Genomic DNA, 57,671 nt, shown 5'->3' on the forward strand with positions numbered 1-57,671 from the left:
CTTGCCGTGATCTATATGCGCAATAATGCAGAAGTTGCGTATCAGCGATTGATCCGTAAATCCTGGCTGGTTATGCGGTGTAATCAAAGCAAATATCTCCTTTAAATAAAATCGACTAGGCATTAAACCTGCAATTAATCAATGGTAGCAACTCGACTACCCAGAGGACTTATCCATAAACCATGCTATGCTTGCTCACTGTATGTCCTTAGTATAGCAAACGTCGTTTGGAGTAATAGTGGCAAACATTAAGTCGCAGAAAAAGCGCGTGCTCACCAATGAAAAGGCACACAAGCGTAACGTGGCAGTAAAGTCTGCTTTGAAGACTGCTATCCGCGCTACTCGCGAAGCCATTTCCGCTGGTGACAAGGCTGCTGCACAGGCTGCTTTTGCAGTGGCCTCTCAGAAGCTCGATAAGGCTGCAGGCCGTGGCGTGATTCACAAGAATCAGGCTGCAAACCGCAAGTCTGGTCTTGCTGTAGCAATCAACGCTCTTTAATATCGCATAATTGCGAATTGATTAGAGTTTAAAAAATCCCCGCTACCATTTAATTTCATTTGGCAACGGGGATTTTTGTATTCACAAAACAGTGCAAAAACTCACGAGCTAACGTGCATATTAAACTGAATATCTCCATAATTAGGCGTATGTATGCCAACGCCAAAGGCGATTATAGAGCCAAATGAATCTTTAACAATCGACTCAACAGTAAGCGCTGGCGTTTTTGGCTCAACATGCAAAAATTCAGACATATCGTCGCATAACTGTTCAACGCGAATTAATAAATCATTTTCGTAAAGCTTTACAGCATAATCACTTTCCAAGAAATTCACTATTGATTGCTTAGAAAAATCGATATTCAAAACCTTAGGGAATCTAGATGCCGAAAGATAAACAACAATATAACTTGATAAAACGTTATCAACGTATTTTAATCTTTTTATGCAAATCAAGTCTTCTGATTCGTCTAGTCCAAGTTTTTGCGCAGCCGACTCGTCTTTAACAATGCTGTTTTGAATAACCTTAATTCGCACGTTTGCATTATCTTCGGAATAATTCTGATAGAACCCTTGAATCTGATCCGAAATAACTTCTCGATTAGAACTATGAACAATATTTTCTGCTCTAAAAGTTCCTTTTCCTTGGATTCTAACGAGCAAGCCTTCTAGAATCAAACTATCTACTGCATGCCTAAGCGTTATTCGACTAACATTGTATTGCTTGCACAATTCCAATTCTGTAGGGAGCTGCTCCTGCGGCTGCATTAAGTCAATGCGCTTTCTAAGGTTATCGCGCACTGCTATATATTTAGGTACACCTTCGGTCAAAATTCACTCTCCAACCAGAATGTTTAAAAAAGCGTTGTAAGAATTGCCTAAAATCATGATTTAAAGACAATAACCCCAAAACAATAATCCCAAGACAATGACTATAAGACAATGACTCTAAGACAATTCTTACAAAACTGCTTTTTGACTATATATCAAATCTATATTATCAGCCTATTAGGTCAATATAAATTCGACGCGCCAGAAGCAAATTGATTACTACTTGCGATTCAACTTTTTGTTTTCTAAACGAGTCAACATTATTGACGACGCATAGAAAAGAACGTAGAAAATGGCAATTGCAACAATAATCAAAATTCTTCCGCCCGCAACGTTTGAATAGCCAAGTATTACGCCTGCCGCACCGAAGTCGGCGTCGGAATAGGTTGAATTTGCAGAGCCAATATGCCCCAAAACAGGCAAAAGAAGCAAAGGCAAGAATGTAATAACAAGGCCATTAACAAAACCGCCTATAATGCATCCTCTTCTACCTGCCTGACCATTGCTAAATACGCCAGTAACGCCACCAGCCATAAAGTGCGCAACAATTCCAGGAATAACAACCGTTGTGCCAGCTAAAGCCATAATAACCATTCCAACGATTCCGCCAGCAAAGCTTGCTAAGAATCCAATAAGAACGGCGTTTGGAGCAAAACCAAAGGTCATAGGGGCATCCAGTGCTGGCTTAGCATTTTTAACCAATTTTTCGGATATTCCCTTAAATGCTGGAACAATCTCATCTAAAACAACCTGAACGCCTGCAAGGATAACAAAAACACCTGCAGAGAACATTGCTGCTTTAAGAATAACGAACACAATAAAGTTCTGGCCGCCAGAAAGCTTTGACTCAATAAACTCAGGGCCTGCAAAAAGAGCAACCACAACGTAAATAATGGCCATTGAAAGCGCAATCAAAACCGTAGTGTCTTTTAAGAATCCAAAGGCAGACGGGAACTTAATATCTTCGGTAGACTTAGACGGATGCTTTTTAGAACGCGTAAGCTTTGCAACTAAAGTTCCAATAAGAACACCACTGCTAGCTGGGTGACCAAGTGCTACGTCATCTTCGCCAGAAGCTTTACGCATAAACGACTGCACCAACGCTGGAGAAATCGTAATGAATAAGCCCTGTGCAAGAGAGCCGAAAATAATAACGGCTAAAGTGTTAAAACCTGCAACATTGAAGATTACTGCAATCATGCTAGCCATGTAGAAAGCAACATGACCAGTTAGATAAATGAATTTAAAACGAGATGTTAGGGAAAGTATAATGTTTACAATCATTCCAAAGAAGAAGATGAGAGCAGATTCCGAGCCGTACTTTAAAAGAACGGTTCCAATAATCGCCTCATTATTTGGAACTACACCTTGAACGTGGAAAGCATATTGGAACATGCTTCCAAACGGATCAAGCGCTTGAGTTACAACGCCAGAGCCTGCAGCCAAAACCAAAAATCCAACCATTGTGCGAATCGAACCTTGCACAATGTTAGAAAAACTTTTGCCTTGAACTGCAAGTCCAATCAAAGAAATCATTGCAACTATTACAGCTGGTTGACGGAAAACATCGAGCAGTATAGAAAGAATACCGTTCACAGTTCTCTCCTTATTTTGTATGTTAATATTTTTAGACGCATTTTGGCATGAAACGAAAATTACAAGAGAGATAGTGTAATTAACTAAGTCAAACCAGAATGCCCGAATTTATTTGATTCAAAAGTCATAATAATAGATAAGCCAAGACATAAATTTGTTATAATGTTATATTGAATTTTTGCTGATTTTCAGGCCAATCACAAATAAAATGAAAATTATTACGTATAATCACGATTTAACAGAAAATAATATAACAAAATCGCATATAAAGTGAAAATTTCTGGTTTTTCATTGAGCAATAACATAAAAATATGTGAAAATAATCACAATAATTGTGCTAAAAGACACGCCAGAACACACGCCAGAAACTACTCAATAATCCAGGCCAAACCAATCAAAACAGCTAAGAAAAGAAGATTCACAATTGTGTACATAAGCAAGTAGCGACCCTTATTATGAGGATACTTATGCGTAATGCTCTTGTACGAAATCAAAGACGCCATAGACGCAATAAGCGTTCCCATGCCGCCAAGATTAGTGCCAATAATAAGCATCTTCCATTGGTCGCAGAATCCAGAAAGCAAAATAGTTGTTGGAACGTTACTAATCATTTGACTAGAAACAACCGAAACTTCCATAGGGTGAGAACCAACCCACATTTGCGCAATCTCGGTAAATCCAGGAACCCTGCGCATGTTTCCAATAAAAATGAAGAACATTATAAACGTAAGAGGCAAAGCCCAATCCAAAGCACGGAACACATGCGAATCGCAAACAATAAAGGCAATAACAACTGCCAAAACCATAATCCAGTCTGGAATCCAGCCAGCTACTCCACACAAGCACAAAATAAACAAAAGACTGTAAACAATAACTCGCCATTGAGTAAAGCCAACGCCATAGCCCATAACGCGAATCTCGTCTGGCTTAGGCGATTGAGCGTGCGGAGCCAAAACGCCCTGCTCAATGTCGTCTCCGTGCAAGCCTGCAAACTGATCTACTTTTCTAGAACTAAAGAACACAAACGCAAACGCAATCATAAGAATCGCAGCAGTAAGCGTGTACGGAGCCATAATAGAAAGAAAATCGTACGTAGACATTTTAGTAAGCGCTTTAAGATACAAATTGTGCGCATTGCCAATAGGAGTTAGCATACTGCCTACGTTTGCACCAATAGTCATTAAGGTAACAACAAGAATCGCATGCTTTTCGGCATTTGCCATCATTAAAACAGAAAGCGCAAAAGGAACAAAGGTTACAAGTGCAACATCGTTAGTAATAAGCATTGCCGAGAAAAACGTTAGAGACATAAGAACCAGAACTAATCCGCGCTCAGTTCTAACTCTTCTAAGAAGATTTGCGCCAATGCTTCTAAAAACGCCTATTCGCTGGAATCCGCAAACAACCATCATTAAGCAAACAAGCTGAGAAATAGTGTTTACGTGAATATAGCTAAAATATTGTGCATCGGGCGGAACAAAAAAGCAAGAAATAACAGCTAAAACGGCGGCAACAATAAGGATGGTCTCACATTTGACCAGATTCAGAAGCCAACGCCTCATCGTTCCTCCGTAACAAAAATACACAACTTATAAAATTGTATAAGAGACCCAATCCAAAGGGACAAAAATTCCCGACAAAATCGTTGAAATAACAAGGCATATAGGCTCAAAAGTGCTTTAGTTTTGCCATAAAGCGAATAGGTAAAAATCCGCCCATTTTTATGACACGCGCAAAATGCACATGTCTTGCATGTCTATATTATAAATGGAAAAGAAGTCGCAAGGCTAACAATCATATTAAGCACAAAGCGAGAAACGCAATTATGACAAATAAAGAATCGCAAACTCAAAAACCAACAAGCCATAAAAGAAACACAGCAGACTTAATCGTAGAATGCCTTGTAAACGAAGGTGTTGAGGTTGTTTTTGGAATTCCAGGCGAAGAAAACATTCCGCTTTTAGAGGCAATTGAGCGAAATGGAAACATACACTTTGTGCTCACTCGCCACGAGCAAGGCGCTGGATTTATGGCCGCAACTTATGCGCATATTACTGGAAAGCCAGGCGTATGCTTGGCAACGCTGGGGCCTGGAGCGCTAAATCTTACACTTCCTGTAGCTCAAGCCAATGCAAGCACAACTCCGCTTGTTGCAATATGCGCTCAAGGAAACGTTTCTAGACTTTACAAGGAATCTCACCAAATCATTGATTTAGTAGCATTATTCCAGCCAATTACTCAATGGTCTTCTATGATGCTTGCCCCAAGCACAGCTCCAGAAATCGTAAGAAAAGCTTTCTCAATCGCTCAAAGAAAGCGCCCAGGAGCAACCTGCCTTGTTATTCCAGAAGATATTAGCGAAATGAGTGTGCCAGAAGATGCAAAGCCACTTCCGCTTCCAAAGCCGTTACATATTCTTCCAGCTCCAGACACAATTTACGAAGCTGCTAAAATAATTAGCCAAGCAAAAAGGCCGATTATTCTTGCAGGAAACGGCGTTGCAAGAAGCCACGCTCAAGAACAGCTTCTAGATTTTGCAGAACAGCTTAATGTTCCAGTTGCAACAACGTTTGAAGGCAAAGGTGTGTTCCCAGATAATCACCCGAATGCTCTTGGCGTAGTTGGGTTTATGCATAGAGATTATGAGAACTTTGCTTTCGATACAGCAGATTTGATTATTGCTGTAGGATTCTCAATTCAGCAATTTGACCCTAAGAAGATTAATCCAAATATTGACAAGACGATTATTCACATAAACACATTTGTTGAAGACACAGACGCTCACTACCCTACTGCGCTAAACATTATGGCAGATATTGGCCAAACGCTTAAAGCGCTTACGAGCGTGCTTAAAGATAGAAACGTTACTTTTGACGTAACTCACCCAAAGATTCGTCAAATGATTACAGACGAGTTGCGTTCGTTTGAAAACGATAATAGCATTCCTATGAAGCCTCAGCGCGTTGTTTACGATACTCGTCGTGCTGTTGCAGAAGGAACTAAGGTTCTTGTAGATACTGGCGCACTAAAAATGTGGATGGCAAGGCTTTACCCAACAATGCATCCAAATACGTGCATTATAGATAACAGTCTTTCTACAATGGCCTGGACTTTGCCTGGAGCTGTTGGAGCATCGTTTATTAAAGATAATAGTGGAAAAATCAACACAAAGCCTGTTCTTGCTGTTATGGGCGACGGCAGCTTTATGATGAACGTTCAAGAGATTGAAACCGCTGTTCGCGTTGGTTCTAGAATGGTGGTTTTGGTTTGGGAAGACAACGCGTACGGTTTGATTAAGTGGAAGATGGACTTGCACGCTGGAGAACACGAATACGTTGATTTTACTAATCCAGATGTTCCAAAGTTGGCGGAAAGCTTTGGCGCAAGAGGCCACGTTGTACAAAAGCCAGAAGACTTATACAACATGCTTAAAGAGGCTTTGGCTCAAGAAAGCGGTGTTGACGTTATATCTTGCCCAGTGGATTATAGCGAAAACATGAAGCTTATTGAAAAGCTTGGAGACATTGACTTTGGCAACTAAAGTATGTTGTAGATTGGTAAAAACAATTTTTGCTAATCTACAACATGCAAAGTACGATAAATGTAATTTTTATATTTTTCGGGATTAAGCCTACTACATATTTCAACATTCGGAGTTTTACCAGAGAAGAAATTAGCATCAACAAGAACTGAGCCATAACTTGGTCCAGGAGTTGCATCAACTTGGCAATAATATTTTGTGCACTCGCTTATACATTCAGGATATAACGCAGCGGCAACAGCAGATGGATCAGCCATATCTAGATAAGCATCCCCAAAACGGCTAACATTCATTTCCATTAATTCCCTATTACAATCAATAGCGAACTTACCGAGTTCTCCACTTTTGCGAATATTAGCAATTTCTTGTGGATTCAGCATACATTCTCCCAAGCATGCGTCCCATCCAACAAACATAATATTTTTAAGACCAGAATCAACTAATATCTTTGCAGCTTCTGCATCTTGCCAAATATTGAATTCTGCTACAGGAGAAACATTTCCACGGCCTAAACCAGCAGATCCCATAACGACTATGCGACCAACTTTTTTCATCGCTTCATAATCAACCTTAATAGCTAGAGCAATGTTAGTTAATGGCCCTAATGCAATAATGTCTATTTCACCATCTTCACTATTTCTTAAAGTTTCAATCATTTTCAAAACAGCATTACCATTACTTTCTTTCAACCGATGAGGCACTAGACCAATATCACCCATTCCATCTCTACCATGAGTTTCATGAGCATAAGCCAAATCGCGTAACAGCATGCTTCTACTTCCTTTATATACAGGTGGCTCATATGAACCAGCATGCTCGATAGTAGTAAGCGTATTAATAGTCGCTTGTTCCATGCACACGTTTCCTGATACAGTGCAAAACATTAATATCTCATATCTAGGATCATTCAAAGCCATGGCAATTGCCATAGCATCATCCGAACCACAATCTGTATCTATTATTATTTTCTTTTTAGAATCAATTTCTTTATTTTCCATAAACTCTCAACATCCTATCAATTAATAGAAACTGTAGTTTCAGATGTAACGTGAATGCGCAATGAGCATAGCTGAAAAGGACGTAATTCTATATTTAACGCGTCATTATTCTTGCGCAAAGCTGCAGGCATACCGTGCAACACGGGCATTTCCATAAGATCCACCTCTTCAATCGAAGCCGCACGCAAGATTTTATTGAGTTTTATTTGCCCACTTGCGCAGCCACCAGCTGGCTCGTAAATACGCAAGATTATATCTCCAGAACAATCGTCAGCTAGCTTAACCCAATCTAATGCAATTAAACCTGAGTTTCTATGAATCGTAAACAGCGAATCTACATCTGGAAGCTTATCAATAATTGGCGAATTCAAAAGATCAGCTGTACTTAAAACTGAATCCATATTTGCATCAGCAATAAATGACCAAGTAAATTCGTGCTTACCTTGATCCGTATTTGGATCTGGGTAAAGAGGTGCAGAAAGCAAAGATAATCTAAGCATAGTTCCACAAGATGAAGAATAATCGCCAATCAGCTCAGCATCAGCGCCATAAGTAGACGAATTTACAACAGCAACAGCATAAGAGGAATCTTCTATGCGAACAAACCTATGCGTGCATGATTCAAACTTTGCATCATCACTACGAGTATTTTTTACTATTGGCCTTTCAACTAAACCATATTGACACTCATATTGCGCATTATTTGAACATATAGATGTTGGCATATCTACTTTCAAAAATTGCTCTTTAGCTTTCCAATCAACTTGCGCATGAAAATCAAGTCGTTTAACACACGGCTCTAAAACTATATTTGTTTTAATCTTTATATCTTTTTTACATGCCAAGATTTCAACAGACACACCGCCCGATAAAAGTTCTTTAACACAAACAATTGAAGAATCATCAATCTTACGATTCCTCATAAATGCATCTCGCTCAATATCCCATGCATCCCATTGATACGGCTCATCTTTTAATATCTCATATTGAGCCATGCGATAACCAGATGGAATTAGCTCGCGATTAAATTTAATATCTTTAACAGAAGATACTGTGCCATCGCGTTCAATAGTCACACTTAAAACACTATTATTAAGAATTATTCCACCATCATTTTTGTGTTTTACAGTTGTTTTACTATTTTTACTGCTTTCATTGCATTGATATAAATTCCAAGCAACATCATTTTTACCCGTATAAGTCAATAACTTTACATTTTCACGCATATTAATCGCGCTAATAGTGCCAGTCGCGCTGTTAGCTTTTACAATCGCATTAGCAATATTTGAAATGATTTTACGCAAACAAGAAATATCTCTAGCATATTCTTCTCTAGCTTGTCTATGAACCCATGCAATAGCAGAGCCTGGAAGAATATCGTGGAACTGGTTCAATAATAAAGTCTTCCAAATTTTAGTAAGCTCATTGCTATTAAAACGGTATTCTGGCGCATAAACTCGGGCTAAAACAGCAAGATATTCAGCCACACGCAACAATGATTCCTCCATGCGGCAATAGCGCTTCATATCTTGCTGAGAAGTAAGAGTTTTCCTGTGCAACTCTAGATAAAGCTCACCCTTAAACACTGGTGTATCACCATTTGAATCGTCAACAATATCTTTTCGTATTTTTTCAAACAACTCATCAGGAGTGCCGAAATCAATTCTAGGAGCCCCCTCTAAATTGCAATCACGCCTAATACGAGCAGTCATCTCGCGAGTAGGCCCGCCACCGCCATCGCCAAAACCGTATAGCAATATTGCGTGATCAGATAAATCTTTATCCAAAAAATTGCGTTGAGAATAAACTAACTCATGCATGCTCACAGATGAAGCATAAGTATTAGATGGAGGAAAATGAGCCAAAATCCTAGAACCATCTATTCCTTCCCAAAGGAAAGAATGATGTGGGAATTTAGTGGTATCGTTCCAAGAAATCTTTTGAGTTAAGAACCAATCAAAACCAGCGCGGCGAGCGATTTGAGGCAATGCGCCAGTGTAACCAAAACTGTCTGGAAGCCAAATGCCATGCGGATCGGCGCCAAGATGCTCCTTAAAATAGCGCTTACCAAAAGTCATTTGGCGAATTAAAGATTCACCGCATGGCATCATTACATCAGACTCAACCCACATACCACCAACGGGTATAAAACGTCCTTCCTTAATCCTCTTTTTCATACGCTCAAACAAATCGGGATGCTCGTTTTCTAGCCACTCGTATTGTTGAGCAGAACTCATAGCATAAGTAAAATCAGGGTCCTCATCCATAAGAGCTAAAACGTTAGATATTGTGCGCGCAACCTTTCTATGAGTTTCGCGCACAGGCCATTGCCAAGCAGAATCAATATGAGCATGCCCAACAGCCGTATGCTTTATAGAGCTTGCTGCAGCAGGGCGGCTTAATACATCATGCAACTCTTTACGAGCATTTTGAACGGTAGAAAAATCATGCTCATCATATGCATTTAAGGAACGCTGTAAAGCTTTAGCCAGTTTCCAATAACGCGGATTATCATCGCTTAATTCGCGCATCAAAGAACTTACAGTTTCAAGATCCATGTAATAATCAAAAATATTACGATTAAAAACAGTAACGTCAACATACTTCAACATATATTGACATTCAGTTTTTCCAGTAGCACACTCTCCTAAATCAGTAGGAGAAAATGGAGTAGATCCTTCAACAAATGGATTGTCTGCAGCTTCTAAATATAAAGTAAAATTACCATTTTCATCAATACTAGTCGAACGATTATTATGTTCATCAATCAACGGAACCCAATGATTACAAGGGTTTACAGCTTTGATAACTCTTCCGTCAATGTTATACACTAATCCTTCTGCCTGAAAACCAGGGAAAAGATTGCTAATCCAACCTAAATCAACATTTAGCTCAACTTTGTGCCCTTTTACCTTTGAAAAATCAATCGACCCTGTAACTTCAAACCACGTTGTGCCCCAAGTTGTTCCCCAAACACCTGGAACATTAAATGAGCGAAACACAATATCGTTTCTTTTTAGCTTAGAGAAGAATTCGCCAGAAGAAATAGGTTCTCCAGCAATCTCATATGCTCGAATTTTACAGTGCGATAAAACAGTATTTATATACGGATATAGGCGTTGTTGCATAACTCTTGTACAGCGATTCAACTGCTGATCAGGTAATAAAAACATTGTTTCTACACTTCTTTCTTACATAGCTACACATTTATATATAAATCGCGTATCTCGGTATATAAAGACAAAACAAGTAATTGATACATCTTATAGAATTTGCGACTGAAGATTTTTGCGTGCAGATTCTAATCTAGTAATCTGCCCTAAAAGATTGAGCTTTTCGCTTCCATTTTCTAGTTTGCTCATTTTAAGCTTAAGAGCGCCGATTTTACGCATAAAACCAACATCTAAAAGCTTAATAAGCAGCTCGTTTGCATACTTTTGCTCCTCTTCGCTAGGAACTCGCAAAAGGTCGGATGGAGATTCGCTTGTAGAAACACCACTCGAATCGTAAGCAGCCGAAGAGCCAACTGCAGAAGACGCACTCAAGCCTTTATTAGAAGACAATGGAAGAGGCATTACCGAAAGCTGGTTAATAACTCCTTCTAACAATGGGCCTGCAGCCTTAGTAATAGTGTGCAGCCAAAGACCTTGGCTAATATTTGTGCTAGGCAAGCCTCCAGCTGCAACAAATGCTTGGAAAAGCGTTCTAAAAACTGGCGTAATAAAATTATTCAAAGTAAGTTGAGCAAAAAGCTGGCCGCTAAACGCTAGAGGCGACTGCATAAGAACAGACATAAACTGCTGCTCGCACATAAACACAGAATCATCAACCTTGTAATAGCTTTGATTCTTGTACGCGCTTCTAAGCATGGCATTTTTGTTAGCAGCAGCGTTCATATTGGTGTTTGCGTTGGCGCTAGCGGTGGAATTTCTAAGCATTGCTGATTGCGCAAAGTCGCTTGAGTAAGACCTGGAATAAGCGTCTTCGTCTACAACGTGCAATCGTCTTCTAGCAGACTCCACCTCCTTACGCATAACGTCTAAATCAACACCAATATTTCTAACGGCTTTTCTAGTGTACAAATCAAGTAAAGACCTATCTCGAATTTGTGCAACAAGAGGAGCAACAGCCTTAACAGCGCCCATCTTTCCAGCTATAAACGACGTGTCAAAACGACGAATAACAGTGTCGATCACAAAATCGTAAAGCGGGTTGGCGCGTGCAATTAAAGAGCGAACGGCCTCGTCGCCACGCTGAATACGCAAGTCGCAAGGGTCTAAGTTGTTATCTGCAACAGCAACAAAAGTCTGTGTTAAAAACGCTGAATCTAAGCCAAAAGCGTGCAGAGCAGCTTTTTGACCAGCAGCATCTCCATCAAAAGTAAAAACAATACGCGAACTAACTTGCTGACCTTCTACTTTTACAGGCCCCACAAGCTGAATCGCTCCCAAAGAATCGTCTGCAATAAGACGACGAATAATCTTTGCATGTTCCGCACCAAAAGCAGTTCCGCAAGTTGCAACAGCTGTATCTACACCAGCTAAATGGCAAGCCATAACGTCTGTGTAGCCTTCCACAATCACAACTTGACGCTTTTTAACAATATTCGATTTAGCAATGTCAATTCCGTAAAGAACCTGCGTTTTTCGGTACAACACGGTATCTGGAGTGTTAATGTACTTTGCGCTAATGGAATCGTCGTCGTAAAGCTTTCTAGCGCCAAAGCCCAAAGTACGGCCTGTAGAATCTCGAATAGGCCACGTTAATCGGCCGCGGAAGTAATCGTAAATCCCGCGCTGACCTTGGCGTGCCAATCCTGCATCCAACAATTCCTGACGAGTAAAACCCTTATTAGACAAGTAGCGAACAAGATTATCCCAGCCGTTAGGCGCGTATCCGCAACCAAAACGCTCGCACTGCGCTTGAGTAAAATTGCGCCCTGCAAGCAAACTACGCGCTGGAGCTGCTTCTTTAGAGTTGATTTGAGACGCAAAGAAAAGCTGAGCTTCTTCGTTTGCTTCTATAAGACGAGCACGCTTGGAACCTTTGTGAGAATTATCTTTGCCTTCTTGTGATTGGTCATAATGAACTTCAATGTGGTATCGGTCTGCCAGCAGCTCTACTGCCTCGCGAAAATCAATGTTTTCTTTTTGCTCAACATATTTAAAAACGTCTCCGCCAGCACCGCAGCCAAAGCAATGCCAAACACCTAAACCTGGACGAACGCTAAAGCTAGGCGTTTTTTCATCGTGAAACGGGCAAAGCCCCACAAAAGTACCCGTTCCAGAAGGCTTAAGCGTAACAGTTGCAGATACAATATCGTACAAATCTGCAGCCGCGCGTACGCGTTCAACGTCTTCCTTTACAATCATTCCAGCCATAATCTCTAGCTTATCGCAAACCAGCGGCTATAAAACACTCGCGCAAATAGACGCAGATTTAGCACAAAGCGGCATGAAGAGCTGTAGCAGATCCATCTGTAAGACTTGCCACCTGATCAATAGCAACCCTTAAACGCTCATCTTCGCTAGAGCAAGCGTTCCAATCACTTATAAACACAGATTCCATAGCATCGTGCGCTCGCGGAGATTTGCTCATAAAAACCTCCACCAAATCAGTTAGGATTTTTTGCTCACGCCTATAAAACTCGCGCTCCCTAGGCTGGATTATAAAATGCACAGCCAAACTTTTTAGAACGATTATCTCGTAAGATGTTTCTGGCGGAATAACAATGTTTGCACGGTAGCGTATTAAAGCGCCGTTGCCGTATTTTTCTCGAGTTGCGCGCTCAACAGAGCTTGCAAACCTGCCGATTAAAGCGCTAGTAATGTTCTTTAAGTGTGCAAGCGATCTTCTAGAACCATCAAACGAATCTGGGAACATATTGCGAGCGCGTAAACGCTTAAAAGCAGCTAAAAGATTATCCGCATCCCACTGAGTTCCGTACCAATTATGAGCTTCTTGAATAACCTGATCTGCAACATTTGAATCCGAAACAAGCTCTGGATTAAAAGCTCCCGTAACAATTGCATCTTCAATATCGTGAACACTGTATGCAATGTCGTCAGAAAGATCCATAATCTGGCACTCAATAGGCTTCGATTCGCGCGGAGAGCCAGTTTTTAGCCAATTAAAAACTTCCCTGTCGTCTGGGTAAACGCAGAATTTTAAATCGCGTTCGCCTTTATCGTGCGCTTTTGCTTCATCAAGACCCCAAGGATATTTAACGGCTGCATCTAATGCTGCACGCGTAAGATTTACGCCTGCACTAGCGCCATTTTCTCTAAAAACTTTAGGCTCTAAACGTGTTAAAAGCCTAAGAGTTTGTGCGTTTCCTTCGAATCCGCCAATGTTGCTGGCGATTTTTGCAAGCGCGCGCTCGCCATTATGCCCAAAAGGCGGGTGACCCAAGTCGTGAGACAAACATGCACAATCTACAACGTCTGGGTCTGCTCCAAGCATCGAAGCAATCTGCCTGCCAATTTGCGCAACTTCTAATGTGTGCGTTAATCGCGTGCGAGCAAAATCGTCGGAGCCTGCTACAAGTACCTGACTTTTTGCACCAAGTCTTCTAAGCGCCGAAGAGTGGATGATTCTGGCTCTATCTCGCTCAAATGGCGTGCGAGCGCGCGTGTGGTGAGGCTCGCTTGCCCAACGCTCTGTATCGTGCAAATCGTATTCTCCAACAACTTCGTTATCGGAATCAATAACATCATCGCACATTAAAAACCTCCTCCACTAATCGCTAAATCGCTAAATCAAGCTCTTTTGGTCTAACATTTTTATGTCTTCTTTTGGCAGAACTTCGTAAGCATTTTTATACAATCGAGGAACTCTAGGGCCAATCCCCGTCATAATCTCGTAGCTTATTGTTCCTGCGGCTGCTGCCCAATCGTCTGCTGTTGGCTCCGCATATTCTAAGCCTCTTCCTGGGCCAAAAAGCCTGACTGTGTCTCCTTCTTTAACTCCAAGATCTTTAGCACTGCCATTTAAGTCAACAATAAACTGATCCATGCAAACGCGCCCCGAAACATGCAAAAGCAAAGGGCCATTTTTAGTTTCAAATCGAACTGGACCTCCAGGCTTATTAACATGCCTTGATCCTTGCATATCGAATCCGCTAGAAGCACGCAAAATGCCATCCGCATACCCGAGTGGAACTATTGCTGTGCTTGTATTGTCTGGCGTTAAATACGTGCGGCCGTACGAAATTCCATGCCCCGCTTCTACAGATTTAACTGTTCCTAGCTGCGCTTGCAAAGTCATAGCTGGACGCAAATCGTAAGTTTGAGGCGCTCCCATAACGGGGTCTGGCTCATATCCGTACAATCCAATTCCTGGGCGAACAAGCTCAAATCGTATTTCTGGCCTGTTAAGAGTTGCAGCCGTATTAGCTAAATGGCGGATTTTAGGCTCCAAACCAGCCTCGCGCATTCTTTGAGTAAAATCGTGGAATTGCTCAATTTGCCTATCTGTAGACGCCACAAACTCTGGAACATCTGGGCAATCAGCAACAGCCAAATGACTCCACTGGCCAATAACCTCAATTAATCCTTGACTAGAATATTCACTAAGTTTTTTTAAAGCATCACTAAAGCCAGCAGGCGTAAAACCGTTTCTGCCAAATCCTGTATCTACCTTAACGTGCACGCGAGCGGTAGCGCCAAGCGATTTAGCGGCGAGCGCAACAGCGTCAATTGAATCCAGCGAGCCAACAGAAATATCAATATCCGCGTTTATTAAATCTGCAAAAAGAGACGTTGGAGCACTGGTAAGCCACGTAAGAATACGGCATCTGCTTGAGTCAATTCCACATTTACGAAGTCGCAAAGCCTCGTAAGGCTGAGCTGTACCAAGCCAAGTCGCTCCCCCTGCAAGAGCTGCAAGGGCGCTAGGAATAAGCCCGTGACCATAAGCGTCTGCTTTAACAACTCCCATAACTGCTGGCGATTTTTGCCCAGGCTTCAAATCTTTAGAAACACGCTCAACAAGAGTTCGCATATTATCTCTTAGCGCTTTTAAATCTACGATTACCTGCCCCGGGTATGTGCTTAAGGCGCGAGCATAGTTTTCTTGCAAAATCGCTTGTATACTCGAATTTTTACACATATCTTGCGCCTTTACTTTTAGTTTTAGTTTTACGTTTACTTTTATATCTACTATATATGCAAGTATTTTTGACTTACATTTCAATACTGCTAATACTTCTAATACCGTATTACATGATTATGCGAGCGCAACCATTGATACGCGATTCTAGTTGCACTATGCGCGCGATTTGGAATTACAACAAGACCACACTTGCTAAAGCCTTCTCGCAAAATAACTTTTTGCATAATCAAGTTGTCGGGATGAGTGTCGATTCTAACATTAGAGTAGTTGCTCTTGGCCCATTTTAAACACTCTCTTGCCATTTTTGGCTTGACTCCCGAAGATGCAAGTCTATGGATTGTAACGTATGGCAAAACGTCATCTAGCCACGCTCCGTCAATCTTTGCGTAGACTTCATCAGTCCCTTCGCACAGTGCAAATTGTGCCAAAATGCGCTCTTCTCCAAAGTCTGGGTCCGTGTCTACAAGAAGATTAAAACGGTTCAAACGAATATCTTCTATAACACTAGATGTTAGAGGAAAACGATCTCCCCATTGATGAGGATTGCCATTATTTGCCATAAACACTCTTGCTCTCTTATAAATATTTTCAATATCTTTTAGATCGCTAAGAGTTGCTTTCCTCAATCTTATTTCACACATACACCCCCCTATGCTTAGAATATGGCGATTTTACAGTATTACACAAGCAACGCAGCAAATCACACAATCTTGCGCTCAAAAGGATCGGAGCTAATGCCCTTATCTAAAATATCTTTGCACCATTGACGCGCTCCAAACAAGCTGTGGTCGCGGTAGTTTCCGCAAGACTCAATTGTTGTAGCTGGAACATCTTCCCAAGTAGCTTTATACGCAATAAACTCAAGCGATTCCTTTAGTGCGCGCGCAACATCTTCCGTGCTATGCGTACCCCAAGTTAAAAGGTGGAATCCTGTACGGCAGCCAAACGGAGAGCAATCAATGTAGCCTTCAATGCGCTGGCGCAAAAGAACAGCAATCGTGTGCTCAATCGTATGCAAAGCTCCCGTAGGAATAGCCTCTTGGTTAGGCTGAGTTAGGCGAATATCGTAGTTGGAAATAACATCTCCATTAGGGCCTTTTTGCGTATCGATATAGCGAACATAAGGAGCCTTAACCTTAGTGTGATCAAGCTCAAAGCTTTCTGGGCGAGGTGTTGGCTGGTTGTTTTGATTTTCGCTCATTTTATCCATCCTAACTTGTATTCCATGCGCAAAATATATGCGCAAAATCCATGCGTAAATAACGATTACTAAATAATATTAGACGCTATTGTTACCAAACACACATAAAATACATAAAATACGTAAAATACATAAAAGCGAATTTAAAATGTTTTTTATTTGCCACAAATGATTACAAAGTAGCAGCATCAATAAGCTCGCGAGTGTAACTGTGTTTTGGATTAGTCAAGATTTGGCTTACAGGACCCGACTCAACAACAGCGCCATCTTTTAGAACAACAACGCTAGACGCTAAGTGCTGAATCATACCAAGATCGTGGCTAACAAAAATGCAAGCCATACTAGGGCGTTCTACGCGAATCTTAGCAAAAGCATCTAGGATTCTAGTGCGCTCTGCAACATCGATTGCGCTCATTGGCTCGTCTGCAATTAAAACTCTAGGATTATTGATTAACGCACGCGCAATTGCAACGCATTGAGCTTGACCACCAGAAAGCTGGCAAGGGTACCTTAAAGCAAAAATGCTAGGGTCTAATCCAACCAGATTCAAAGCATCAAAAACCCTGGAATTAACGGCTTCTTCGCTAATGTGCTCGCTTTTACGCCATATTTCAAGCGGCTCAGCAACGCTTTTTTTAACTTGCCAACGAGGGTCTAAAGCGGCAAAAGGATGCTGAAACACAAGCGAACATTGTTTTCGCATATTTACATAAGCAGAGTCTTTTAAGCTTGATTTTCTAGCATTTTCAACGGTTTCAACCGATTTTCCGCAGTATTCTATACTCCCCTGGCGTATTTCTTGCAATCCAAGCAAAGACCTAATCAAAGTTGTTTTACCACTTCCAGATCCGCCAATTAATGCTAAAGACTCGCCAACTCTAAGATTAAAGTCAACGCCTTTTAATGCTTCGACGCGAGTCTTTGCGCTTCCTAAAACAACATGAACGTTTTTAGCTTTAAAAATGCAATCATCTTTAGAAGAATCGCTTTTATCTAAATCGCTTTTACCTAAATCGCTTTTATTACTGAGACTTAAATCATTGTTATAAGAACTCGAAGAATTTTTACTAAGACTTAAGGCGCGAGCTGCAAAAACAAGCTTTCGAGTTGAATCAATCTTAGGATTCTCTAGCAAATCGCCAACACGCGCACTATCAACTAATCGCCCAGAATCCAAAACGTAACAACGCGTAGCAGCGCTAGAAAGCACAGAAAAATCGTGAGTAACAAAAAGCATTGAAGCGCCCATATTGTCAACTAAAGATGTGAGCATTTTTACAACATCTTTTTGCGTAACAGAATCAAGAGCAGTGGTTGGCTCGTCTGCAAGAATCAACTTAGGGCATGTTATAAGAGCTGTAGCAATGCCAACTCGCTGCATTTGCCCGCCCGAAAGCTCAAAAGTACGCTTATTTAAAACATTGGCACCTAAACCAACTTTTTCAAGCATGACTTTAACGCGATTTTGAATATCGTCTTCGTCTAAATTGTAATGAAGCCTAAGAGGTAACGCGATTTGCTCGCTAACACTCATAACGGGGTTAAGAGCGCGATCCGCTTGCTGAAAAACAACGCCAACATACTTGCCGCGAATACGCGCAAGCGCAGAATCACTAGCACCAACAGTTTGGGCATTGCCAACATGGCAAGAGCCAGTAATCTTGCAATTAGACGGCACTAGGCCAATCGCAGCTCTTAAAAGCATTGATTTACCAGAGCCAGAAGATCCAACTAATCCAACGCGCTCGCCATCTTTAACGTTAAGCGAAACATTACTTAAAATGCGCGAAGATCCAATGCTAAGTGATAATCCTTTTATATCAAGACTCATTCTTAGACTCCCTATTTGCTGGATTTGTAGCACTTCTTAAAACGTCGCCAAAAAGATTAAGAGACAAAACTGTTAATGTAACAATAAGACCAGGCCAGAGAGCTGCAAGAGGATAAACGTGAATCAAAGTAACCGAAGTAGAAAGCACACGACCCCAGCTCGGCACTCCCGAAGGAACGCCAACACCAAGATAAGTCAATCCGCTTTCCGCCAAAATAACAGTTCCTGCAGAAAGCGAAAGCTGAACGGAAGCGATTGGCAAAATATTAGGAAAAACATGCTTTAAAAGAACGTAGCTTCTGCTAGCGCCATTAGAAACAGCACAATCAACGTAGTTGGACTTAAGAACAAGAACAGCACTTGGATGCAAAATACGCGCAAGATTTAAGCCATAGCCAAATCCACATGCAAGCATGATTACAAGAACGGATGCCCCAAGAGGCACAGCAAGCATAAGAGCAATCAAAACCGTTGGAATAGAGATTAAGGCATCCACAGCCATAATGCTTACGGAACGAATTTTTTGAACACGGCAAATCGTAAAGCTTAAAATCACAAACCCAACAACGCTTGCAATCGCAACCGTTGAAATAACAAGCAAAATCTCTACTCTAGAACCAGCCATAAGCCAACTAAGCATATCAGCACCAGTGCCGTCTGTGCCAAGCCAATGCTTTAGAGAAGGCTTTTGCCATACCTGGTAGCCGTTTGTTTCTAGAAGAGAGTAGGGCGTCCACACAAAAGAAAGTGCGGCTACAAAAATCCACAAGCCCAAAACAATGCACACGAATTTTCCAATAACTCCGCTCCAAATGCGGCTTAAAAACTTAATCATTGCTTGAATTGCCCCCACTTAAATCACTCCCCACTTGAATCTTGGCTAAGCCTTGAATCTAGCAAACGATGCAAAACGTCAATCGCAAAACCAACAAGCAAGAACAATGCAGAAAGCATAAAAAGATTGCCCTGAACAGATATAAGATCACGCAAACCAACATCGCGCACAAGACCCATGCCCATTCCAGGAAGAGAAAACAGATTTTCAATAACCATTACGCCCATAATCATGTGCGCAAAAGTCAAGCCGATTACAGACACAAGCTGCGGCAAGGCTAATCGCAAGCCAACGCGCCAAATCATCTGCTTTTTAGTCATTCCGCAAGCCAAAGATTGCAAAGCAATATCACTATTAGAAATCTGCTCTAACGAGGCCGCCGTGTATCGCATAAAACCAGATCCAACAATAATTCCCACTGTTAATGCTGGAAGAATCAAAGACGAAAATGCGCTAGCAAAATCACACCAGCCATCTGTTGGAAAACCTTGAGTAGGGAAAATGCCAACCAATCCAATGCCTTTGCCAAAAATCATGATTAAAAGCATTCCGCCCCAAAGAGCAGGAATGGATCCGCCTGCAATTGCGCAAAAGCGCAAAAATCCTTGCAAAGACTTGCCAGAATACAAAACTTGCAAACATCCCAGCGGAATGCCTATTGCGAGCGCAATCAAAAGTCCAAGAAAAATAAGAGGGAATGTTATGCTAGCGCGCATAGCAATCGTAGACGCAACAGAACGACCCGTAAGCATTGAAACACCAAAGTCGCCTTTAAAAACGCCAAAAATCCACTCTAAATATTGCATTAAAAGGGGCTTGTTTAAGCCTAAATCGTGCCTTAACTGCTCAACTTTTCCAGCTGGCGCATTTAAGCCTGCCATAACTTGAGCAACGTCTCCAGGTAAAACCCTAAGAGCAAGAAATACGATTGCAGAAATAAACAACAAAGCAGCAAAAAACAGCGCAATGCGTCTAAGAATCATGCGCTTCATACAAACCCCTTACTTAATTTAATATTCCCGAGAATTTCCGCACTAACTCCGCTTTTTGTAGCTCTACACACCATTTTGAGCTACAAAACCCGTCAAATCGTTCGCGCGTTACAGCGCGCTCACGTCTTCGCCGCGCAGAAGCAGTGCTTCTGCCTCGAGCGGCTCAGCGCTCCGAATTACCTTCGCGCGCTACGCTTTAAGCGCGAAGGCAGGTCGTCGCGCCTGCTTTTGTTCCCAAAATCGCCAAATACGTAAACAAACGTGGGGAAAAAGAAACAAACTCGGGAAATTTAGAGCAAATCACTTAAGTCGCAAGTCGTATAGCGGCAAAAGAACCTGATTAATGTCAAAAGGCATTCCATCAAGATTCTTTACCTTCGCCGTCACAACTTTGTAGTTAAGCAACCAATCGGCTGGAGCATCCTGGCTAATTATTCGCGCAGCTTTAGCAAGAAGTTTGTTAGACTCCTTAGGATTTGCACAAAGCATAGCCTTAGCATACAAATCTTGAACCTGCTTATTGTTGTAACCGTAGTAATACTTAGGGTCTGCCCACTGGCCAAAATCGTGACTTTCGTTGTGATCTACCATAGACAAATCGTAGTTTTTATTGGTATAAACATCGTGCAGCCAAGTTGTAAACTCAACAACATTAACCTTTAAATCAATGCCAATCTGCTTTAGCTGAGACCTAAGCTGTTCGCCAAGTTGTGTTCCATAGATATTTGGATAAGTAAGCGAAAGATGCAAAGGATTTTCCTCACTAAAACCAGCTTCCTTCATTAACGACTTAGCGCGCTTAACGTTATGCGGGTAAAGATTAGTTAAATCTTCATAGCCTGGATCCAAAGAAGGAATTGGGCCGCCAAGCAAAGCATCTGTGCCTCCTCGCGAAGCAATGATTTGCTTATGATCAATGGCATACCTAATCGCTTGGCGAACACGCTTATCTTTAGTGCGCTCCCCATTCATGTTCATAGCAAGTACAAACTTATCTGTGGTGTTCCCCGCTTTAACAACATATTTCTTTGAATTCGCCTTAAAAGGCTTAGCAAGCTGACCACTAATAGGCGCCAAAGCCTGAACTGCGCCCGAAGAAAGCGCGTCCACAGCCGCAACATCGTCTACAAAATAGCGAACAACAACTTTTGACGTTTTTGCCTTATTAGCGCCCTTATAGCGCGGATTTGCCTTTAACACAACACGGTCATTTGGCACGAACTTTTCTACCAGATATGGGCCAGAGCCAACAGCCTGAGTTTTAGCATTGTAATCTGCAAGCTTATCGAAGACTAAGCCAGCTCTAGAGCTCAACGCCCACAAGAGCTTTGCATTTGCTTCTTTAAGTCTGATTTCAAACGTGTAATCGCCTTTTGCCTTAGCAGATTCAACATTTCCAACCATGTTTGAACCGCGATACTTCTTTGCAATAAGCTCATTAAAAGACCACTCAGCATCTTTAGCGGTAAGCTTGTGGCCATTAGAGAACACAAGGCCTTTACGCATGTTAAAAGTGTACTTTAATCCGTCTTTGCTTATTTCCCAACTCTTTGCAAGGGAAGGAACAACCTGATTCTTAGCGTTTCTAGCTACAAGACCTTCGTACACGTTTCCAATCAGCAGCTGCTCTAAAGCAGAGCCAGATTGGTTACGAATATCAAGATTTGTAGGAGCAAGCTTTAAGCCGATTGACACGGTTTTATTTGACACTTGCGCAGAAGATGTTTGACTTGCAGAATTTTTTTGCGGACCTGTAAACGTTGCAATAATCGCGCTAACTACTGCGATTACTACGACTGCTACAGAAACAAGCCAGAATTTTCCTAAACCGCGCTTATTAGTGTTATGCACACTTTTAGACGCAGCGTTAAGAGAAGCATCTGTGCTAGAGCCAAACTGCAATTCTTCTGCATTTTCTTGCCCAGAGAATTCTTTGGTCACATCTTTAGAGTATGCGCCATTCTTGGGTTCTTTGTTATCCATTCATCAAACCTTTCTGGATTGAATTAGATACATACCTGTTCAATTTTTAAGCTCGTTGCTTAGAAAAGCTGCACTTTTGCAGCACAAGTCAACGGCGTATACAATCGTAGCTTGCTCACAAGTCAATTAAAGCTAGAGCGAGTCTAAAAACTTATTTATAAGTGATTGACATTTATGTTTATAAGTGATTGACATTTATGCGTTTTTGCAAAAAATTTATCGTCATTTTAATCAACATATCCTATGAATGTGGTTAAATTCCATCAGACGTAAACTTGCAAACGTGCGCATAAAAATGTTACACACACATACACGTGTTACACAACATGCACGCAAAATGCGCCAATAAAACGCCAATAAAAAGCGAGGAATAATGGCAGAGAACTTGAATACTACAGTAACAGTAAACGAATCTTCGGATCCGCAAAATAACGGCGGCCAAGACCGCACTGCTCTAAATCGCCAGCTTGCACAAATGCTTAAGGGTGGCGTAATTATGGATGTTACTACTCCAGAGCAAGCAAAAATTGCTGAAGATTCTGGAGCTTGCGCTGTTATGGCGTTGGAGCGTATTCCTGCCGATATTCGTGCAGCGGGCGGCGTTTCTAGAATGAGCGACCCAGCTATGATTCACGGAATCCAAGAGGCTGTGTCTATTCCTGTTATGGCAAAATGCCGCATTGGTCATTTTGTAGAAGCGCAAGTGCTTGAAGCCATTGAGATTGATTACATTGACGAAAGCGAAGTGCTTAGCCCAGCCGACGACGTGTACCACATTAACAAGCGCGATTTTGCAGTTCCATTTGTTTGTGGCGCCAAGGATTTGGGCGAGGCTTTACGCCGAATTAACGAAGGCGCTTCCATGATTCGCACAAAGGGCGAGCCAGGAACTGGAGACGTAATTCAGGCAGTGCGCCACATGCGAATGATGAATTCCGCAATCCGCAAGCTTACAAGCATGCGCGAAGATGAGCTTTTTGAAGAAGCTAAGACCTTGCGCGTGCCTTTTGATCTTGTAAAGTACGTTGCACAGAACGGCAAGCTTCCTGTTGTAAACTTTGCCGCTGGCGGCGTTGCTACCCCTGCAGACGCTGCTTTGATGATGCAGCTTGGCGCTGAAGGCGTTTTCGTTGGCTCTGGCATCTTTAAGTCTGGCGACCCAGCAAAGCGTGCTGCTGCAATCGTTAAGGCTGTTACTAATTACAAAGACGCTAAGATGATTGCTAAGCTTTCCGAGAATTTGGGCGAGGCAATGGTTGGAATTAACGAGCAAGAAATCAAGCTCTTAATGGCCAATCGCGGTGAGTGATTGAGGCGAATTATTTTGGCAAACCCACCTATCAATACAAATAATTGCGCGCATACTGTAGCCGTTCTAGCTGTTCAAGGAGCTTTTCTTGAGCATCGCTTAATGCTGGAAAAGCTGGGCGCGCGCGTTATTGAGCTTCGTCAAGCGCGAGATTTGGAGCAATCTTTTGACCGCCTTGTTTTGCCTGGCGGCGAAAGCACTGTGCAATCAAATCTTCTTAAAGAGCAAAACATGCTTGAGCCTTTGCGCGAGAAAATTGCAAGCGGAATGCCTGTTCTTGGCACTTGCGCAGGGCTGATTTTGCTTGCAAAGAACGTGGAAGGAAACGAAGTTAGCGGATTTGGCACTCTAGACGTTACTGTTAAGCGAAACGCTTACGGACGCCAGCTTGGAAGCTTCCACTACGAATCTAATTTTGGCAGTCTTGGCAAAGTTCCAATGACATTTATTCGTGCGCCTTATATTGCGCAAGTTGGACCAAATGCCGAGGCTCTTGCAACTGTAGACGGCAACGTGGTGGCTGCTCGCCAAGGAAACCAGATTGGCACAGCTTTCCACCCAGAGCTTGACGAAGACACAAGAATCCACCAACTTTTCTTGGATTTGTAGTTGGATTTGTAGATATCTTAAGATTGTAAATTCTTGTAAATTAAAGTGGCACTTAAATCACTTGATTAAGTGCCACTTCTATTATTAAAACGCCATTAAATCGCTATTAAATCGCCAGCAAATCGCTATTTTACTTCAAAAATCGCGTATCCAAATGCTCCAAGAGCATGATTTTGAGCATCATAATTGTAACTAATAATCGGCTCACAATCTGGCAAAGCACTAAACGAATCATTAGACTCATTGAACGCATTTAAAGCCACTACAACGCGCTTAGAATCAGTTGTACGCGCAAACACAAACTTTCCGCGCTCATCATAGTCAAGAACCCTAAAATTGCCATGAACAAAGCAATCGTTGCTTCTACGCAATTTTATAAGTTCGCGGAACAAGTCACGATTATCCTTTACAGGATTTGCCCAAGGCATAGCGGCGCGATAATCACACTCTTCAAAACCAACTACCCCAAGCTCATCACCGTAGAACACGCTTGGAGTTCCAACAGATGTAAGCAAACAAAGCTCAGCCAAGCGGAATCGCTTATCTTGCTCGCAAGAATCGCCAGAATCCGCGGAATTTTGCGCGCACAAGCTCCTAAAGCGACTAACGTCATGACTATCAAGCAAATTCAACTGACCCTGAACAATCGGGAATGGGTATCTTAAAAGCATATCCACAAATCGACTATTAAACTCGCGCGCGTTAATCTTGCCAAAAGCAAAGAAATCGCGGCAAACTTTGCGGAACTCGTAGTTCATAGTGGAGTCAAACATGTCTCCCTGCAGCCAGCGCTCAGAATTCTCCCAAATCTCCGCAATCAAAACGCTATCTTTTTTGGTCTTTTTAGCAACAGTGCGGAAAGCGCGCCAAAAGTCTTTATCAACCTCATTCGCAACATCCAAACGCCAACCGTCAACATCAAAATCTTCAAGCCAATAGCGGCAAACGTCCATAAAATAGTTTCGAACTTGTGGATTAGAAGTATTGAGCTTTGGCATTTTACGCTCATACGCAAAACACGTGTAGCTTGGGCGCTCGCCATCTTCGGGGCGCTTAACAGGGAACTTTAGCCCGTAGAACCAGTCCTTGTATTGCGAATTTTCGCCATTTTTAACAACATCGTCGAAAGCAAAGAAGTACCAACTAGAATGATTAAAAACGCCGTCAATAATTATGTGCATGCCGCGATTATGAACCTCGCTAACAAGCTCCCTAAAATCGTCGTCCGTTCCTAAATTAGGGCAAACATGGTAGTAATCAAGAAGATCGTAACGATGGTATTCTGCAGCTGTAAAAATTGGATTTAAATACAGGCAATTAAAGCCCAAATCCTCAATATAATCAAGATTTTCAATTATGCCTCTAATTGTTCCACCCAAACGAGTGTGCAAAGTTTGGCCAGTTTTCTCATCAAAATAATCTTTTGCCGCGCAACTTATTCCACGCTTAGAATCCGCAAAACTATCTGGGAAAATGTTATAAACAACAGCCTCTTTAAGCCAATGTGGAACGTCGCTAATCTCCTCGCGGCGAATAAATGGGAACTGGTAGACTTCTGTGCGATCTTCTGGAAAATCAGCCGCAATAGTATCGGCGTACAAATACAAGTGCTCATCCGCATCTTGCATCTCAAAGTAATAACAAACTCTATCTAAATCGCCGCTTATATTCGCTTCATAGTAGTCAAAGTAATCGTCACTTGCAATCTTTTCCATTTTAAGCGTGCGGAACTTATCTAACGGAGTTAAATCAACGCGATTTCCGTAATGCAAAACGCATGAGCTAAGATTATTCTTTGCCGCACGCAAGCGAATTGTTAAGCAATATTCTGCCGTAGAATACGCATACTGGGAAAGTGGCCTATGCAATATTGCTTGACGATTTATCATTTACATTTCCTTTCTAGCCTCGCTGCCATTGTTTTCGACTTTATCACCTACTCTTCTACACCGACACACTTTGATGGTGATTTCCTAAAACGCAACTCCAAACAAGGAAAGCTTGTAATTGCCCGCAACAGACTTAGCATTAATGTAGTATTGCTCTAAAGATACGCATACTTAAGTTTGGCAACACACAAACACAACGGAGGCGGTTATGCTTTTAGCAGTCGATATTGGCAACACGAATATTGTGCTTGGATTCTTAGATAACGGCAAGATTGTGGGCACTTATAGAATGACTACAAAAGCAAATCACACTTCCGACGAATACGGCATTATGATTACGCAATTCCTTAATTTAAGCGGTTTTAGTGTAAACGATGTTGAAGATGTTATTGTTGCTTCGGTTGTTCCAAAAGTTATGCACTCCTTCCGTGCAAGCATTGTTAAGTTTTTGCAAATCGACCCTATGATTGTAGGCCCTGGCGTAAAAACTGGCGTAAATATTAGGATTGACGAGCCACGATCCTTAGGCGCAGACTGCTTAGCAGATTGCGTTGGAGCGTTTAAAGAATACGGCGGCCCAGTATTGGTAATTGACTTTGGCACTGCTACAACCTATAACTACGTTGATGAAAACGCAGCCATTACATGCGGACTTATTTGCACGGGAATTAGTTCGGCTGCGGCAGCGCTATGGGATAATGCGGCTCAGCTTCCAGAAGTTGAGATTTCGCGCCCTAAATCCGTTTTGGCAAAATCCACTCGCCCCGCTATGCAGGCTGGACTCTACTACAGCTTCTTAGGTGGCATTGAGCGCACGATTGAGCAATTTAAAATAGAGATAGACGAGCCTTTTAAGGTTGTTGCAACAGGCGGATTGGGTCGTCTTTTTGAAAAAGATGTTAAAGCAATCGATTACTACGATCCAAACTTGATTTTTAAAGGAATGTACGAGATTTATAGAAGAACAACGGGCTGCTAGACGACTTTTCTAGTGCGCTAGCGCACAAGCACACTAACACACTAGCGCACAACAAAGCCCTGATTATACCCGTATTCTTTTAAGTCTTTTTTCCAAAGCGCAATTCCATCTTTAAGCCGAATCTTAGGACCAGGATCGTCTGGAAGAACAAAATCCTTGCCATCATCTTGCTTAATTCCAGCGTCAATCATGGCTTTAATGTTTAAGCGCGCTTTTGACTTTCGATTCCAATCGTAAGCCAATCCAACTGTGGAACGAAAATCGCTACGCGAATAAACTTCAAATGGCAAATACTTGTACCCCGTATACACATGTTGCGCTGCATCAGCAAAGACTCGATTAAAGCGTTGACCGCCAAAATATGGCACTTTAATCCCCCGAGAATCCAAAACAGTAGTCTTATTTAAAAATGCGCTATCTCTAAGAGTTACAACGTCTGCTGGAAACGCTCCCGCACTAACGCGTTCTTTAATGCCTTCTTGAGTGTGGCAAACAAAATCAACAAAACGCATTGCAGCTTCTGGCTTTCTACTAGACTGCAAAACGCTTAGCGCAGACCCACCCATTTGCGCATTATGATTTTTGCCATCCATTGTTGGAACTCTTGCAACACGCCACAACCCTGCTCCCCCCGGAATATCGCGCATTAAAAGCGATGTCATCCAAGCTCCAGCAAAAACGGAAGCAACATTGCCAGACCCAACAGCGTTCTTCCAAGCTGGAGTCCAGGTTGTAAGCCTTGTATCAACTAAGTCTTCGTCAATCATAGACTGCCAGAATTTAGTAAAATCCTTTGTTCCCTTGTCTTTGCTTAAGCGAACTGTAACGGTTTTTCCGTCGTGCGAAGTAATAAACGGGTGTCCGCCCGAAAGCCAAATCATAGCGTTGTAAAAGCTTGCATCGCCAGCATCGGCAGCAATGTAAACGCCTATGCTTTTTAGCTTTCTTGCAGCGTGAATATAGTCTTTCCAAGTGTGAATTTGCGTAGCGTCCACGCCTGCCTGGTTAAACACGTCTTGATTATAAAACCACGCCAAAGGCCCCGAATCCATTGGCAAACCGTATATACGTCCACCTAATTGCACAGAAGACCAAGATCCTGGAGTATAAAAAGTTTGAGTTCCCTGCACCCTATCTGTAATGTCTAAAAGCTGCCCACTAACTGCGTATTGCGGCAAAGCATGGTACTCCAATTGCGCAACATCTGGCATGCCGTAGCCGTCTTGAATAGCACTGTTAAGATTGCCATACCCGCTTGTGTCTTTTATTGTAACTTTAATATCGGGATTTTGCTTCTCAAAATCCGCTGCAATCCGCTTCATGCTTGGCTCCCAAGACCACACTGTGATTTTTGTTCTAGAATCAACAGATCCGCATGACGCACAAAAAACAACAGCAAAAACACATAAAACAGCAGTTATTATGCGCCTAACAAAACAGTCAACAATCTGCTTGCGATTTTTGCGCGGGCTTCTTTTATACATAACTCTCACTGCTATTCCACAGTTACGGATTTTGCTAGATTCCTAGGCTTATCAACGTCGTAGCCTTTAAGCTTTGCCATATTCATTGCAAAAATCTGCAAAGCTACAACATCTACAAGCGGGCTTAGCAAAGTTGGGCATTTAGGACGCCAAAATACAATATCCGCGTAGCGTTCTGCATCTGGATCGCCATCTTCTGCAACAGCAATCGTAAACGCTCCACGCGCCTTAACTTCTTCGATTCCAGAGATTACCTTAGCGTGCAAAACGTCTCTTCCTCTAGAAGATGGCACAATCACAACAACAGGCTCGCCTTTGTCTACAAGCGCTATTGGCCCGTGCTTTAACTCTCCTGCAGCAAATCCTTCTGTAAACGTGTACGCAATCTCTTTTAGCTTTAACGCACCTTCTAGCGCCACTGGGTATCCAACATGCCTTCCAAGGAACAAGAACGATTTTGCGTCGATTGTTTGCTTTGCAGCCTGCATAATCGAATCAGCTTGCGTATCTAAAACGTTTTGGATTTTATCTGGCATTTCTTTAAGCTGAGACACAATTTGCTGAATCTCATCTCTGTACATTGTTCCTTTGACTTGAGCCAAATAAAGCCCAAGCATGTATGCAGCTACGATTTGCGCAACGAAGGCTTTTGTGGAAGCCACTGCGATTTCCGGTCCCGCATGCGTGTAAAGTACAGCATCCGATTCTCGCGGAATACTAGAGCCTTGAGTGTTGCAAATAGCAAGCACGCGGCTACCCTGCTCTCGCGCATGCCTTAATGCCATTAGCGTGTCCATTGTTTCGCCAGACTGCGAGATTGCAACAACAAGCGTTCTATGCGTTAAAATTGGATCTCTGTACCTAAACTCGTGAGCCAGCTCCACCTCCACTGGCACGCGCACCCAATGTTCAATCGCATATTTTGCAACTAATCCAGCGTAGCTTGCTGTTCCACAAGCCACCACTATTATCTTATCGATTGAACGCAAAATATCTTGACTAATCCTAACTTCGTCTAGAATAATATTCCCTTTTGCATCAAATCGCCCGCGCAAAGTATCGGCTACAGCATGCGGATCTTCGTGGATTTCTTTATCCATAAAGGAATCCCATCCGCCTTTTTCTACAGCCGAAGCATCCCAGTCTACAGTAAAGTAACTAGGGTTTTCAATCTCGTTGCCGTCAAAATCTGTAAGACGAAGCTGTGCTTTTCCGTTCCCCTCTATATCTCCGATTAAAACAGCCTGATCTTGACCAACTTCAAGAACCTTATCTGTGTATTCTACAAAAGCCGCAACATCGGAACCTAGAAAATACTCGTTATTTGAAACACCTACTACAAGTGGCGAATCGTGGCGAACGGCAGCAACAATATTAGGTTGTCTAACGTCAACTGCAAGTAGAGTAAAAGCACCTTTAAGAATTTTTGCAACTTGTCTTATTGCTTTAAAAAGATCTGGCTTACCAGTTTCTTCAATTATTTGGTTTGCGATTTTTCCAAGCGCTTTGGCTGCCACTTCTGTATCTGTTTGAGATGAAAACTCTATGCCTTCTTTTTGCATTTGTTCTTTAAGACTAATAGCGTTTTCAATAATACCGTTGTGAATAAGGGCGATTTTTCCGTCTGCACTAATGTGTGGATGCGCATTTAAATCGCATGGAGCACCATTTGTAGCCCAACGTGTGTGGCCTATTGCAACGCTCGCCTCTGGCATTGGATTTTCGGCTATATCTTTTCTTAAAACAGCTAAGCGACCAGATTTTTTGCGCACGCATATAGAATCCATTCCTGGAGCAGCAAGAGCTACACCAGAAGAATCATAGCCTCTGTACTCTAAGCGTTCTAATCCGTTTAAGCAAACTTCTAAAGGCTTTGAGCAAACTGTGCCAAAACCTGCGTATCCAACAATTCCACACATAATTTTCTATTCTACGTTATAAAACGTGTGTGTTTCTACATGTTTTGCAATTATGTTTTGCAATTAATCTACATGTTTTGCAATTAATGCTATCTGTTGCTATGAATGCTATCTGCTTTTGCTTCGAATCCTTTGCCAAAATGCTTTTCCAACATAACCTGCAAAACCATCAAAACAGACGTAATCACCAAATACCAAATACTAGCAACAATAAGAAGCGGAATCGGCTTATAAATACGATTAGCAACAGCATTAGTAGCAAACTGAAGCTCCAAAGTAAAAGGCACAGCCAAAACCAAAGACGTAGTCTTAAGCATACCAATAGTCTCATTACCCAAAGGCGGAACAATAATACGCATAGCCTGAGGCAAAACAACCCTACGCATAGTCAAAGACCTACCCATACCCAAAGCCTGAGCAGCCTCAACCTGACCAGCATCCACAGCCTCCAAGCCAGCACGAACAATCTCCGACAAATACGCAGCCTCATTAAGCGACAAGCCAATAACAGCAGCATTCAAAGAAGTCATAACAACATTAGAATCAATCGAGAAAAACTCAACAGACGTAAACGGAATACCCATACTCAACTTAGGAACAAGAACAGCAAACATACCCCAAAAAACAAGCTGCGTATAAACAGGCGTACCACGGAAAAACCAAATAAAGAACCAACTCACAGCCCGCAAAACAGGATTAACACTCTTGCGCATCATAGCCAAACAAACAGCCAAAACAATCGCAATAACCATAGAAAGCAAAGTCAACAACAAAGTCCAACCAATACCAGCAAGAACGTTCTCGTTAAAAATGTACTTCCAAACGATTGCCCACTCAAATCTAGGATTTGTAGCAATTGAATACACAAGAGCACACGCTATAATCGCCACAATAATGCCAGATATAATTGGCCCAGGATTTTTTACTGGCAAAATGCGCTCGTTGTTGTTCTTTTTAGCAAACATGTTCATAATCCTACTCTAAACAACCAAAAACAATCAGACTTTTGGATTTACTTCTGGGTGCTTAATCATAACGTCTTCAACGCCCCACGCCTTCATTATTTCTTGATACGCGCCCGTTTGTATTAGCTTTTCAATACCAGCTTTTATTGCTTCCACAAGCTGAGTATCTCCTTTTTGAGCAATAATGCCCATAAGAGCTTTATCGCGGCTTTTACCCAGCGGCTCCAACTGACCGTCCGTTTGATCAATCGCAAAACTAGAAACAGGAGCGTCTGCATACATAACGTCTGCACGACCCGCCACTACTGCAGTTGTAGCATCCGTTTGTTCCCTAAAAGCAAGAACATCTAATGGAGCTTTACGACTTGCCTTGCAAACATCTCTAGCACCATACATTTGAGTTTCGCTTGTTGTGCCAACTTGTACAGACACTTTTTTACCGCATAAGTCGTTAAGATTCACATTTGTTGGATTGCCTTTTCTAACAACAAAAAGCAAACCAGCATCCGCGTACGTTACAAAGTCAACCGACTTTTCTCGCTCTTTGCTAACCGTAAATCCCGAAACACCAATGTCGAATTTGCTTCCAACAGATGGCAAAATCGCATCAAATGGCGCGTGAACAATGCGAAGCTTTAACCCCATTAATTTTGCTAACGCTTTGTTTAAGTCTATTTCGTAGCCTACAACCGTTTTTCCATCTCGAGCATAAAATCCTGCTGGTGCATATCCAACATTAGTGCCCATTACAAGCTCGCCACTTTCAACAAGCTTTTTTGGCAGCATTGCAGCAATATTTTTATCTTTTTTAATACGATTAACGTCGTAGCTACGCGCTAAAAGAGGATCTGGCCCAACCGCATCGCTTGTTCCACAAGCACTAGAAAATCCTAGTAAAGATAGCGACGTAAACGCAGCAACAAATCTTAGCCAACGAGATACACGAACGCCGTTCTTACTATGCGAGTTTGATTCGCATGAAGAACATGCATCACTCATACTAATCTCCGAATAAATTGGATGGAATATTCAAACAATGAACAACTTTACACTATGTTTGTTATTAGGCAAACATGCCAAACATTGTGCAAGATATTCTTTGCGTAAAATTGTTTGAATAATAGTGCTAATCAAAATAAAAAGGCTGCAGCAAACACCACAGCCATAAATTATTCATGATTTTACGCAAAATGCCTTAATTTTTACGTATTTATATTTATATGTTAAGCTTACAAAACGCTGTGCAGAAAATCTTTAAACCTTTCGGTTTGCGGATTATCTATAACTCCAGACGTTCCACATTCAACAACTTTTCCACCGTCCATAAACACAACCTGATCTGCAACTTCTCGAGCAAAACCAATCTCGTGCGTTACAACAATCATTGTCATGCCATCGTTTGCCAAGTCTCGCATAACATTAAGCACTTCTCCAACTAGCTCTGGATCTAGCGCAGATGTAGGCTCATCAAAAAGCATGATTTCTGGCTTCATTGCAAGCGCGCGAGCAATCGCAACTCGCTGCTGCTGTCCGCCCGAAAGCTGAGAAGGATAATGATCTACGCGGTCTGCCATTCCAACGCGCTCAAGCTCTTTAACCGCTAAATCGTGAGCTGCAATTTTATCCATGTGCAAAACGTGCACTGGCGCTTCCATAACGTTTTCAATAGCCGTCATATGTGGGAACAAGTTAAAACGCTGGAACACCATTCCAAGCTTGGCGCGCTGAGCCGCAATCTCGTTATCGTTTAATGCCTGCAAAACCTCTTTGCCCTTACGCATAACGGTTTTTACACCAATGCGCTCGCCGTAAATGGTGATTTTTCCAGATGTGATTGTTTCTAGCTGATTCACCAATCGCAGCAAAGTTGACTTTCCACTTCCCGAAGGCCCAAGTATAACTGTTACGCTTCCTGGCTTAACAGTCATATTAACGCCCTTAAGAACTTGCAAATTGCCAAAGGACTTGTGTAAATCCTCTATGACTACTGCTGGAGTATCACTTTTAGTAACATTTTGGCTTTGTGTATCAACCGTTAAAATATCAGTCATTTTTCCTCAAATCTAATCAAAACTAATGGAATTTTATCATTGATAATGCACTTATAAACACCTATAAACACCTATAAACACCTATAAGTAGCTTAAGCACTACGATTAACGCAACTTACGCATTAAAACCAAGCATTGTTGCATTATTGCGACCATTTACCGCATTGCTAGCGGCTTTAATGGCCTTGTCTCCGCGCTTTGCAGCATTCGAGTTGATTTGCGTATTGTTTACAATGTCTTTTGCTTCGAATCCTTTGCCAAAATGCTTTTCCAACATAACCTGCAAAACCATCAAAACAGACGTAATCACCAAATACCAAATACTAGCAACAATAAGAAGCGGAATCGGCTTATAAATACGATTAGCAACAGCATTAGTAGCAAACTGAAGCTCCAAAGTAAAAGGCACAGCCAAAACCAAAGACGTAGTCTTAAGCATACCAATAGTCTCATTACCCAAAGGCGGAACAATAATACGCATAGCCTGAGGCAAAACAACCCTACGCATAGTCAAAGACCTACCCATACCCAAAGCCTGAGCAGCCTCAACCTGACCAGCATCCACAGCCTCCAAGCCAGCACGAACAATCTCCGACAAATACGCAGCCTCATTAAGCGACAAGCCAATAACAGCAGCATTCAAAGAAGTCATAACAACATTAGAATCAATCGAGAAAAACTCAACAGACGTAAACGGAATACCCATACTCAACTTAGGAACAAGAACAGCAAACATACCCCAAAAAACAAGCTGCGTATAAACAGGCGTACCACGGAAAAACCAAATAAAGAACCAACTCACAGCCCGCAAAACAGGATTAACACTCTTGCGCATCATAGCCAATCCTATAGCAAGAACGATTGCAATAATCATAGACAAGAATGTGAGTATAAGAGTCCAACCAATACCAGTAAGAACGTTATTGCTTATAAGATAAATTCCAACAACATCCCACTCAAATCGCGGATTGGTGACTATTGAATAAAGAAGCGAGCATGCGATTATTGCTACGATTACGCCAGCCACGATTGGTCCAGGATTTTTGACCGGCAAAACGCTCTCGCCGCTAGGCGAATTTTGTAAATGCTTCTTACTTAAATTGTTAAACATACTTTCTCCATTAAAGCTTTGGGTTGTAGATTACTAATTAACACGTGTGCAATGCGTAGAAAATCAATGCAAATACATAGGAAGATGCATAGGCAAACACATAGGCAGATAAACAAATAAGGCGTGCGATTTACCTATGCTAATAGCTATAAACGCACGCCAAATTTAAAATCAGACTTCTGGGTTTACTTGCGATTCTTTAATGGCAACGTTTTCAACACCCCACTTTTTAAGAATGTCTTTGTAAACGCCATTCTTCATAAGCTTATCGATTGCAGCCTTAATAAGCTTTAGCATTTTAGCATCGCCCTTTTTAACAGCTGCGCCCATTGGCTCAGCGTCGTTGCTGCTTTCTAGAATCTCAAGCTTTCCGCTATTCTTTATTGCAGCGTAACCAGCCACAGGAGTATCTGCATACATAACGTCTGCGCGGCCAGAAAGCAATGCTGTAGTGGCATCTGTTTGATCCTTAAAGCTCATGATTTCTAGCGGCTTATCGTTATTTGCAGCGCACTGCTTCTTGGCTTCTTCCATGATTGGTTCGCCAACAGTGCCAGTTTCTAATGTAACTTTTTTACCGCAAAGATTCTTTGGATCCACCTTAGTTGGATTGCCTTTACGAACTTCAAAAGATAAACCAGCATTTGCGTACGTTACAAAATCAACGGACTTCATGCGCTCAGCATTTACGGTAAAGCCAGAGATTCCAACGTTATACTTGCTTCCGATTGCTGGAATAATGGAATCAAACTGAGCATGCATAATCTTAGCCTTTAAGCCCATCAACTTTGCTAGCGCCTTAGAAAAATCAATTTCGTAACCGACTGGGGTTTTGCCATCGGCAGCAAAGAATTCTGCAGGAGCATAGCTAACATTTACGCCAACAGTTAGTTCGCCAGTTTTTGCAACGCTTTCTGGAACCAACTTTGCAATCTCATCGTCTTTTTGAACTTTGCTTACATCGTAGCTGCGTGCCACATCTGGGTCTGCTGCTTTAGAATCGGCAGGGCCGCATGCGCATGTGCATCCAATCAATGCAAGAGTTGCAATTGCTGCAATTGGCTTAATTGATTTAAAGATTGTGTTGCTGTTAGTCATTTTCTTCTCCTGTTCAATCCTTCAGTCTTAAACAATCAATAACTTATAATTTACAGTGATATGCATAACTATACACGATATCCCTACTAAATTGCGATTATGAAAATGCAAAAACTGCATATTCATAAATTGCCATACATAAATGCGATATAAATCAGCAAAAAATAACGAATCCGAAAATCAAAAGCCGTATATTATTCACAAAAATGAATAATATACGGCGTGTCGCGTAACAAAAAGCGCAAGATTTTCCCGAAAATGTTGTTCAACACGGCAAAATCAGCTACAAAATCGGGAAAGTTTTACCGAGAATGTTGTTCAAATCAGCGTGTCGTGCAACAAAATCGGGAAAAACTTACCGAAAATGTTGAGCAAAACGGCGAATCACCTAGATTGCATATTTTTGTATCGCATAGCTCGCAAAGCCTCGCGCTTATCTTGCTCTTCGCGCAAAGCTTGCCGCTTATCGTACTCTTTTTTGCCTCGCGCCAGAGCAATCTCAACTTTAGCGTAGCTACCTTTAAAATAAATCCTCAAAGGCACAATCGTATAGCCCTTAGCTTCAATCTGCCTAGAAAGCTTAGCAATTTGAACCGCGTGAAGAAGCAGCTTGCGCTTACGCTTAGGGGCATGATTATTCCACGTTCCATTTAGATATTCTGGAATATTTGCGCCTTCTAGCCAAATCTCGCCACGCCTATCAATGTTTACAAAAGCCTCGGCTAAAGAAGCTCTGCCTTCTCGTAAAGACTTAACTTCGGTTCCAGTAAGAGCAATGCCCGCTTCGTAGCAATCTTCAATCGCGTAGTCGTGATTTGCTTTTTTATTTCTTGCAACAGTTAAAGTGCCATCTGAACCAGGTTTTTTATCCAAAATGCCCTCCGCAAAAAGCGTTTAATAAACTCTAATAATGTACGTACTCGTAATTTCCTGCATTAGGAATTGTTCTATAAGATGGGAACGTTGCAAAACCAACGCCACCTTCGGATATAAGCACAGAGCCGTCGGAGTTTACACGCTCAACAACAGCAACGTGGCCGTACGTAGGGTCGGATCCAGCAGCACCCCTACTAAACACCATAATAGCGCCAACATGCGGAGTGCGATTTACCAAATATCCTAGCTTTCGCCCAGAATTCGCCCATTCCGCGCCGTTTCCCATAAACGATCCAACAGGCAATCCAAGCTGCGATCTACGCATATACGCCCAAAGTGTGCACTGGCGAGCAGGGTACGCAGAGCCGCCAACCGTGTTTCCAGTATTGTGGCCATAGCAATTGCCCGAACCCGCCGCACAGTTTCCAGGAACCGTGTAATTCATTCCATTTGCAGCGCCATTAGAAAGAGGCAAAGCTGGCAAATTAGGAGCGCTCCACCCGCCGCCACGCATTTGCTGGCGATTAGCGTTAGGGTTCATTCTTGCAGCAGCCGTAGCAGCCAAAGCCCTAGCTTGAGCGTCGATTTGAGATTTTAACTCAACAATTTCCGCAGCCTCTCTAGCTGCGCGAGAAGTAAGACTGCTCTTTTGGCTTTCCAACTGCTTTCTAAGAGCACTTCCCTGGTCTCGCAAAGCCTGCAAAGAACGCTGCTTATCTAGAGCAGCCTTAGCAGCAGCCTGCGCACTCTGAGCCTGATCTTGAGCTTTTTGCTTTAACTTTTCAATCGCGGTTTCTATAGCAGCCAAACGCTGGCGTCTATTCATTGAGTTGCTCAAAGTAACAGCTGCATCGTTAGCAGCATTCGCCTCACTGCGTGCAACTGCAGCCTCAGACTGAAGTTTACCAACAAACTGCTCGGTTGTTGTTGAATTAGTAACCATTGCCATTACGTTAGAAGCATTTGAGCCGTGGAAACTTTTTCTAGCAAGCGCAGCCACAGCAGCCTTTGCATCGTCAAAATCTTCGCCAGTTTTTTTAATCTTTTCTTCCAAATCGCGCTTATCTTTTTGAGCAGACTGCAAACGCTGATTTGTAGACTCCACAAGACTCATGGCCTGCTGAGCTTGATCTTGAGCCTGCTGAGTAGCTCGAATCTGGTTTGGAATTTTATGTTCGTTTAAATCGTTAAGCTCTAAAATCTTATCTGCAAGTTGCTTACTAACACCAGCCAGCTGCTTTTTAAGCGCCGCATTACTTTGCACTTTTCGGTTATAGTCTTGCATTGTTACTGCATCGGCACGCAAAGGCTTGTATGCAATCAAAGTAGCAACTGTAGAAAGCATAATAACACTTAGCGCAATTGCACTAACAGCTACGCGTTTAGAATAGTAAAAATAACATCTTTTGCTACTCAACTTGCTTTCCAACTTGCTACCCAACATGTTTTCCTTTCAAACCTTTACAAGCACTAATGCGAATTATACATTGAAAATCCTACTGAGCATAAGCGTTTCAAACTAATCTTAAGCTTTACAACACTTATTATTTAAGATTATTTACGCCTGCAAATAGCGTCTAAGAGCAAACGCGGAGGCGACTATCGAAAGCAAAACAGCCCCCAGAACTAGCGCTGGAACAGTCATCCAAACAGTAGCCTGATTAACAAACGGCATCCAGCGAACGTTTTGCGCAAGCCAATCCGTAATAAACACTTTAACAACAATGCTAAGGGCGCACCCCGAAAGCAAAGATCCTATAAGGGAAGCAAAAGCGCCCTCTAAAATAAACGGCATACGAATCGTCCAATTAGAAGCGCCCACAAGTCGCATAATCTCTGTTTCTTGCTTTCTAGAGGCTGCAGACATGCGAATTGTAGTTCCTGTAAGCATAATCGCAACAACAACCATTACTGCAGCAAGCACAATAGTTACAGCTGTTGCATGATTTAAAACACTAAACACAGGGTCAAAAATCTGCCTTTGGTCTACAACTTCTTCTACGCCATCACGCCCAGAAAGAACTTCGGAAACAACTTGATATTTTGTTGGATTTGTAAGCTTTAATCGCAAAGAATCCTGCATATCGGCAGCGGTTAAAGTACGCCCTTGATATAAGCCATTAGGATATTGCTTAAGAAAAGTGTTCTTGTAAAACTCGCTTCTACTAACGTAAGTTATGTTTGAAACGTCTGAGCCAAGTTCTTGGTTAATAATGTTTTCTAACTTTACGATTTCGCTCTTTGTTGGAGCTTTTCCAGAAGCGCAAGACGCTGCCTGACTTGTTCCATCTGGGCAAAGCCACGCAACCACTTCCACTTTGTCGTACCAATCGCCCTTAGCTTTTGTGATTTGCGCCTGCATAAGAACGGATGCGCCTATAAACAAGAACGATATAAAGGTAACGAGCATTACCGAAATAATCATAGAAACGTTTCTGCGTAGGCTAATACACGTTTCGGAGAATATAAACCTTAATCGCATTACTCGTCTCCTTCGTTCTTAAGATTTTCGCTGTTATCTGCGCTATCTGCGTTACTCGTGTTATCCGTGTTATCAACCTTATCGGCCTTATCGGCCTTATCGACCTTATCAGCACTATCCGCGTTACTCGCATTATCTGCGTCATCGGACTTATCCGCGTTATCCGCGCCATCTGCCTTATCTGCCGACTTTTGCGCAGGAGGAGCAGGCGGAATCGAAAGTCCACGTCCCCAAGTCATAGTGGTTTCTAGAGGCTGGAAAACCTCGCCATATCTACCTGTTCTGCCAGAATGAACCGATTGCGCAAGACGAGCAATGCCCTCGTTGTCTTCGGAACCATTTTGCAGAGTTTGAGCAACAGCATCCATGGCCTGTTTTGCTTGAGCAGCACGCTTTGCACGTTTAGACATAAAGCGATAATTTTCTTGCGACTCCTCTAAATCGCCTGCGTTTGCAGATGAGTTTTCGCTATTTGCAGCGTTAGAGACGCCATTAGAGCCATCATTAGAGTCATTGCTAGAATCACCATTTGCCGAAGAAACAGCCGCACTAATGGAGTCGCCTTCTACAGCCTGCTGAGCCTTCGATTTTTGCTCAACATCGGCATCTGGGAAGTAAAGCGCAGAATCGTAAGAACCCTCGCGCTCATCTCGAACAATCTTTCCAGCGTGAAGCTCCACAACGCGCTTGCGCATAGAGTTAACAATCTCTTCGTTATGCGTAGCCATAACAATCGTAGTACCCGTGCGATTAATGGCGTCCAAAACTTCCATAATTCCAAGCGAAGTTGTAGGATCCAAGTTTCCAGTAGGCTCATCTGCAAGAAGAATTTGCGGATGATTAACGTACGCGCGCGCAATGGCAACTCGCTGAGCCTCGCCGCCAGAAAGCTCGTGCGGATAATTATTTTCTTTTCCCGTTAACCCAACCGTCTCCAAAACGCGCGGAACAAGCGACTTAATTGTAGAGCGACTCGTTCCAATAACCTCTAGCGCAAAAGCCACATTCTGATACACAGTTTTATTGTTCAGCAGCTTATAATCCTGGAAAATAAAGCCGAGCGACCTTCTATACTGCGGAACCTGGCGATTTACAAGGCGGCGCAAGTCATTGCCAGCAACGTGAATCTCGCCCTTAGTTGCTTCCTCTTCGCGCAACAGCAAACTTAAAAGAGTGGTTTTGCCAGAGCCAGACGCTCCAACAAGAAACACAAAGTCAGCACGATTAACTTCTAAAGAAATATCGTCCAAAGCAGGACGCGTGCCCTTAGGATAAATCTTCGACACATGTTCTAGCGAAATCAGAGACATATTCTGCATTTTCCTTTACGAACTATTGAACGATATGCTTTACTTTTTACTATTTTATAGATTGTTTTTGATTTTACGCGCTTTGCAAAAGTCAAAGCAACTTAAGAGCAAGCTATGAGTGTTTTGCAGCAACTCTTTGCTCATGCCTCCAGCGAATACCAGCTTCAATAAAGCCGTCAATATCGCCGTCAAAAACAGCCTGAGTTTGCGAGGTTTCGTAGCCTGTGCGCAAATCCTTAACCATCTGGTACGGGTGAAGAACGTAAGAGCGCATCTGATCTCCCCAGCTTGCCTTAATATCTCCAGCAAGTTCCTTCTTCTTTGCAGCTTCCTCCGCATGCTTTAACACAAGCAAACGCGATTGCAAAACTGCCATTGCTGCAGCGCGATTTTGAATCTGGCTGCGCTCATCTTGCATAGAAACAACCAAGCCGGTTGGTAAATGCGTAATACGAACCGCAGAATACGTGGTATTTACACCCTGGCCTCCAGGTCCTGAAGCTTGGAAAGTATCCACGCGAATGTCGGAATCTGGAATATCAATATGATCCGTAGCTTCAACAAGTGGGATTACTTCAACAGCACTAAAGCCAGTTTGACGCCTGCCTTGATTGTCGAATGGCGAAATACGAACCATTCTGTGCGTTCCGCCTTCTACAGAAAGACGGCCATACGCGTATGGGGCATCCACTTGGAAAGTGGCGGATTTAATACCAGCTTCTTCCGCATAAGATGTGTCCATCATCTTAGTTTTGTAGCCATTTCGCTCTGCCCAACGCAAGTACATTCTAAGTAGCATTTGCGCAAAATCAGCCGCGTCCACGCCGCCTGCGCCCGAACGAATTGTAACAACGGCCGCACGCGCGTCGTATTCGCCGTCAAGAAGAGTCTGAACTTCCATATCGTCCAACTCGTGAGCAATAGAGCCAAGCTCCTCTTGAGCTTCATTCATTGAATCAGCATCGCCTTCTTCTTGGCCAAGCTCAATCAAAGTCTTAGCGTCTTCAATGCGCTGATCTACAGCTTGCAAACGCTTTAGCTGAGACTGAGCTGCAGAAAGCTTACTTGTAACTTGCTGAGCATGCTCAGAATCATCCCAAAGTCCAGGCTCAGCAGCCTGCTTTTCTAAATCTGCAATCGTAGACTTCAACGAATCGACATCTATTGCTTTAGAAATCGAAGAATACTTTGCTTCAACATCATTTAACGCTTGGGCAAAATCAAATTCCGCCATTTACTTAAAGTACCTCTTTATATACTTGTTTTACGCAATTACTACTTGCAAAATACTTACAAAATCAACTATTTATAAGTCTAGCGTACGGTCAAAATCTCTGGGCCATTCTCCGTAATTGCAATCGTATGCTCGCTGTGAGCGCCGCGAGAACCATCAGCAGAGCGAAGAGTCCAACCATCTTTTGGATCTTGATAAATCTCGTCAGTAGTCTTTAAGAACCATGGCTCAATCGCAATAACCAAGCCTGGGCGAAGCTTGTAGCCGTGGTGAGCAGTGCCATCGTTAGGAACATGCGGATCGCCATGCATAATATGACCAACTCCATGGCCGCCAAACTCAAGATTTACGCTGTAGCCATACTCGTGAGCAACGCAACCAACAGCTGCAGAGATATCGCCAAGGCGGTTTCCAGGCTGAGCCATGTTAATTCCAGCCTCCAAAGCTTCCTCAGTGCACTTAATCAAGCGCAAATCCTCAGGGTCCGCATGCTTTCCAACCACAAAGCTAACAGCAGAATCTCCAACCCATCCGTCAACGTTAATCGCCAAGTCAAGAGTCAACAAATCGCCATCTTTAAGGTTGTAATCGTATGGAACTCCGTGAAGAACTGCATCGTTTACAGATGTGCAAATGTAGTGCGCAAAAGGACCAGTTCCAAAATCGGGAGCATAGTCAACATAGCAAGAAGACGCACCTTTACGGCTCATAATGCGTTGGCGAACAAAGTCATCAATCTCAAGAAGATTTGTGCCAACTTTTGTCATTGCTTGTAAATCTTTAAGAATACTACCAACGAAGCGACCCGCAGGCTTCATAGCTTCAATCTCGGATGGAGTTTTAAGTTCAATCATGATTTAAGACTAACGCGCAGGCACGAAAATAGCGCAAAATATGGCGAAAATACTAGCTAATGATGTCGCTTAATACTTGTAATCTAGGCACATGCCTAATAACAATGAAATTAATAACAAAGAAACGCAGAAAGAAATTTCCGCTGTAAATTTTGACCCAGCTTCCTTCTCTTCAGTTATTCAACCACAAGACGATTTATTCCGTTACGTAAACGGTCCATGGATTGACACTTACACTCTTCCAGAAGATAAGCCAATGTTTGGTGCTTTCTACAAGCTTTCAGAAGATGCAGAGACGCAAATTCGAGATATTTTAGAAAGCGAAGATTGCCCAGCCAAAAAATCGCAAACTTTGTACCGTAAATATTTGGATACTGCAGCTATTGAAAAAGCTGGAATTACGCCAATTAAAGGCGATTTAGACGCTGTTGATGCGGCGGCCAGTAAAGAAGATTTGGTTCGCACTATTGCTACTCTTACTCCATACGGCGGCCCAAATGCAATGTTTGGTTTTGGTGTTTACGGAGACCCTAAAGACCCTAAAACAAATGTTATGCATATTGAGCAGGGTGGATTGGGCTTGCCAGACGAAGCGTACTATCGCGAGGATAGTTACGCTCCAATTCGCGAAGAATACGTAAAAATGGTGGCTTCTTTGCTGCGATTGGCTGGGTATGCAGATGCTGCCGCTAGCCAGGAACTTGCCGAGCTCTTTTTGAAGGTGGAAACGCAAATCGCAAGCAACCACTGGGATAACGTAGCAACTCGCGATTCTCAAAAAACTTATAATCCTTACAATTATGAGGATTTGGCAAAAACGCTTGAAGCGCTGAATCTTGACGCATTCTTGGATGCTGCCCAAAAGGCTTACGATGACTCGGAAGAAGCAAAGAATCAGCCAATTAATGTTCGCAAAGCTTTTAGCAAAGTAATAGTTCACGAGCCAAGCTTTATAGAAGGATTGAATAAGATTTGGCAAGAAGCCGACTTAGAAGATTTAAAGCTTTGGGCACGCGTGCACGTGATTTTGTGCTGGGCAAGCATGTTGAGCGAAGACTTTGCTGGAGCTAGATTCGACTTCTACGGCAAAGTGCTTTCTGGCGCCACAAAGCCTCGCGACCGCTGGAAGCGCGCAATCGGAGTTGTTGACGATGCTTGCGGCGAAGAAGTTGGCCGCGAGTACGTGCGCTTGCACTTCCCTGAGTCGTCTAAAAAGTATATGCAAGGCTTAGTTAGCAATCTTATTAACGCTTACCGCGAGTCGATTTCTCACAGCAGCTGGCTTGGCGAGGAGACTAAGGCAAAGGCCTTGGAAAAGCTTAGCAAGTTTGAGCCAAATATTGGTTACACAAACCATTGGATTGACTACTCTGCGCTAAATATTAGGGAAGACGCTGGCTTAATTGATAATATGCGCGAAGTTTCTAGATTTGCGTTTGGTAGGTATACTGCAAAAGTTGGAAAACCTGTGGACCGCGAAGAATGGCAGATGACTCCGCAAACTGTTAACGCTTACTACGATCCATTACTTAACGTAATTGTGTTCCCAGCTGCGATTTTGCAACCACCATTCTTTAGCCCGAGCGCTCCAGACGCAGCCAATTACGGCGCTATTGGTGCCGTGATTGGCCACGAAATCGGCCACGGTTTTGACGACCAAGGTTGCGAATACGACGGCGACGGCGTGCTTAACAATTGGTGGACAGAAGAAGACAAGACCAACTTTACTGAGCGCACTAAAAAGCTTATTGAGCAATACAATGCGTTTACGCCAACGCAGCTGATTGTTAAATACTCTCACTTAAAGAGCAAAGAAGAGCGAGATGCAATGCCTCACGTAAATGGCGCTTTAACAATCGGTGAGAATATTGGTGATTTAAGCGGCGTAACTATTGCGCTTAAAGCCTACGCTTTTGCTTTGCAAAAGAGCAAGGGGCAAGAAATCGACGGAAGCGACGCTGCGATTCGCGAAACTTTGCTAAACGCTCCTAAGATTGATGGTTTCACTGCTTTGCAGCGATTCTTCTTAAGCTACGCGTTGGTCTGGCGCTCTAAGTCTCGTAACGAGATTGCGGAGCAATACCTTCAAATCGACCCACACTCCCCTGCAGAGTGCCGCACTAACGGCATTGCGCGAAATGTTGACTTGTTCTACGATGCTTTCGATGTTAAGGAAGGCGACGAGATGTGGCTCGATTCAAGCGAGCGCGTACACATTTGGTAAGTCGCAGATAAGTCGCAAATAAGTCAAAAATAAATCAAAATATAGAAGCCTGCAAGCGTTTAATACGTAAGCAGGCTTTTTTGTATCGCTTGAGTATCTGTGCTACTTAACGTCTGGTTTTCTCTACTCGCTTTTGCCTATTTTGTCAAGGATTTTTTATCAATGTGTATAAAACATAGGCTTTAACCACATTGATAAAAATATCTTGCACAACTATTTTTCATATATCATAGTTGATTTTACTGCGGCGAATTTGCCAAAAGCCACGATAATCAACACGGTTTTGCGCGATGAACTTCGAGACTTAAATTAGTCGCAGTCCAAACTTTTGAAAGGTTGAAAAATATGGCACAGCAACAAGCAACATTAACAATCAGCGGATACGTTGGTAGTGACCCAGTAAACTTTAGTCGCAACGAAAACGCGCCCGCATGCTCACTTAGAATCGGAAGCACATCTTCTTACTACCACAGCGAAGAAAAAGCGTGGAAGGAGCGCCCAACAACATGGATGACCGTAAAAGCATACAAATCGCTGGCGTCAAACGTGCTAAAAAGCGTGCATAAGGGAGACGCAATCGTAGTTTGCGGAAATTTAAACACGGAATCTTGGCACAAAGATGGAGAAGACCGATCGCGTGTGGTTCTAGAGGCAACATCAATCGGACACGACCTAAATCGCGGAATCAGTGAATTTACTAAGACTTCGTATGCAAAAAACAAAAACATTGTAAATGCAGAGTCTAAAAACAAAGACTATAACGAATCCGCAGATGGTCAAAACCAAAACTTTGCAATCAAGAACCCAATGTCTTCTAAATCACAGTCTTCAAAATCACATTCTTCTACTCAAGAAGATGAAGAAACAACCGATTTTGGAGGCCAATTAGATGAAAATCAATACGACGACATTGAAGGAGGCGCCAATGAGTTTTAGAAAAGTCTAATGATATTAAACATTAGACTCAAGTATAGTGTTCTTTAAAATTTTGCTGATATTCATAGCAATATTGCCGCTGAAAATAATGCACACATACGAAAATAGCAAATATGCAAATATCAAATATGCAATGCATTATATCAACGGCAATATTGTTTTAGCTGTTTTAGCTGTTTTAGTTAGCAGATTACAACTGCTCGCGAACGCGCTCTACAATGCGAGCCGCTGCCTCGTCAACTGGAACCGCTTCTACAGCAGAACCGTTGCGATTGCGGATTTCAATCGTGCCATTGTTTACGGTGTCTCGTCCAGCAACAGCAACCAGAGGCACGCCAACAAGCTCCGCATCCTTAAACTTTACGCCTGGAGAAACCTTTGGACGATCGTCGAAGATTACTTCGATTCCCTGCTTGCTAAGCTCGTCAACAAGCTTTTCGGCAGCATCGAAAGCAACCTGATCTTTGCCTGTTGCAACAACATGAACCTGAGCAGGAGCAATTGCCATTGGCCACGCAAGTCCAGCTTCGTCGTGGTGCGTTTCTGCGAGGCATGCGATTACGCGGCTAACGCCGATGCCGTAGCAGCCCATCCACACTGGAACCGACTTGCCGTTTTCGTTAAGAACACTTAAGCCCAAAGCCTTTGAATACTTTAATCCAAGCTGGAACACCTGGCCAATTTCCACGCCGCGCTCAAAGCTAAGCGGGCCAGAACCGTCTGGGCTCATGTCGCCGCTACGAACAAGAGCTGCCTCCACAACACCATCCGCCTCAAAATCGCGGCCGTACACAGCGTTGTAAACGTGCTTGCCCTCTTCGTCTGCTCCTGTAATCCACTCACTACCCTTTGCAACGTGAGCATCAATCAAGTAGCGAACTGGGCAAGCAATTTTGCTGCCATCTTTGCGTGCCTGCGGACCCAAAACGCCAGCGCCAATATAGCCCTTAACAAACTCAGGATGCGCCTTTAAATCATCCTCGGTTGCTTCTTCGATTTCTGCTGGAGCAAATTGAGCTTCAAGACGCTTCATATCTACTTGGCGATCTCCTGGAACACCAATTGCTACGATTTCTCGCCATGGCTCATCATGCTCGCCGCCAGCTGCATCTGCAGGATGCTTAACAGCAATAATCAAGTTCTTTAAGGTGTCGCTAGCTTGCCATTCGCGTCCGTCTTTGCGCGGATGCAAATCATTAGAAACTTTAACCAAATCCTCAATCGTCTTAGCGTTTGGAGTATCAAGAGCCTGCATAGCAGGAGTTGCAGAGTAGTCAACATCTGGCATTTCTGGCGTGGTCAAAGCCTCAACATTCCAAGCCTTGCCAGAAGGAGCGAGAGCAAAAGTATCTTCGCCAATCGCCATAGGAGCCAGGAATTCCTCGGAATCAGACCCTCCCATTGGGCCAGAAACAGCGTGAACAATCACGTATTTAATACCCAGACGGTCAAAGATGCGCGAATAAGCAGCACGCTCTTCTACATAAGCAGACTTCAAACCATCTTCGTCAATCGAGAACGAGTAAGCGTCTTGCATAATAAACTCGCGGCCGCGAATAAGGCCAGCGCGAGGGCGGAACTCGTCGCGATACTTAGTTTGAATCTGGTACAAGGTTAGTGGCAAATCCTTGTACGAAGAATACATGTCTTTTACAAGAAGAGTAAAGACTTCCTCGTGCGTTGGAGCAAGAAGATAGTCAGCCTCATGGCGATCCTTAAGGCGGAAAATGTTGTCTCCGTACTCTTCCCAACGATTAGTAGCCTCGTAAGGCTCACGTGGAAGAAGCGCTGGGAAGTGAACTTCTTGAGCGCCAATACCGTTGATTTCTTCGCGAATAATCGCTTGAACCTTGTTGAGTACCTTTAAACCTAGCGGCAACCACGTCCACACACCTGGAGCGGATTTACGAATGTATCCTGCGCGCTGCATGAGTTTTGCGGAGGTCACGTCCGCGTCTGCTGGGTCTTCGCGCAGCGTACGAAGGAACAGTTTAGACATACGAAGTACATTAGAATCCATGCGTTCCAATCTATTTGCGCATGAGGACATAAACACTTGTTTACACTACTAAACAAAAGCAAAAACACTTTCCCGACTTTGTACCAAAATCCGTCAAACTTTTCCGCACTTTGTACCAAATTTGACCCAAAACACGTACAAAAAGCGTCAAACAACTCCGCACTTTGTACCAAATTTGGCCAAAAAATGGTACAAAAAGCGGAACACAACACGAGAATCGTTCGCGCGCTACGCTTTAAGCTCGAAGGCAGGTCGTCGCGCCCGCGTTTGTTCCCTTTCCCCCGCGTTTGTTCCCATTTCGGCCAATTCGGGAAACAAAAGCAAGAACACCGTTTAAACAAAAACTAAATCTAAAACTCGTCGTCAAAGGAAAATTCGTCATTATCTGCATAATCGCTAGCGCAAAAAATATCAAACTCTTGCTGATTCGCAAAATCACCATTTGCCTTACCAGCTTCAAACGCGCGAACGCCCTCGCTAGCAAGCAGCTCACTAGCGCGTTTAGAAGCTTCACGCAAAGAACCATCAAGAATCACAGCATCCGTGCAAACACTAAACGCGCTGTCATTAATGCCCTCTAAATAAAGCCCGCTCAAATTTTCCACACGCGAAAGCGCAACATAGCCCATTCCAGGCGCAAAAGTACGGCGCAAATCCATAACAGCACTATCAAGCGTCATGCCTTGCGACTTATGAATCGTAATTCCCCACGCACATCTAAGTGGCACTTGATTTACGCTAGCAAGAACCGTTTCGCCATCCGTCATCTCCCACGCAGCAGGCTTAAGAGTAACAATATTGCCGTTTTCAAACTCAACAATAGGCCAGCCACCTTTGGATTCAGGCACAAATCGCAATACGCGCCCAACAGAACCGTTCACATATTGCTTATCTTGGTCGTTTCGCAAAGCCATTACAGCTGCACCAGCCTTTAGCACAAGACGCTCGGGGGCAAGCATGTTCTTTTTTAAGCGCTCTACAAGATTTTTTGGCCCAGCTTCTGTTGCTACAAACTCGTGAGGCTCAGAGTCGATTGCTGCAAGCTGCACATTATTTAAGCCGTCCGCTTGCGAGTTTGTAGGGAAAAGATGAACCGAAACTTCGCTATCTTGAGGATATTCGCCAAGGCGACTAGCAAGCACTTGCTTATCTTCATCGCTCACACGCCCGCAGCGAATATCCGTTAAAACATTAAGCAACTTGCCATCATCTTGCCTGTGTTGCTCTGTTAAATAGCACACAACAGGTTTTAGAGAATCCCACGCAAACGATTCCGTAATATAGCCTTCGGGATTTTTGCCAGCGGCCGCATATTTTTCGCGCGATGCAATAAACTCCGGGCTAGGCTCGAATACATCGCGATTTCGCGTAGACGTACTAACAGGCGGAAGCTGGAAGAAATCGCCAGAAACCACCACTTGAAGGCCGCCAAATGGCAAATCATTTTTGCGCAACTTACGGCACACTTCGTCAACCATGTCGAAAAGCCAAGCGTGAATCATGGAAACTTCGTCCAACACAAGCACATCCGTGGCTTTTATGCGCTTTGCGCGCCTAGATCGAATGGTTTTAAGAAGCGAATCGGTAAGCGCGTTTGCAACGCCTGTTCCACTCCACGAGTGAATAGTTTGGCCGTTTAAATGAGTTGCTGCAATACCGGTTGAAGCTGTTACAGCAACGCTTAAACCGTTTTCACGCATTGAGCGAACCGCCTGGTTTAAAACATACGTTTTTCCAGACCCAGGAGCGCCCGTTAAAAACACGCTTGCACCCGCGTTTATTATTTCTAACGCTTCCGATTGCTTCATTGGCAGCACCTTTTATTTGCGCTATTTACGTTTAATGCGTTTAATGCGTTTAATAATCGCGCTTTTCTGCGGAATTTACGTCCTCTAATGCTTCTCCGCGACGCTCGTAGTCACGAAGCAAGCTCGTGCTTTCAATATGCTGCGCGCCAGCTTTTGCCTGTGCTTCGCTTGGTCCTGGAGCTGGTACGAACATCATGTCACGGTAGTAACGAAGCTCGTCAATCGACTCAATAATATCCGCGAGCGCGCGGTGACCGCCGTGTTTTGCCGGCTTATTGCGGTAAACATCCGGGTAAAGTCTGCGCGAAATTTCCTTCAACGTGCTTACGTCGATTACGCGATAGTGCAAATTTGCCATTAAATCTGGCATGTAGCGGTCGAGGAATTTTTTGTCGGAGCCAACGGAGTTTCCAGCAAGATGCGCTTTTCCGCGCTCTGGCAAAAAGCGCTTTACATACTCAACAACCTGCTTTTGCGCTTCTTCTAACGGCAAACCGTTTTTATTCCACTCGTCAACAAGCCCAGAAGACGTGTGCATATTTCGCACAAAATCGTTCATGTGATTCACGGCAGCATCACTTGGCTTAATCACTAAATCAATGCCGTCGTCTAGAACTTTCAAATTAAAATCAGTTGGAACTACAGACACTTCGCATAATTCATCGTGGAAAATATCGAGACCAGTCATCTCGCAATCAATCCAAATTAAGCGCGATTCTTCCGGCGTAAACGTAAGATCTTCCTTAGCTTCTGCCATTTTCGTTCCTTTCCTAATATTTTTTCGAACCCACAAGCCTACATCTTCCCACAGACTATGAGTTGAGGCGAGCGAAATATTGATTTAAGCATCTAATAAATCCTGCATAAGTTCATCTGTGTTATTAAATGATTTTCCCTCATGAGCTTCAGTTTGACGACGTGCTTCGTCAGAAAGATCAACTGGTTCAGAGACTTTGCCAATCTTAAAATTGCGAATTGCTTCATCCATGCTTTTAAGAGTTTTAGAAGAGATACTCTTTGGAACAGTAAGCTCACGAGGCTCTAATAAAATACAACCGTTATCACATTCTTTAACATTGTAATAGGGATATTTAGCTCCGCGCAGAGTTACACGCTTTTTGCTATCAAGACGAACGTCATAATCTTTCACTACTTCCACAAAACACCTCATTTTTAGTGGGATATCCCACTAACTATACAATAATTTTATACGAATTGTCAAAACAAAAACGACGAAAAGTTAGAAAGTAGCAAATAAGACTTAGCTAACTTTTCGCCGTTTAATGCAAAATTACTTGCGATTTATACGCGACTTATACGCGAACTTGCGCAACTTGCGATTTAGTTGTGGAAACCGCTATAGTTTGGCGCTTCTGCAGTCATCACAATATCGTGAGGATGCGATTCGCGAAGACCAGCATCAGTAATGCGAATAAAGCGGCCGCGCTCCTGCATTTCCTTAATATTGTGCGCACCAACGTAGAACATGGACTGGTGCAAACCGCCGAGAAGCTGGTAAAGCACAGCGTTAAGTGGACCGCGATATGGAACTTCGCCTTCAACGCCTTCCGGAACCACCTTGTCTGAGCTGGTAACGTCTGCCTGGAAGTAGCGATCCTTCGAATAAGACTTCTTACCACGAGGAGCCATTGCGCCAAGCGAGCCCATGCCGCGGTAAAGCTTGTACTGCTTGCCGTGAAGAAGAACCTTTTCGCCTGGAGCTTCCTCACAGCCAGCCAAAGTACCGCCGAGCATAACTGTGTCCGCACCAGCAACCAAAGCCTTAGCAATATCGCCAGAATAGTGAATACCACCGTCTGCAATACATGGAATTCCGGCAGCCTTGCAAGCCTGAGCTGCGTCGTAAACTGCAGTAAGCTGAGGCACACCAACGCCTGCAACAACACGCGTTGTGCAAATAGAGCCTGGACCAACGCCAACCTTTACAGCGTCAACGCCAGCGTCAATCATAGCTTGTGCGCCTTGGCGAGTTGCAATATTTCCGCCAATAATCTGCACACCATCGAAAGCTTTATCTGCCTTAATGCGGCGAATCATGTCGAGAGCTAAGCGAGCCTCACCGTTTGCGGTATCAACCACAAGAACGTCAACTCCAGCTTCCATAAGCGCGCACGCACGCTGCCAAGCATCCCCAAGGAAACCAATGCCAGCAGCCACACGCAAGCGACCCTGATCATCCTTAGTGGCATCTGGGTACTGCTCAGTCTTAACAAAGTCCTTAACAGTAATCAAACCCGTAAGCTTGCCTTCGGCATCAACCAGAGGCAATTTTTCAACCTTGTTTTCCGCAAGCAAACGATGCGCGTCTTCTTTAGAAATATTAGAAGGACCAGTTACAAGATTTTCGCGCGTCATCACATCCTTAACCTTTAAGCGGTCGTAGTCTTCGGAAGCAATGAATCGCATATCGCGATTGGTAATAATGCCAACTAAACGATTTTCGCCATCTACTACTGGCAAGCCCGAAATATGGAAGCGCCCGCACAATTTATCTAAATCGGCGAGCGTTGCATCTGGGTGAACAGTAAGAGGGTCGGTAATCATACCCGACTCACTGCGCTTAACAATATCTACTTGCGCAGCTTGATCATCAATGGAAAGATTGCGGTGAAGTACGCCAATTCCACCATTTCTAGCCATTGCAATAGCCATATCCGACTCGGTCACAGTGTCCATTGCCGCAGAAATTGCAGGCACTTTCATAGTGATTTCGCGAGTTAGATGAGTAGTTGTATCTACTTCGGATGGAATTACATCGGTTTCGTTTGGAAGCAACAGCACATCGTCATATGCGAGGCCGAGCTTTTCGAAAATTGGAGGAACAGGAGTATACGCAGATTGCATGTTCATATCAGTTGTAACCATAGGGTTACTATACGTTTTTGCTATGACGTTTGCAAAAGTCGCGTTTCATACACAATATTTAGTGGCGATTTTGATATAAAACTACTACAGCGCGATTATCTACGACTATCTACGATTATCTGCGACTAATGCCACGGGTACTGCGATTAGCATCAATTAAAGCACATTCCGCTTTTTACGATTTTACGAATTTCGTAACTCCGGCAGCCGCCTGCGCAAATATGGCATCATTGTAAGCACTGTAAGCAGCGCCGCCGCAATAATCATGCCAACAAGCACGTAAACGGCTTTAAAGAACAGAATCATTATTGACCCAAAAGATATAAGCGCCGCCCATCCCCACAAAATAAGCACCGCTCCTTGCACAGAATGCCCAATACGCAACATTCTGTGATGCAAATGCATGCGGTCTGGATGCATTGGCGACTGCCCTTTTGCAAGCCTTCTGCATATTGCTAAACACATGTCTAACACTGGCAGAAACAGCACTAAAATCGGCAGCAAAATCGGCATAAATACTGGCAAATAGATGCTTGTGTGCACGGAAGATGGGTCTAAGTGACCCGTCATTATAATAGATGCGCAAGTTATTAAATACCCGATTAGCATGGAGCCAGAATCGCCCATAAAAAGCTTCGCTGGATGCCAATTGTGCAAAATAAATCCTACGCACATTCCCACCATTGCAACGTCTATAAGAGTTGCCATTGAAGCGTAGCTTGGAGATGTGCGTGCAAGAATATAAGAGTATGTTGCGAATGCGATTCCGCCAATGGCTACAATTCCAGAAGCCAGCCCATCTAGTCCGTCTACAAAGTTGACTGCATTAATTGAAGCCACGATTAGTATTGCGGTTATTGCGATTGAAAGACTTGGAGACGCTGTAACTAAAGAGCCGAGCGGCAACGCTACGATTTGAAGCCCTCCCCACGCTACAAAAACAGCTATTAGCAATTGGCCTGCAAGTTTTAACATCCAATCTAAATCCCAAATGTCGTCGCAAACACCCAAAAGACATATGAGTACAGCTCCAGCCAAAACCACCCACGGCTGATGTGTTCCTGCAAAAAGCCCAGAAATAAAAGGCATGGAGCTTGCAAACGCCATCGACACCGCAAAGCCAAATAGCATTCCAACCCCACCCATACGGGGCGTAGGTATTGTGTGAACGTCGCGAGCGCGCACTTTTCCTACGGCTCCTATGCGAATTGCAAGATGACGTACAAGCGGCATTATTAGCCACGTTGCGCCGCCTGCGATTGCTGCTATAAACAGGTATACCCTCATTTCTTGCGACTTTCTGCTCTTATCTGTTCTTCGCTTATTACGCCTTCGCGCAAAATCACAATTCCGTCCGCGTCTGCTGAATCCGCGCCAACTACCGTGCTTGCTACATGCGAACGCGTTGGCCCCGCGTTTAAGTACAGTGGAATTTCGTCTCCAAAAGCCTCAAACGCTTCTTCCACGCTGTCTGCACTCTCGTTTCCGCTGCGGTTTGCGCTGGATGCAGCCAATGGCCCCGTAACGCGCAAAATTTTCATTAGCTCTGGGCAATCTGGCACACGCACGCCTTGCGTTGCTTCACATTTCTTACTGCTTTCATCTGCTTTACAAAGCGTAGCAAGCCTTGTAGCTACCGAATCTTTTTTTGCGCGCGCGATTGGCGAGTATCCGCCTGGCAGGAATTTTTCCGCCAGCACGTCTAGTGGGCTTGGCAAGTAAAGCCCAAGTTTTTCTAGGTCGCTTACGCTGCTCATAAGTATTTGCAAGGCTTTTGTGCGCGGCCTGCGCTTTAGTTGGTAGATTTTCGCTACTGCCGCCTCGTTAAATGGGTCGCACGCCACTCCGTAAACTGTGTCTGTTGGCACTACAATTACGCCGCCCGCGTTGATTATTTGCGCCGCGAGTTGCAATGATTCTTCGTTAATCGTGCAAATTTTACTCATTTTTAGCCTCTTTTTTGCGTACTACAATTTTTTGCATACTACAAATCTTGCTCTGTCTGTTAAGTCGTTTTTGACTTTTGCGCTGCTAAATCCTATGTTTCTTGCATAATCTTCAAGAGCTTTGCCTTGCGTAATATCGTGTTCCATAATCATTATTCCACCCCTACGCAAATACGCAAAACTAGCTTCCATAATTTTTTGCGGTATAAGTAGTCCGTCTTTAGATCCACCATATAACGCCATTTTAGGGTCGTAGTCGCGAGCTTCAATCTGCTCTACTGGCTGGCTTTCTGGCACGTATGGTGGGTTTGTGATTACTACGTCTACTTTCTCTTTAATCGCAGCTGTTTCAGGCAGATTAACGTTTGTAGCATCGCCTAATATTGCGTGATATCTGTTTAAAATATCATATTTTTCCGCGATTTTGCGGTAGTTTTTTTGCAAATATTCAAAAGCTTCTGGCGACTTTTCCACAGCCCACACTTGCGCGTCTGCAACTTCACTTGCAACAGATAGTCCGATTGCTCCCGAGCCTGCACACAAGTCTAAAACAATAGGATTTTTTAGATTATTTGCGCGAATCCAATCTATTCCCTCTTGAACTACCACTTCTGTTTCGGGCCTTGGCACAAAAACGCCTTTACCAACTATTAGGTCTATGTAGCGAAAAGTTGCGCATCCAATAATGTGTTGCAATGGCTCGCGCGAAGCACGTCTAGATATAAAATCGCTATATTTGCTAGCATAATCGGGCAAAAAATCCTTAAAATCGCCAAGTATTAGCGCTTTGTTTAAGTCTGCCAAACTTACGCCACAAGCGCGTGCTAGCAGTAAACGTGCGTCGTATTCTGCCGACTCTACACCTGCATCTTCAAGTTTTTCGGCAGATGTGCGCAAAATGTGCAAAATTTCTTGCATTTTACAAGCCACGTGGTGATTTTACTTAGATTACTTAGCGTACTTAACTTACTTGGCTAATTTAACTTACTTGGCATTAGCTAAACGATCGGCTTCATCCGCCTGAATATCGCTGTCTATAACCGCTTGCAAGTCGCCGTTAAGCACCTGGTCAAGATTGTACGCCTTGTAGTTTGTGCGATGGTCCACAATACGATTTTCTGGGAAGTTGTATGTTCGGATTCGCTCAGAGCGGTCCAACGAGCGCACCTGAGAATGGCGCATATCCGCAGCCTCCGCTGCCTCCTGCTCATGCTTCATAGCAAGCAAACGTGACTTTAGCACGCGAAGTGCGGCCGCACGGTTTTGAATCTGCGACTTTTCGTCTTGCATGCTAACAACAATTCCCGTTGGAATATGCGTCATGCGAACCGCAGAATAAGTAGTGTTCACGGACTGTCCGCCAGGGCCAGAGCTCATGAAAATGTCGATTTTAAGATCTTTTGGATCGATTTCGATTTCGTCATCGTCTTCGTCTGCTTCTGGGAACACGATTACGCCAGCTGCGGAAGTTTGAATACGACCTTGCGATTCAGTAACTGGGATTCGCTGCACGCGATGCACTCCGCCCTCATACTTCATGCTTGCCCACACGCCGTCTTCTGGAGCAGGCGTGCCTTTTGCGCGAATCGCAAGCTGCACGTCTTTTACGCCGCCAAGTTCCGTCGCGTTTTCGCTTTGGATTACGGTAGTCCAGCCGCGCTTTTCCGCGTAACGCATGTACATGCGCAATAAATCGCCAGCAAATAGAGCCGCTTCTTCGCCGCCCGTACCAGCTTTGATTTCCATAATCATGTCTCGCGCATCGTCTGGGTCTCTAGGAATCAGCGCTGTACGAAGCTTTTCTTTTGCTGCTGGAATTTGTTCTTCTAAATGTTTTGCTTCTTTTGCTAAGTCTTCGTCTTCGCTTGCCATCTCGCTAGCTACTTCGTAGTCTTCGCAAAGCTGCTTGTAATTTAAGTACGCGCTTACGATTGATCCGAGTTCTGCGTGCCTACGACCGAGCTTGCGGATTGCGTCTGGATTAGACGCTACTTCTGGCTCTCCCATGCGATTTTCAATATCGCGGTATTCATTTAGAGCTGTAACCGCTGCTGGGAATTGCTCATCTATTGACTCGGCCATTTTGTTCCTTTATAGTCGCGCATAACGCGGATTTTTAAATCGAAAATATTAAATTTAAATATTACAAGATACACGCATGTTTAGCACATAAAACGCCAGCCCCGATTCCGCGAAGTTACACGAAAGCAGGGCTGGCGATTAAAAAGCTACTTAGTCTTCTTACCGTAGCGCTTCTCGAAGCGAGCCACGCGGCCGCCGGTATCGAGAATCTTCTGCTTGCCGGTATAGAATGGGTGGCACTTTGAGCACACGTCAACCGTCATATGATCGCCATTTGCGGTGGAACGAGTTACAAAAGTGTCTCCGCAAGAGCAGGTAACCTGCACTGCGTGATAGTCGGGATGAATACCCTGCTTCATAATGTCTCCTATGGAATTCGGGCGACCCGGGTCGCAAAGCCCCAATAGCTAAGCGTGAACCGGAACCTTCGCTATTTTAGTTACTACCCTCGACTCGCTTAGTTATTCTTACCATCTTCGCGCTTTCTCCTATGCTTAGCAGCGAATCCAGCAAAACCAACAGACGCTAACAAGCTTGCGATTAACGCAGATTGCGAAGCGTCAACACCTGTTTGAGGCAGCGCATAGGCTTCAACACTAGTCTCTTGCTCGTCTTGCAAAGGCTCAGCAGGAGCAGAAGCTGGCGCAGGCATAGGCGCTGGCGCTGGCGCTGGCACAACATAATCCGAAGGAACCGTTGAATAATCAGGCTCAGGCGTTGGCTCAGGCTCAGGCGTTGGCGTTGGAGTTGGCGTTGGCGTTGGATTAACATCATTCGATGCTGAAAGCACTTCAATATCAACCGTCACCTTAGCTTTGCGACCATACTTATCCACACTCGTGAAAGTAAGCTCAACAATCTTCTTACCATCAACAATCTTCGGAGTACCAGAAATTGTGCAAGTAGTGCCTTCGCAAGAATGAGAAATTCCAAGCTGTTCCAAACTACTATTACTACTACTAGACAACGCATTAACAATAAAGTCTTCATTATTTACCGAAACAGTTGCGTTTGCATTCGTTGTTCCATCAGCATTAAGAACTCCCCTAGTTAAGTTTGCAAGCGTAAACGTTGCAGGAACACCCACAACCGCCTTGCCGCTAAACTTAAACTCCACAGGATCCATCTGCTCGAAGTTTGCAACAATAATCGTATCAGTTTCTACATTTGGCAGAACAATA

The 57,671-nt window shown here is 43.4% G+C and carries 47 protein-coding genes (2 of these 47 only partly in view); 7 read left to right on the forward strand and 40 right to left on the reverse strand.

Annotated elements, in window-relative coordinates; genetic code table 11:
- Window positions 1-87 carry the 5' end (the start) of a translation elongation factor 4 gene (gene lepA / locus ACZ0NX_RS01385; RefSeq protein ID WP_464405093.1) on the reverse strand. Its footprint begins 1,794 nt before the window's first position, so 87 of the gene's 1,881 nt are visible here — the first part of the coding sequence; the start codon lies at window positions 85-87; the stop codon falls past the left edge of the window.
- Between the two features lie 151 nt (window positions 88-238).
- Here lepA and rpsT point away from each other — a divergent pair, with 151 nt between their 5' ends.
- On the forward strand, window positions 239-499 hold the full coding sequence (rpsT, locus tag ACZ0NX_RS01390; RefSeq protein ID WP_004130697.1) for a 30S ribosomal protein S20: 261 nt from the start codon (window positions 239-241) through the stop codon (window positions 497-499).
- 101 nt (window positions 500-600) lie between these two features.
- Here the strand turns inward: rpsT and ACZ0NX_RS01395 are convergent, their stop codons facing one another.
- The 3 genes from ACZ0NX_RS01395 to ACZ0NX_RS01405 form a co-directional block, all read right to left on the reverse strand.
- Window positions 601-1,329, reverse strand: a complete 729-nt coding sequence (locus ACZ0NX_RS01395; protein ID WP_464405095.1) for a GntR family transcriptional regulator — start codon at window positions 1,327-1,329, stop codon at window positions 601-603.
- 219 nt (window positions 1,330-1,548) lie between these two features.
- Complete coding sequence (locus tag ACZ0NX_RS01400; protein ID WP_415689653.1) at window positions 1,549-2,925, reverse strand: PTS ascorbate transporter subunit IIC; 1,377 nt, start codon at window positions 2,923-2,925, stop codon at window positions 1,549-1,551.
- A 368-nt stretch (window positions 2,926-3,293) separates the two neighbouring features.
- Window positions 3,294-4,487, reverse strand: coding sequence for an SLC13 family permease (locus ACZ0NX_RS01405; protein ID WP_464405097.1), 1,194 nt, complete (start codon window positions 4,485-4,487; stop codon window positions 3,294-3,296).
- Window positions 4,488-4,750: 263 nt separating this feature from the next.
- Between ACZ0NX_RS01405 and ACZ0NX_RS01410 the strand changes: the two genes are divergently transcribed.
- Window positions 4,751-6,466: an acetolactate synthase large subunit gene (locus ACZ0NX_RS01410; RefSeq protein ID WP_464405099.1), complete on the forward strand. Its 1,716-nt coding sequence runs from the start codon at window positions 4,751-4,753 to the stop codon at window positions 6,464-6,466.
- A 32-nt stretch (window positions 6,467-6,498) separates the two neighbouring features.
- Here the strand turns inward: ACZ0NX_RS01410 and ACZ0NX_RS01415 are convergent, their stop codons facing one another.
- From ACZ0NX_RS01415 to ACZ0NX_RS01465, 11 genes are all read right to left on the reverse strand, one after another.
- Complete coding sequence (locus tag ACZ0NX_RS01415; protein WP_464405101.1) at window positions 6,499-7,464, reverse strand: nucleoside hydrolase; 966 nt, start codon at window positions 7,462-7,464, stop codon at window positions 6,499-6,501.
- Between the two features lie 17 nt (window positions 7,465-7,481).
- Complete coding sequence (locus tag ACZ0NX_RS01420) at window positions 7,482-10,637, reverse strand: alpha-mannosidase (protein ID WP_464405103.1); 3,156 nt, start codon at window positions 10,635-10,637, stop codon at window positions 7,482-7,484.
- A 90-nt stretch (window positions 10,638-10,727) separates the two neighbouring features.
- On the reverse strand, window positions 10,728-12,845 hold the full coding sequence (dnaG, locus tag ACZ0NX_RS01425; protein ID WP_464405105.1) for a DNA primase: 2,118 nt from the start codon (window positions 12,843-12,845) through the stop codon (window positions 10,728-10,730).
- A 58-nt stretch (window positions 12,846-12,903) separates the two neighbouring features.
- The gene (locus ACZ0NX_RS01430; RefSeq protein ID WP_060786784.1) at window positions 12,904-14,187 is read right to left on the reverse strand and encodes a deoxyguanosinetriphosphate triphosphohydrolase; all 1,284 of its coding nucleotides are present in this window, start codon (window positions 14,185-14,187) and stop codon (window positions 12,904-12,906) included.
- 30 nt (window positions 14,188-14,217) lie between these two features.
- Window positions 14,218-15,573, reverse strand: a complete 1,356-nt coding sequence (alr, locus tag ACZ0NX_RS01435) for an alanine racemase (protein ID WP_464405107.1) — start codon at window positions 15,571-15,573, stop codon at window positions 14,218-14,220.
- A gap of 98 nt (window positions 15,574-15,671) precedes the next feature.
- Window positions 15,672-16,217 carry a histone acetyltransferase gene (locus ACZ0NX_RS01440; RefSeq protein WP_060786786.1) on the reverse strand — a complete coding sequence of 182 codons (546 nt, stop codon included), beginning with the start codon at window positions 16,215-16,217 and terminating at the stop codon, window positions 15,672-15,674.
- A gap of 59 nt (window positions 16,218-16,276) precedes the next feature.
- Window positions 16,277-16,777, reverse strand: a complete 501-nt coding sequence (locus ACZ0NX_RS01445; RefSeq protein ID WP_004113527.1) for an S-ribosylhomocysteine lyase — start codon at window positions 16,775-16,777, stop codon at window positions 16,277-16,279.
- A 172-nt stretch (window positions 16,778-16,949) separates the two neighbouring features.
- On the reverse strand, window positions 16,950-18,608 hold the full coding sequence (locus ACZ0NX_RS01450) for an ABC transporter ATP-binding protein (protein WP_464405109.1): 1,659 nt from the start codon (window positions 18,606-18,608) through the stop codon (window positions 16,950-16,952).
- The gene (locus ACZ0NX_RS01455; protein WP_060786811.1) at window positions 18,598-19,443 is read right to left on the reverse strand and encodes an ABC transporter permease; all 846 of its coding nucleotides are present in this window, start codon (window positions 19,441-19,443) and stop codon (window positions 18,598-18,600) included. Before ACZ0NX_RS01455 ends, ACZ0NX_RS01450 begins: the two co-directional genes overlap by 11 nt.
- 23 nt (window positions 19,444-19,466) lie before the next feature.
- On the reverse strand, window positions 19,467-20,435 hold the full coding sequence (locus ACZ0NX_RS01460) for an ABC transporter permease (protein WP_464405111.1): 969 nt from the start codon (window positions 20,433-20,435) through the stop codon (window positions 19,467-19,469).
- A 300-nt stretch (window positions 20,436-20,735) separates the two neighbouring features.
- Window positions 20,736-22,418, reverse strand: coding sequence for an ABC transporter substrate-binding protein (locus ACZ0NX_RS01465; RefSeq protein ID WP_060786789.1), 1,683 nt, complete (start codon window positions 22,416-22,418; stop codon window positions 20,736-20,738).
- Between the two features lie 373 nt (window positions 22,419-22,791).
- Here ACZ0NX_RS01465 and pdxS point away from each other — a divergent pair, with 373 nt between their 5' ends.
- Together pdxS and pdxT are read left to right on the forward strand one after the other, a co-directional pair.
- Window positions 22,792-23,727, forward strand: a complete 936-nt coding sequence (pdxS, locus tag ACZ0NX_RS01470; protein WP_464405113.1) for a pyridoxal 5'-phosphate synthase lyase subunit PdxS — start codon at window positions 22,792-22,794, stop codon at window positions 23,725-23,727.
- 15 nt (window positions 23,728-23,742) lie between these two features.
- Window positions 23,743-24,336 (forward strand): pyridoxal 5'-phosphate synthase glutaminase subunit PdxT, encoded by a 594-nt coding sequence (gene pdxT, locus ACZ0NX_RS01475; RefSeq protein WP_464405115.1) that lies wholly within the window; start codon window positions 23,743-23,745, stop codon window positions 24,334-24,336.
- A 125-nt stretch (window positions 24,337-24,461) separates the two neighbouring features.
- Here the strand turns inward: pdxT and ACZ0NX_RS01480 are convergent, their stop codons facing one another.
- Window positions 24,462-26,225, reverse strand: coding sequence for a glycoside hydrolase family 13 protein (locus tag ACZ0NX_RS01480; protein WP_464405117.1), 1,764 nt, complete (start codon window positions 26,223-26,225; stop codon window positions 24,462-24,464).
- 208 nt (window positions 26,226-26,433) lie between these two features.
- On the opposite strand from ACZ0NX_RS01480, the gene ACZ0NX_RS01485 reads away from it, so the two are divergent.
- Window positions 26,434-27,204 carry a type III pantothenate kinase gene (locus tag ACZ0NX_RS01485; RefSeq protein WP_060786791.1) on the forward strand — a complete coding sequence of 257 codons (771 nt, stop codon included), beginning with the start codon at window positions 26,434-26,436 and terminating at the stop codon, window positions 27,202-27,204.
- Between the two features lie 41 nt (window positions 27,205-27,245).
- Here ACZ0NX_RS01485 and ACZ0NX_RS01490 read toward each other — a convergent pair whose 3' ends face one another.
- The 13 genes from ACZ0NX_RS01490 to map all read right to left on the reverse strand — a co-directional run bounded on the left by ACZ0NX_RS01490 (window position 27,246) and on the right by map (window position 42,588).
- Window positions 27,246-28,688, reverse strand: a complete 1,443-nt coding sequence (locus tag ACZ0NX_RS01490; protein ID WP_464405119.1) for an ABC transporter substrate-binding protein — start codon at window positions 28,686-28,688, stop codon at window positions 27,246-27,248.
- A gap of 11 nt (window positions 28,689-28,699) precedes the next feature.
- Window positions 28,700-30,607, reverse strand: a complete 1,908-nt coding sequence (gene glmS, locus ACZ0NX_RS01495; protein WP_464405121.1) for a glutamine--fructose-6-phosphate transaminase (isomerizing) — start codon at window positions 30,605-30,607, stop codon at window positions 28,700-28,702.
- A gap of 89 nt (window positions 30,608-30,696) precedes the next feature.
- Complete coding sequence (locus ACZ0NX_RS01500; RefSeq protein WP_464405153.1) at window positions 30,697-31,572, reverse strand: amino acid ABC transporter permease; 876 nt, start codon at window positions 31,570-31,572, stop codon at window positions 30,697-30,699.
- Window positions 31,573-31,605: 33 nt separating this feature from the next.
- Window positions 31,606-32,571 carry an ABC transporter substrate-binding protein gene (locus ACZ0NX_RS01505; RefSeq protein WP_060786624.1) on the reverse strand — a complete coding sequence of 322 codons (966 nt, stop codon included), beginning with the start codon at window positions 32,569-32,571 and terminating at the stop codon, window positions 31,606-31,608.
- A gap of 230 nt (window positions 32,572-32,801) precedes the next feature.
- Entirely contained in the window at window positions 32,802-33,623 is an 822-nt protein-coding gene (locus ACZ0NX_RS01510) for an amino acid ABC transporter ATP-binding protein (RefSeq protein ID WP_060786623.1), read from the reverse strand.
- Window positions 33,624-33,738: 115 nt separating this feature from the next.
- The gene (locus tag ACZ0NX_RS01515) at window positions 33,739-34,734 is read right to left on the reverse strand and encodes an amino acid ABC transporter permease (RefSeq protein ID WP_464405123.1); all 996 of its coding nucleotides are present in this window, start codon (window positions 34,732-34,734) and stop codon (window positions 33,739-33,741) included.
- Window positions 34,735-34,905: 171 nt separating this feature from the next.
- Window positions 34,906-35,832, reverse strand: a complete 927-nt coding sequence (locus ACZ0NX_RS01520; protein ID WP_415689625.1) for an ABC transporter substrate-binding protein — start codon at window positions 35,830-35,832, stop codon at window positions 34,906-34,908.
- A gap of 384 nt (window positions 35,833-36,216) precedes the next feature.
- Window positions 36,217-36,705, reverse strand: coding sequence for an SsrA-binding protein SmpB (gene smpB, locus ACZ0NX_RS01525; RefSeq protein WP_004130644.1), 489 nt, complete (start codon window positions 36,703-36,705; stop codon window positions 36,217-36,219).
- Between the two features lie 31 nt (window positions 36,706-36,736).
- Window positions 36,737-38,125, reverse strand: a complete 1,389-nt coding sequence (locus tag ACZ0NX_RS01530; protein ID WP_415695593.1) for a CHAP domain-containing protein — start codon at window positions 38,123-38,125, stop codon at window positions 36,737-36,739.
- Window positions 38,126-38,266: 141 nt separating this feature from the next.
- Complete coding sequence (gene ftsX, locus ACZ0NX_RS01535) at window positions 38,267-39,190, reverse strand: permease-like cell division protein FtsX (protein WP_060787240.1); 924 nt, start codon at window positions 39,188-39,190, stop codon at window positions 38,267-38,269.
- A complete protein-coding gene (gene ftsE, locus ACZ0NX_RS01540) occupies window positions 39,190-40,500 on the reverse strand; it encodes a cell division ATP-binding protein FtsE (RefSeq protein ID WP_464405155.1) in 1,311 nt (436 codons plus the stop codon). The genes ftsX and ftsE overlap by 1 nt, the downstream gene beginning before the upstream one ends.
- A gap of 112 nt (window positions 40,501-40,612) precedes the next feature.
- Window positions 40,613-41,734 (reverse strand): peptide chain release factor 2, encoded by a 1,122-nt coding sequence (gene prfB, locus ACZ0NX_RS01545; protein ID WP_060787238.1) that lies wholly within the window; start codon window positions 41,732-41,734, stop codon window positions 40,613-40,615.
- 80 nt (window positions 41,735-41,814) lie between these two features.
- Window positions 41,815-42,588 carry a type I methionyl aminopeptidase gene (map, locus tag ACZ0NX_RS01550; protein WP_415689620.1) on the reverse strand — a complete coding sequence of 258 codons (774 nt, stop codon included), beginning with the start codon at window positions 42,586-42,588 and terminating at the stop codon, window positions 41,815-41,817.
- Between the two features lie 91 nt (window positions 42,589-42,679).
- Here map and ACZ0NX_RS01555 point away from each other — a divergent pair, with 91 nt between their 5' ends.
- The gene (locus ACZ0NX_RS01555) at window positions 42,680-44,812 is read left to right on the forward strand and encodes a M13 family metallopeptidase (protein ID WP_464405125.1); all 2,133 of its coding nucleotides are present in this window, start codon (window positions 42,680-42,682) and stop codon (window positions 44,810-44,812) included.
- Between the two features lie 345 nt (window positions 44,813-45,157).
- Window positions 45,158-45,748, forward strand: coding sequence for a single-stranded DNA-binding protein (locus tag ACZ0NX_RS01560; protein WP_464405127.1), 591 nt, complete (start codon window positions 45,158-45,160; stop codon window positions 45,746-45,748).
- A 190-nt stretch (window positions 45,749-45,938) separates the two neighbouring features.
- On the opposite strand, the gene ACZ0NX_RS01565 is transcribed toward ACZ0NX_RS01560, so the two are convergent.
- The 11 genes from ACZ0NX_RS01565 to ACZ0NX_RS01615 all read right to left on the reverse strand — a co-directional run.
- Window positions 45,939-47,768, reverse strand: coding sequence for a proline--tRNA ligase (locus ACZ0NX_RS01565; protein WP_415689615.1), 1,830 nt, complete (start codon window positions 47,766-47,768; stop codon window positions 45,939-45,941).
- A gap of 350 nt (window positions 47,769-48,118) precedes the next feature.
- The gene (locus ACZ0NX_RS01570; RefSeq protein WP_464405129.1) at window positions 48,119-49,576 is read right to left on the reverse strand and encodes a PIF1 family DEAD/DEAH box helicase; all 1,458 of its coding nucleotides are present in this window, start codon (window positions 49,574-49,576) and stop codon (window positions 48,119-48,121) included.
- Between the two features lie 49 nt (window positions 49,577-49,625).
- Window positions 49,626-50,333 carry an oligoribonuclease gene (orn, locus tag ACZ0NX_RS01575; protein WP_464405131.1) on the reverse strand — a complete coding sequence of 236 codons (708 nt, stop codon included), beginning with the start codon at window positions 50,331-50,333 and terminating at the stop codon, window positions 49,626-49,628.
- Between the two features lie 84 nt (window positions 50,334-50,417).
- On the reverse strand, window positions 50,418-50,735 hold the full coding sequence (locus ACZ0NX_RS01580; protein ID WP_415689609.1) for a hypothetical protein: 318 nt from the start codon (window positions 50,733-50,735) through the stop codon (window positions 50,418-50,420).
- A gap of 182 nt (window positions 50,736-50,917) precedes the next feature.
- The gene (gene guaB, locus ACZ0NX_RS01585) at window positions 50,918-52,462 is read right to left on the reverse strand and encodes an IMP dehydrogenase (protein ID WP_464405133.1); all 1,545 of its coding nucleotides are present in this window, start codon (window positions 52,460-52,462) and stop codon (window positions 50,918-50,920) included.
- A gap of 183 nt (window positions 52,463-52,645) precedes the next feature.
- Window positions 52,646-53,749 (reverse strand): MraY family glycosyltransferase, encoded by a 1,104-nt coding sequence (locus tag ACZ0NX_RS01590; RefSeq protein ID WP_464405135.1) that lies wholly within the window; start codon window positions 53,747-53,749, stop codon window positions 52,646-52,648.
- Entirely contained in the window at window positions 53,746-54,408 is a 663-nt protein-coding gene (locus ACZ0NX_RS01595) for an L-threonylcarbamoyladenylate synthase (RefSeq protein WP_464405137.1), read from the reverse strand. Before ACZ0NX_RS01595 ends, ACZ0NX_RS01590 begins: the two co-directional genes overlap by 4 nt.
- A gap of 21 nt (window positions 54,409-54,429) precedes the next feature.
- Complete coding sequence (gene prmC / locus ACZ0NX_RS01600; RefSeq protein WP_464405139.1) at window positions 54,430-55,326, reverse strand: peptide chain release factor N(5)-glutamine methyltransferase; 897 nt, start codon at window positions 55,324-55,326, stop codon at window positions 54,430-54,432.
- Between the two features lie 66 nt (window positions 55,327-55,392).
- Complete coding sequence (gene prfA, locus ACZ0NX_RS01605; RefSeq protein ID WP_060787225.1) at window positions 55,393-56,490, reverse strand: peptide chain release factor 1; 1,098 nt, start codon at window positions 56,488-56,490, stop codon at window positions 55,393-55,395.
- Between the two features lie 146 nt (window positions 56,491-56,636).
- Entirely contained in the window at window positions 56,637-56,849 is a 213-nt protein-coding gene (gene rpmE / locus ACZ0NX_RS01610) for a 50S ribosomal protein L31 (protein ID WP_004114884.1), read from the reverse strand.
- A 98-nt stretch (window positions 56,850-56,947) separates the two neighbouring features.
- Window positions 56,948-57,671 carry the 3' end of an InlB B-repeat-containing protein gene (locus tag ACZ0NX_RS01615; RefSeq protein ID WP_464405157.1) on the reverse strand. Its footprint extends 8,516 nt past the window's final position, so only the last 724 of its 9,240 coding nucleotides appear in the window; its start codon lies beyond the right edge, outside the window — the gene reads right to left on this strand; the stop codon is at window positions 56,948-56,950.

Source organism: Gardnerella rara, assembly GCF_055452355.1.

What these genes read in the sequence shown, in the direction of transcription:
- ACZ0NX_RS01405 (WP_464405097.1), bottom strand. Translation starts at nt 4,487, where the DNA reads ATGAGGCGTTGGCTTCTGAATCTGGTCAAATGTGAGACCATCCTTATT.
- ACZ0NX_RS01410 (WP_464405099.1), top strand. Translation starts at nt 4,751, where the DNA reads ATGACAAATAAAGAATCGCAAACTCAAAAACCAACAAGCCATAAAAGA.
- ACZ0NX_RS01415 (WP_464405101.1), bottom strand. Translation starts at nt 7,464, where the DNA reads ATGGAAAATAAAGAAATTGATTCTAAAAAGAAAATAATAATAGATACA.
- ACZ0NX_RS01420 (WP_464405103.1), bottom strand. Translation starts at nt 10,637, where the DNA reads ATGTTTTTATTACCTGATCAGCAGTTGAATCGCTGTACAAGAGTTATG.
- dnaG (WP_464405105.1), bottom strand. Translation starts at nt 12,845, where the DNA reads ATGGCTGGAATGATTGTAAAGGAAGACGTTGAACGCGTACGCGCGGCT.
- ACZ0NX_RS01430 (WP_060786784.1), bottom strand. Translation starts at nt 14,187, where the DNA reads ATGTGCGATGATGTTATTGATTCCGATAACGAAGTTGTTGGAGAATAC.
- alr (WP_464405107.1), bottom strand. Translation starts at nt 15,573, where the DNA reads ATGTGTAAAAATTCGAGTATACAAGCGATTTTGCAAGAAAACTATGCT.
- ACZ0NX_RS01440 (WP_060786786.1), bottom strand. Translation starts at nt 16,217, where the DNA reads ATGTGTGAAATAAGATTGAGGAAAGCAACTCTTAGCGATCTAAAAGAT.
- ACZ0NX_RS01445 (WP_004113527.1), bottom strand. Translation starts at nt 16,777, where the DNA reads ATGAGCGAAAATCAAAACAACCAGCCAACACCTCGCCCAGAAAGCTTT.
- ACZ0NX_RS01450 (WP_464405109.1), bottom strand. Translation starts at nt 18,608, where the DNA reads ATGAGTCTTGATATAAAAGGATTATCACTTAGCATTGGATCTTCGCGC.
- ACZ0NX_RS01455 (WP_060786811.1), bottom strand. Translation starts at nt 19,443, where the DNA reads ATGATTAAGTTTTTAAGCCGCATTTGGAGCGGAGTTATTGGAAAATTC.
- ACZ0NX_RS01460 (WP_464405111.1), bottom strand. Translation starts at nt 20,435, where the DNA reads ATGAAGCGCATGATTCTTAGACGCATTGCGCTGTTTTTTGCTGCTTTG.
- ACZ0NX_RS01465 (WP_060786789.1), bottom strand. Translation starts at nt 22,418, where the DNA reads ATGGATAACAAAGAACCCAAGAATGGCGCATACTCTAAAGATGTGACC.
- pdxS (WP_464405113.1), top strand. Translation starts at nt 22,792, where the DNA reads ATGGCAGAGAACTTGAATACTACAGTAACAGTAAACGAATCTTCGGAT.
- ACZ0NX_RS01480 (WP_464405117.1), bottom strand. Translation starts at nt 26,225, where the DNA reads ATGATAAATCGTCAAGCAATATTGCATAGGCCACTTTCCCAGTATGCG.
- ACZ0NX_RS01485 (WP_060786791.1), top strand. Translation starts at nt 26,434, where the DNA reads ATGCTTTTAGCAGTCGATATTGGCAACACGAATATTGTGCTTGGATTC.
- ACZ0NX_RS01490 (WP_464405119.1), bottom strand. Translation starts at nt 28,688, where the DNA reads ATGTATAAAAGAAGCCCGCGCAAAAATCGCAAGCAGATTGTTGACTGT.
- glmS (WP_464405121.1), bottom strand. Translation starts at nt 30,607, where the DNA reads ATGTGTGGAATTGTTGGATACGCAGGTTTTGGCACAGTTTGCTCAAAG.
- ACZ0NX_RS01500 (WP_464405153.1), bottom strand. Translation starts at nt 31,572, where the DNA reads ATGTTTGCTAAAAAGAACAACAACGAGCGCATTTTGCCAGTAAAAAAT.
- ACZ0NX_RS01505 (WP_060786624.1), bottom strand. Translation starts at nt 32,571, where the DNA reads ATGAGTGATGCATGTTCTTCATGCGAATCAAACTCGCATAGTAAGAAC.
- ACZ0NX_RS01510 (WP_060786623.1), bottom strand. Translation starts at nt 33,623, where the DNA reads ATGACTGATATTTTAACGGTTGATACACAAAGCCAAAATGTTACTAAA.
- ACZ0NX_RS01515 (WP_464405123.1), bottom strand. Translation starts at nt 34,734, where the DNA reads ATGTTTAACAATTTAAGTAAGAAGCATTTACAAAATTCGCCTAGCGGC.
- ACZ0NX_RS01520 (WP_415689625.1), bottom strand. Translation starts at nt 35,832, where the DNA reads ATGACTAACAGCAACACAATCTTTAAATCAATTAAGCCAATTGCAGCA.
- ftsX (WP_060787240.1), bottom strand. Translation starts at nt 39,190, where the DNA reads ATGCGATTAAGGTTTATATTCTCCGAAACGTGTATTAGCCTACGCAGA.
- ftsE (WP_464405155.1), bottom strand. Translation starts at nt 40,500, where the DNA reads ATGTCTCTGATTTCGCTAGAACATGTGTCGAAGATTTATCCTAAGGGC.
- prfB (WP_060787238.1), bottom strand. Translation starts at nt 41,734, where the DNA reads ATGGCGGAATTTGATTTTGCCCAAGCGTTAAATGATGTTGAAGCAAAG.
- map (WP_415689620.1), bottom strand. Translation starts at nt 42,588, where the DNA reads ATGATTGAACTTAAAACTCCATCCGAGATTGAAGCTATGAAGCCTGCG.
- ACZ0NX_RS01555 (WP_464405125.1), top strand. Translation starts at nt 42,680, where the DNA reads ATGCCTAATAACAATGAAATTAATAACAAAGAAACGCAGAAAGAAATT.
- ACZ0NX_RS01560 (WP_464405127.1), top strand. Translation starts at nt 45,158, where the DNA reads ATGGCACAGCAACAAGCAACATTAACAATCAGCGGATACGTTGGTAGT.
- ACZ0NX_RS01565 (WP_415689615.1), bottom strand. Translation starts at nt 47,768, where the DNA reads ATGGATTCTAATGTACTTCGTATGTCTAAACTGTTCCTTCGTACGCTG.
- ACZ0NX_RS01570 (WP_464405129.1), bottom strand. Translation starts at nt 49,576, where the DNA reads ATGAAGCAATCGGAAGCGTTAGAAATAATAAACGCGGGTGCAAGCGTG.
- orn (WP_464405131.1), bottom strand. Translation starts at nt 50,333, where the DNA reads ATGGCAGAAGCTAAGGAAGATCTTACGTTTACGCCGGAAGAATCGCGC.
- guaB (WP_464405133.1), bottom strand. Translation starts at nt 52,462, where the DNA reads ATGGTTACAACTGATATGAACATGCAATCTGCGTATACTCCTGTTCCT.
- ACZ0NX_RS01590 (WP_464405135.1), bottom strand. Translation starts at nt 53,749, where the DNA reads ATGAGGGTATACCTGTTTATAGCAGCAATCGCAGGCGGCGCAACGTGG.
- ACZ0NX_RS01595 (WP_464405137.1), bottom strand. Translation starts at nt 54,408, where the DNA reads ATGAGTAAAATTTGCACGATTAACGAAGAATCATTGCAACTCGCGGCG.
- prmC (WP_464405139.1), bottom strand. Translation starts at nt 55,326, where the DNA reads ATGCAAGAAATTTTGCACATTTTGCGCACATCTGCCGAAAAACTTGAA.
- prfA (WP_060787225.1), bottom strand. Translation starts at nt 56,490, where the DNA reads ATGGCCGAGTCAATAGATGAGCAATTCCCAGCAGCGGTTACAGCTCTA.
- rpmE (WP_004114884.1), bottom strand. Translation starts at nt 56,849, where the DNA reads ATGAAGCAGGGTATTCATCCCGACTATCACGCAGTGCAGGTTACCTGC.